This is a genomic window from Xanthomonas sp. AM6 (assembly GCF_025665335.1).
Taxonomy (GTDB): domain Bacteria; phylum Pseudomonadota; class Gammaproteobacteria; order Xanthomonadales; family Xanthomonadaceae; genus Xanthomonas_A.
Genome location: NZ_CP106869.1, coordinates 3,370,895 through 3,422,126 on the forward strand (window position 1 = coordinate 3,370,895; position 51,232 = coordinate 3,422,126).

Annotated in this window: 64 protein-coding genes (2 of these 64 cut by a window edge); 14 read left to right on the forward strand and 50 right to left on the reverse strand. The window is 66.9% G+C overall.

Annotated elements, in window-relative coordinates; all coding sequences use genetic code 11:
* The 8 genes in view from OCJ37_RS14140 to OCJ37_RS14175 are tightly spaced (at most 58 nt apart) and all read left to right on the forward strand, a layout consistent with a single transcriptional unit that may run on beyond the window.
* Positions 1–1,787, forward strand: partial view of a TonB-dependent receptor gene (locus tag OCJ37_RS14140; RefSeq protein WP_263110247.1) — the 3' portion only. The gene continues 457 nt to the left of window position 1, outside the view; only the last 1,787 of its 2,244 coding nucleotides appear in the window; its start codon lies beyond the left edge, outside the window; its stop codon occupies positions 1,785–1,787.
* A gap of 58 nt (positions 1,788–1,845) precedes the next feature.
* Positions 1,846–3,330, forward strand: a complete 1,485-nt coding sequence (locus OCJ37_RS14145) for a S10 family serine carboxypeptidase-like protein (protein WP_263110249.1) — start codon at positions 1,846–1,848, stop codon at positions 3,328–3,330.
* Complete coding sequence (locus tag OCJ37_RS14150) at positions 3,327–5,363, forward strand: amidohydrolase family protein (RefSeq protein WP_263110251.1); 2,037 nt, start codon at positions 3,327–3,329, stop codon at positions 5,361–5,363. Before OCJ37_RS14145 ends, OCJ37_RS14150 begins: the two co-directional genes overlap by 4 nt.
* 17 nt (positions 5,364–5,380) lie before the next feature.
* Positions 5,381–5,884 carry a RidA family protein gene (locus OCJ37_RS14155; RefSeq protein WP_263110253.1) on the forward strand — a complete coding sequence of 168 codons (504 nt, stop codon included), beginning with the start codon at positions 5,381–5,383 and terminating at the stop codon, positions 5,882–5,884.
* Positions 5,885–5,912: 28 nt separating this feature from the next.
* Positions 5,913–7,187, forward strand: coding sequence for an aminotransferase class V-fold PLP-dependent enzyme (locus OCJ37_RS14160; RefSeq protein ID WP_263110255.1), 1,275 nt, complete (start codon positions 5,913–5,915; stop codon positions 7,185–7,187).
* Positions 7,184–7,624: a RidA family protein gene (locus OCJ37_RS14165; RefSeq protein WP_263110257.1), complete on the forward strand. Its 441-nt coding sequence runs from the start codon at positions 7,184–7,186 to the stop codon at positions 7,622–7,624. Before OCJ37_RS14160 ends, OCJ37_RS14165 begins: the two co-directional genes overlap by 4 nt.
* Positions 7,621–9,324, forward strand: a complete 1,704-nt coding sequence (locus OCJ37_RS14170) for a M61 metallopeptidase family protein (protein WP_263110259.1) — start codon at positions 7,621–7,623, stop codon at positions 9,322–9,324. Before OCJ37_RS14165 ends, OCJ37_RS14170 begins: the two co-directional genes overlap by 4 nt.
* Positions 9,325–9,355: 31 nt before the next feature.
* Entirely contained in the window at positions 9,356–11,089 is a 1,734-nt protein-coding gene (locus tag OCJ37_RS14175) for a M61 family metallopeptidase (protein WP_263110261.1), read from the forward strand.
* A 329-nt stretch (positions 11,090–11,418) separates the two neighbouring features.
* On the opposite strand, the gene OCJ37_RS14180 is transcribed toward OCJ37_RS14175, so the two are convergent.
* A complete protein-coding gene (locus tag OCJ37_RS14180; RefSeq protein ID WP_263110262.1) occupies positions 11,419–12,276 on the reverse strand; it encodes a TIR domain-containing protein in 858 nt (285 codons plus the stop codon).
* 342 nt (positions 12,277–12,618) lie between these two features.
* Here OCJ37_RS14180 and OCJ37_RS14185 point away from each other — a divergent pair, with 342 nt between their 5' ends.
* Positions 12,619–13,194 (forward strand): hypothetical protein, encoded by a 576-nt coding sequence (locus OCJ37_RS14185; protein WP_263110264.1) that lies wholly within the window; start codon positions 12,619–12,621, stop codon positions 13,192–13,194.
* Here OCJ37_RS14185 and OCJ37_RS14190 read toward each other — a convergent pair.
* The 43 genes from OCJ37_RS14190 to OCJ37_RS14400 form a co-directional block, all read right to left on the reverse strand.
* Entirely contained in the window at positions 13,188–14,024 is an 837-nt protein-coding gene (locus OCJ37_RS14190) for a hypothetical protein (RefSeq protein WP_263110265.1), read from the reverse strand. The genes OCJ37_RS14185 and OCJ37_RS14190 overlap by 7 nt on opposite strands.
* A 288-nt stretch (positions 14,025–14,312) precedes the next feature.
* On the reverse strand, positions 14,313–15,233 hold the full coding sequence (locus OCJ37_RS14195) for an SOS response-associated peptidase family protein (protein ID WP_263110267.1): 921 nt from the start codon (positions 15,231–15,233) through the stop codon (positions 14,313–14,315).
* Position 15,234: 1 nt separating this feature from the next.
* Positions 15,235–15,462, reverse strand: a complete 228-nt coding sequence (locus OCJ37_RS14200; RefSeq protein WP_263110269.1) for a BAR domain-containing protein — start codon at positions 15,460–15,462, stop codon at positions 15,235–15,237.
* A 26-nt stretch (positions 15,463–15,488) separates the two neighbouring features.
* Complete coding sequence (locus OCJ37_RS14205) at positions 15,489–15,713, reverse strand: hypothetical protein (RefSeq protein ID WP_263110271.1); 225 nt, start codon at positions 15,711–15,713, stop codon at positions 15,489–15,491.
* 38 nt (positions 15,714–15,751) lie between these two features.
* Positions 15,752–16,081, reverse strand: coding sequence for a hypothetical protein (locus tag OCJ37_RS14210; protein ID WP_263110272.1), 330 nt, complete (start codon positions 16,079–16,081; stop codon positions 15,752–15,754).
* Between the two features lie 197 nt (positions 16,082–16,278).
* Positions 16,279–16,818: a discoidin domain-containing protein gene (locus tag OCJ37_RS14215; protein ID WP_263110274.1), complete on the reverse strand. Its 540-nt coding sequence runs from the start codon at positions 16,816–16,818 to the stop codon at positions 16,279–16,281.
* Positions 16,815–17,576, reverse strand: coding sequence for a DUF2793 domain-containing protein (locus OCJ37_RS14220; protein ID WP_263110276.1), 762 nt, complete (start codon positions 17,574–17,576; stop codon positions 16,815–16,817). Before OCJ37_RS14220 ends, OCJ37_RS14215 begins: the two co-directional genes overlap by 4 nt.
* Positions 17,573–20,806 carry a phage tail protein gene (locus tag OCJ37_RS14225; protein ID WP_263110278.1) on the reverse strand — a complete coding sequence of 1,078 codons (3,234 nt, stop codon included), beginning with the start codon at positions 20,804–20,806 and terminating at the stop codon, positions 17,573–17,575. Before OCJ37_RS14225 ends, OCJ37_RS14220 begins: the two co-directional genes overlap by 4 nt.
* Positions 20,806–21,237, reverse strand: a complete 432-nt coding sequence (locus OCJ37_RS14230) for a C40 family peptidase (RefSeq protein WP_263110280.1) — start codon at positions 21,235–21,237, stop codon at positions 20,806–20,808. The genes OCJ37_RS14225 and OCJ37_RS14230 overlap by 1 nt, the downstream gene beginning before the upstream one ends.
* Positions 21,234–22,241, reverse strand: coding sequence for a phage/gene transfer agent baseplate hub protein (locus tag OCJ37_RS14235; RefSeq protein ID WP_263110281.1), 1,008 nt, complete (start codon positions 22,239–22,241; stop codon positions 21,234–21,236). Before OCJ37_RS14235 ends, OCJ37_RS14230 begins: the two co-directional genes overlap by 4 nt.
* On the reverse strand, positions 22,241–22,840 hold the full coding sequence (locus OCJ37_RS14240) for a DUF2460 domain-containing protein (RefSeq protein ID WP_263110283.1): 600 nt from the start codon (positions 22,838–22,840) through the stop codon (positions 22,241–22,243). Before OCJ37_RS14240 ends, OCJ37_RS14235 begins: the two co-directional genes overlap by 1 nt.
* Positions 22,840–25,017 (reverse strand): hypothetical protein, encoded by a 2,178-nt coding sequence (locus OCJ37_RS14245; RefSeq protein WP_263110285.1) that lies wholly within the window; start codon positions 25,015–25,017, stop codon positions 22,840–22,842. Before OCJ37_RS14245 ends, OCJ37_RS14240 begins: the two co-directional genes overlap by 1 nt.
* A gap of 4 nt (positions 25,018–25,021) precedes the next feature.
* The gene (locus OCJ37_RS14250) at positions 25,022–25,156 is read right to left on the reverse strand and encodes a hypothetical protein (RefSeq protein ID WP_263110287.1); all 135 of its coding nucleotides are present in this window, start codon (positions 25,154–25,156) and stop codon (positions 25,022–25,024) included.
* 122 nt (positions 25,157–25,278) lie between these two features.
* A complete protein-coding gene (locus OCJ37_RS14255) occupies positions 25,279–25,644 on the reverse strand; it encodes a hypothetical protein (protein ID WP_263110288.1) in 366 nt (121 codons plus the stop codon).
* 71 nt (positions 25,645–25,715) lie between these two features.
* Entirely contained in the window at positions 25,716–26,225 is a 510-nt protein-coding gene (locus OCJ37_RS14260) for a phage tail tube protein (protein ID WP_263110290.1), read from the reverse strand.
* A 58-nt stretch (positions 26,226–26,283) separates the two neighbouring features.
* A complete protein-coding gene (locus tag OCJ37_RS14265) occupies positions 26,284–26,646 on the reverse strand; it encodes a DUF3168 domain-containing protein (RefSeq protein WP_263110292.1) in 363 nt (120 codons plus the stop codon).
* The gene (locus OCJ37_RS14270) at positions 26,646–27,131 is read right to left on the reverse strand and encodes an HK97-gp10 family putative phage morphogenesis protein (protein ID WP_263110294.1); all 486 of its coding nucleotides are present in this window, start codon (positions 27,129–27,131) and stop codon (positions 26,646–26,648) included. The genes OCJ37_RS14265 and OCJ37_RS14270 overlap by 1 nt, the downstream gene beginning before the upstream one ends.
* Positions 27,128–27,808 (reverse strand): hypothetical protein, encoded by a 681-nt coding sequence (locus OCJ37_RS14275; protein ID WP_263110296.1) that lies wholly within the window; start codon positions 27,806–27,808, stop codon positions 27,128–27,130. The genes OCJ37_RS14270 and OCJ37_RS14275 overlap by 4 nt, the downstream gene beginning before the upstream one ends.
* Complete coding sequence (locus tag OCJ37_RS14280) at positions 27,802–28,350, reverse strand: methyltransferase domain-containing protein (RefSeq protein WP_263110298.1); 549 nt, start codon at positions 28,348–28,350, stop codon at positions 27,802–27,804. Before OCJ37_RS14280 ends, OCJ37_RS14275 begins: the two co-directional genes overlap by 7 nt.
* Positions 28,340–28,843, reverse strand: coding sequence for a hypothetical protein (locus tag OCJ37_RS14285; protein WP_263110300.1), 504 nt, complete (start codon positions 28,841–28,843; stop codon positions 28,340–28,342). Before OCJ37_RS14285 ends, OCJ37_RS14280 begins: the two co-directional genes overlap by 11 nt.
* Entirely contained in the window at positions 28,840–29,181 is a 342-nt protein-coding gene (locus tag OCJ37_RS14290; protein ID WP_263110302.1) for a phage head closure protein, read from the reverse strand. Before OCJ37_RS14290 ends, OCJ37_RS14285 begins: the two co-directional genes overlap by 4 nt.
* Complete coding sequence (locus OCJ37_RS14295) at positions 29,181–29,576, reverse strand: head-tail connector protein (RefSeq protein ID WP_263110304.1); 396 nt, start codon at positions 29,574–29,576, stop codon at positions 29,181–29,183. The genes OCJ37_RS14290 and OCJ37_RS14295 overlap by 1 nt, the downstream gene beginning before the upstream one ends.
* Positions 29,569–30,591: a hypothetical protein gene (locus OCJ37_RS14300; RefSeq protein WP_263110306.1), complete on the reverse strand. Its 1,023-nt coding sequence runs from the start codon at positions 30,589–30,591 to the stop codon at positions 29,569–29,571. Before OCJ37_RS14300 ends, OCJ37_RS14295 begins: the two co-directional genes overlap by 8 nt.
* Entirely contained in the window at positions 30,584–31,897 is a 1,314-nt protein-coding gene (locus OCJ37_RS14305; RefSeq protein WP_263110308.1) for a phage portal protein, read from the reverse strand. The genes OCJ37_RS14300 and OCJ37_RS14305 overlap by 8 nt, the downstream gene beginning before the upstream one ends.
* A 119-nt stretch (positions 31,898–32,016) precedes the next feature.
* Positions 32,017–32,289 (reverse strand): hypothetical protein, encoded by a 273-nt coding sequence (locus OCJ37_RS14310; protein ID WP_263110309.1) that lies wholly within the window; start codon positions 32,287–32,289, stop codon positions 32,017–32,019.
* Positions 32,290–32,349: 60 nt separating this feature from the next.
* Positions 32,350–33,768: a phage major capsid protein gene (locus tag OCJ37_RS14315; protein ID WP_263110311.1), complete on the reverse strand. Its 1,419-nt coding sequence runs from the start codon at positions 33,766–33,768 to the stop codon at positions 32,350–32,352.
* A 105-nt stretch (positions 33,769–33,873) separates the two neighbouring features.
* Positions 33,874–34,443 carry an HK97 family phage prohead protease gene (locus tag OCJ37_RS14320; protein WP_263110313.1) on the reverse strand — a complete coding sequence of 190 codons (570 nt, stop codon included), beginning with the start codon at positions 34,441–34,443 and terminating at the stop codon, positions 33,874–33,876.
* Positions 34,443–36,128, reverse strand: coding sequence for a terminase TerL endonuclease subunit (locus OCJ37_RS14325; RefSeq protein ID WP_263110315.1), 1,686 nt, complete (start codon positions 36,126–36,128; stop codon positions 34,443–34,445). Before OCJ37_RS14325 ends, OCJ37_RS14320 begins: the two co-directional genes overlap by 1 nt.
* Positions 36,129–36,542, reverse strand: a complete 414-nt coding sequence (locus OCJ37_RS14330; RefSeq protein WP_263110317.1) for a hypothetical protein — start codon at positions 36,540–36,542, stop codon at positions 36,129–36,131.
* Between the two features lie 153 nt (positions 36,543–36,695).
* Positions 36,696–36,899 carry an HNH endonuclease gene (locus tag OCJ37_RS14335; protein ID WP_263110318.1) on the reverse strand — a complete coding sequence of 68 codons (204 nt, stop codon included), beginning with the start codon at positions 36,897–36,899 and terminating at the stop codon, positions 36,696–36,698.
* 128 nt (positions 36,900–37,027) lie between these two features.
* A complete protein-coding gene (locus OCJ37_RS14340) occupies positions 37,028–37,342 on the reverse strand; it encodes a hypothetical protein (protein WP_263110320.1) in 315 nt (104 codons plus the stop codon).
* Positions 37,342–37,488, reverse strand: coding sequence for a hypothetical protein (locus OCJ37_RS14345; protein WP_263110322.1), 147 nt, complete (start codon positions 37,486–37,488; stop codon positions 37,342–37,344). The genes OCJ37_RS14340 and OCJ37_RS14345 overlap by 1 nt, the downstream gene beginning before the upstream one ends.
* A 265-nt stretch (positions 37,489–37,753) precedes the next feature.
* Entirely contained in the window at positions 37,754–38,257 is a 504-nt protein-coding gene (locus tag OCJ37_RS14350) for a hypothetical protein (protein ID WP_263110324.1), read from the reverse strand.
* Between the two features lie 133 nt (positions 38,258–38,390).
* Positions 38,391–38,708 (reverse strand): hypothetical protein, encoded by a 318-nt coding sequence (locus OCJ37_RS14355; protein WP_263110325.1) that lies wholly within the window; start codon positions 38,706–38,708, stop codon positions 38,391–38,393.
* Positions 38,692–39,081, reverse strand: a complete 390-nt coding sequence (locus tag OCJ37_RS14360; RefSeq protein ID WP_263110327.1) for a hypothetical protein — start codon at positions 39,079–39,081, stop codon at positions 38,692–38,694. Before OCJ37_RS14360 ends, OCJ37_RS14355 begins: the two co-directional genes overlap by 17 nt.
* Before the next feature lie 88 nt (positions 39,082–39,169).
* A complete protein-coding gene (locus tag OCJ37_RS14365) occupies positions 39,170–39,661 on the reverse strand; it encodes a glycoside hydrolase family 24 protein (RefSeq protein ID WP_263110329.1) in 492 nt (163 codons plus the stop codon).
* A 160-nt stretch (positions 39,662–39,821) separates the two neighbouring features.
* Positions 39,822–40,976, reverse strand: a complete 1,155-nt coding sequence (locus OCJ37_RS14370) for a TIR domain-containing protein (RefSeq protein WP_263110331.1) — start codon at positions 40,974–40,976, stop codon at positions 39,822–39,824.
* 39 nt (positions 40,977–41,015) lie between these two features.
* The gene (locus OCJ37_RS14375; RefSeq protein WP_263110332.1) at positions 41,016–41,447 is read right to left on the reverse strand and encodes a hypothetical protein; all 432 of its coding nucleotides are present in this window, start codon (positions 41,445–41,447) and stop codon (positions 41,016–41,018) included.
* On the reverse strand, positions 41,437–41,694 hold the full coding sequence (locus tag OCJ37_RS14380; RefSeq protein ID WP_263110334.1) for a hypothetical protein: 258 nt from the start codon (positions 41,692–41,694) through the stop codon (positions 41,437–41,439). Before OCJ37_RS14380 ends, OCJ37_RS14375 begins: the two co-directional genes overlap by 11 nt.
* Entirely contained in the window at positions 41,691–42,209 is a 519-nt protein-coding gene (locus OCJ37_RS14385; protein ID WP_263110336.1) for a RuvC family protein, read from the reverse strand. The genes OCJ37_RS14380 and OCJ37_RS14385 overlap by 4 nt, the downstream gene beginning before the upstream one ends.
* Entirely contained in the window at positions 42,206–42,913 is a 708-nt protein-coding gene (locus OCJ37_RS14390) for a hypothetical protein (protein ID WP_263110337.1), read from the reverse strand. The genes OCJ37_RS14385 and OCJ37_RS14390 overlap by 4 nt, the downstream gene beginning before the upstream one ends.
* A gap of 31 nt (positions 42,914–42,944) precedes the next feature.
* Positions 42,945–43,118: an LPXTG cell wall anchor domain-containing protein gene (locus tag OCJ37_RS14395; RefSeq protein ID WP_263110339.1), complete on the reverse strand. Its 174-nt coding sequence runs from the start codon at positions 43,116–43,118 to the stop codon at positions 42,945–42,947.
* Positions 43,115–43,510: a hypothetical protein gene (locus tag OCJ37_RS14400; RefSeq protein WP_263110341.1), complete on the reverse strand. Its 396-nt coding sequence runs from the start codon at positions 43,508–43,510 to the stop codon at positions 43,115–43,117. Before OCJ37_RS14400 ends, OCJ37_RS14395 begins: the two co-directional genes overlap by 4 nt.
* 74 nt (positions 43,511–43,584) lie before the next feature.
* Here OCJ37_RS14400 and OCJ37_RS14405 point away from each other — a divergent pair, with 74 nt between their 5' ends.
* A complete protein-coding gene (locus tag OCJ37_RS14405) occupies positions 43,585–44,130 on the forward strand; it encodes a hypothetical protein (protein WP_263110343.1) in 546 nt (181 codons plus the stop codon).
* Between the two features lie 8 nt (positions 44,131–44,138).
* On the opposite strand, the gene OCJ37_RS14410 is transcribed toward OCJ37_RS14405, so the two are convergent.
* The 5 genes from OCJ37_RS14410 to OCJ37_RS14430 form a co-directional block, all read right to left on the reverse strand.
* Positions 44,139–44,762 (reverse strand): hypothetical protein, encoded by a 624-nt coding sequence (locus tag OCJ37_RS14410; RefSeq protein WP_263110345.1) that lies wholly within the window; start codon positions 44,760–44,762, stop codon positions 44,139–44,141.
* On the reverse strand, positions 44,759–44,947 hold the full coding sequence (locus OCJ37_RS14415; RefSeq protein WP_263110347.1) for a hypothetical protein: 189 nt from the start codon (positions 44,945–44,947) through the stop codon (positions 44,759–44,761). The genes OCJ37_RS14410 and OCJ37_RS14415 overlap by 4 nt, the downstream gene beginning before the upstream one ends.
* On the reverse strand, positions 44,944–46,437 hold the full coding sequence (gene dnaB, locus OCJ37_RS14420; RefSeq protein ID WP_263110349.1) for a replicative DNA helicase: 1,494 nt from the start codon (positions 46,435–46,437) through the stop codon (positions 44,944–44,946). The genes OCJ37_RS14415 and dnaB overlap by 4 nt, the downstream gene beginning before the upstream one ends.
* Entirely contained in the window at positions 46,434–47,426 is a 993-nt protein-coding gene (locus OCJ37_RS21015) for a hypothetical protein (protein WP_317633193.1), read from the reverse strand. Before OCJ37_RS21015 ends, dnaB begins: the two co-directional genes overlap by 4 nt.
* 76 nt (positions 47,427–47,502) lie before the next feature.
* Positions 47,503–48,039 (reverse strand): hypothetical protein, encoded by a 537-nt coding sequence (locus OCJ37_RS14430; protein ID WP_263110351.1) that lies wholly within the window; start codon positions 48,037–48,039, stop codon positions 47,503–47,505.
* A 69-nt stretch (positions 48,040–48,108) separates the two neighbouring features.
* On the opposite strand from OCJ37_RS14430, the gene OCJ37_RS14435 reads away from it, so the two are divergent.
* Positions 48,109–48,270 carry a hypothetical protein gene (locus tag OCJ37_RS14435; protein ID WP_263110352.1) on the forward strand — a complete coding sequence of 54 codons (162 nt, stop codon included), beginning with the start codon at positions 48,109–48,111 and terminating at the stop codon, positions 48,268–48,270.
* 85 nt (positions 48,271–48,355) lie between these two features.
* Positions 48,356–48,880 (forward strand): hypothetical protein, encoded by a 525-nt coding sequence (locus OCJ37_RS14440; protein WP_263110353.1) that lies wholly within the window; start codon positions 48,356–48,358, stop codon positions 48,878–48,880.
* A gap of 289 nt (positions 48,881–49,169) precedes the next feature.
* Here the strand turns inward: OCJ37_RS14440 and OCJ37_RS14445 are convergent, their stop codons facing one another.
* On the reverse strand, positions 49,170–49,406 hold the full coding sequence (locus tag OCJ37_RS14445; protein WP_263110354.1) for a helix-turn-helix domain-containing protein: 237 nt from the start codon (positions 49,404–49,406) through the stop codon (positions 49,170–49,172).
* A gap of 70 nt (positions 49,407–49,476) precedes the next feature.
* On the opposite strand from OCJ37_RS14445, the gene OCJ37_RS14450 reads away from it, so the two are divergent.
* Entirely contained in the window at positions 49,477–50,079 is a 603-nt protein-coding gene (locus OCJ37_RS14450) for a helix-turn-helix domain-containing protein (protein WP_263110355.1), read from the forward strand.
* 45 nt (positions 50,080–50,124) lie between these two features.
* A protein-coding gene (locus OCJ37_RS14455) for an MASE1 domain-containing protein (protein WP_263110356.1) crosses the window boundary here: on the forward strand, positions 50,125–51,232 show its 5' portion. 458 nt of this gene lie beyond the right edge of the window; 1,108 of the gene's 1,566 nt are visible here — the first part of the coding sequence; the start codon lies at positions 50,125–50,127; the stop codon falls past the right edge of the window.

Here is a 51,232-nt window from a genome sequence, read left to right on the forward strand (position 1 = left end):
GCGGCCCGCAGGGCACGCTGTACGGCGCCAGCAGCATGGGCGGGCTGATCAAGTACGTGATGGCCGATGCCGACACCGGCGCGACCTTCGGCCGGGTCGAGGCCGGCGGCTCCAGCGCCGCGCACGGCGGCTCCGGCTACAACGCGCGCACCTCGGTGAACCTGCCGTTCTCCGATCGCTTCGCGCTGCGGGTCAGCCTGTTCCAGCGCCAGGACCCGGACTTCATCCGCAACGCCAACGGCGGCGACGAGAACGACAGCCAGGTGCGCGGCGGCCGCGTCTCGGCGCTGTGGAACGTCACCGACACGGTGACCGTGCGCTCCTCGGCGCTGTTCCAGGACACCGAGACCGGCTCCAGCTCGGTGGTCGATACCGATCCCGACCTGCATCCGCTGTTCGGCCAGTACCGCCACGACCGCATCCGTGGCGGCGACACCTTCAAGGGCCAGGTGCGCTTCTACACCACCAAGGTCAGCTGGGACCTGGGCTGGGCCACGCTGGACAGCATCAGCGGCTACGCCCAGCATCGCAGCCGTGCCTACCAGGACGTGGGCTACACCACCATCGGCCGGCTCGCGCCGGTGTTCGCCGGCATCTTCGGCCTGGACAGCGACACCCCCAGCTCGCTGATCGACAACCGCTACAACACCGACCGCACCACCCAGGAAGTGCGGCTGGTCTCGCAGGGCGAACGCGCGCTGGACTGGCAGGCCGGCGCGTTCTACAGCGACGAGGAAGCCAAGAGCACGCAGAACTTCTACATCGCCGACAAGCGCAGCGGCACCATCTACCGCGACTTCCCGCTGCTGGTCTCGCTGGGCGACAGCAGCTACCGCGAAAAGGCCGTGTACGCCGACGCCACCTACCACTTCACCCCGCAGTTCGACATCCAGCTCGGCGCCCGCTACGCGCGCAACAGCCTGCGCGAGAACAGCGACACCGGCGGCCTGCTGCAGGACCCGACCCAGACCTTCGACAGCAACAAGGACAGCGCCACCACCTACCTGTTCTCGCCGCGCTACCGCTTCAACGACGAGCTGATGGCTTACCTGCGCGTGGCCTCCGGCTACCGCGCCGGCGGCAGCAACGGCACGCTGGTGGCCAACATCCCGTTCTCCTACGACTCCGACAGCCTGTGGAGCTACGAGCTGGGCCTGAAGACGCAGCTGCTGGACCGTTCGCTGAGCCTGGACGCGGCGCTGTTCCATATCGACTGGAGCGATCTGCAGATCTCGCAGGTCGAGCCGACCCTGGGCAGCAGCTACACCACCAACGCCGGCAAGGCCACCAGCCAGGGCCTGGAACTGTCCGCCACCTGGGTGCCGACGGCCGACTGGAAAGTCACCGCCAGCTACGCCTACACCGACGCCAGCCTGGCCGAGGACATCCCCGGCTACGTCGAGGGTTCCTCCGCCTACGGCAGGGACGGCGATCGCCTGCCGTACTCGGCGCGCAACAGCGCCGCAGCCTCGCTCAAGCGCTACTTCGCGCTGGGCGACAACCTGGAAGGCTTCCTCGGCGCCGACGTGGCCTACATGGGCGAGCGCGACATGGAGTTCACCACCTCGGCCAACATCCCGCGCATCCACCTGCCCAGCTACACCACCGTCGGCCTCAACGCCGGCGTGCAGGGCCAGGCCTGGAGCGCCACGCTGTACGTGCGCAACCTCACCGACGAGGTCGGCTACATCAACGCCAACCGCCGCGGCTCGCTGGCCGGCTCGCCGCTCGGGGCGACGCTGATCCAGCCGCGCACGGTCGGCGTGACCGTGGCCTGGGACTATTGATGTGCGCTGCCGGCCGCCGCGCGGCGGCCGGCCTTTCCCCCCGTTGCGGAATGTCCCGATGAAATGGATGCATGGCCTGGTGGCGCTGCTGGTTGCCGCGCTGCCGATCGCCGCCGTCGCCGCCGACGCGGCGCCGGTCGCCCAGCCGACGTTGCTGTCCAGCCCGAAGCAGGCCCGCCTCGGCGAGCAGCGGCTGCGCTACCGGGTCAGCTTCGACCAACTCGATCTGCCCGGCGCCGACGGCACGCCCGCCGCCTCGATCAGCGCCATCGGCTACCTGGCCGAGCGCGCCGACGCCGGCACGCGGCCGCTGTTGTTCGCCTTCAATGGCGGGCCCGGCGCGTCGTCGGTGCTGCAGGTGGAAGGCCTCGGCCCGCTGCTGCGCGTGCGCGACGGCACGCGGCAGACGCTGGTCGCCAATCCGCACAGCATTCTCGACGCCGCCGACCTGGTGTTCATCGATCCGCCCGGCACCGGCTTCAGCCGGGCGCCCGCCGACGCCGCCGCGCGCGAGCGCTACTGGTCCGACCATGGCGACGCCAAGGCCGTGGCGGCGATGATCCGGCACTGGCGCAAGGCGCACGGGCGCGAACGCGCGCCGCTGTACGTCGCCGGCGAAAGCTATGGCGGCTACCGCCTCGCCCTGCTCGCCGCCGAGATCGGCGACCTGCGTCCGGCCGGGGCGCTGCTGGTCTCGCCGCTGCTCGATGCCACCAGCGGCGACGACAGCGCCGGCAACGACCTGCGCGCGATGTTCGACCTGCCCGCGTTGGCCGTCGCCGCCGCGGCCCACGGCAAGGGCGAATTGGCCGGGCAGCCGGTGGAACAGGTCTATGCGCAGGCGCGGTCGTTCGCGCTCGGCGACTACGCGCAGGCGCTGCTGCAGGGCAGCGCCTTGCCGGCCGACGCGCGCAGCCGCATGGCCGCGCGCCTGGCCGCGCTGCTGGGCCTGCCGCCACAGGCTGTTCTGGCCGCCGACCTGCGTCCGGACGTGGAGACCTTCCGGCTCGGCCTGCTGGCCGCCGATGGCCGGCAGATCGGCCGGCTCGACAGCCGCATCGTCGCGCCCCTGCCGGCCCCACAGGCAGCCGACAACGGCCGGCTCTCGGCCGCCAACGATCCGGCGCTCAACCTCGGCCGCAGCAACCGGATCCACTCCACGGTGATGGCCGACTACCTGCACGGCCTGTTCGGCGCCGGGCTGCCGCACGACTACGTGAGCCTGGACATCGACATCGCCATGGCCTGGCGCTTCGCCGCCGACGACGGCGCCGGCCCGCGCCCGTTCGGCGCCGCGATGCGCTTCAATCCCACGCCGAACCTGGCGCGGCTGGCGCAGGCCAACCCCGACTTCCGGGTGCTGGCGCTCAACGGCTACTACGACCTGGCCGTGCCCGCGCTCGGCCCGTGGTATGCGCTGCACCACAGCGCGCTGGATCCGGCGCGCATCGAGTTCCGCCTCCTGCCCAGCGGCCATGCCGTGTTCGCCGAAGAAGCGCTGCGCCCGCAGCTGCACACCCTGCTGAAGGATTTCCTGAAATGACCCGCACGCGGCTGCTGGCCGCCACCCTGGCCTCGGCCTGCGCGTTCGCCGCCCATGCCGCGTCGGCGCCGACACCGGCGCCGCAGTCGCTGGTGCTGATCGCCAACGGCGAGACCGTCGGCTACCTGAAGGCGTCCGCGCACGGCGACACCTACGAGGTCGACTACCACGTCGACAACAACGGCCGCGGCCCCAAGCACCACGAGACGATCGTGCTCGGCGAACACGCGCTGCCGCTGGCGTGGACCGTCGCCGGCACCTCGCTGATGGGCGGCCAGGTCGCCGAGCGCTACCGCTGGCACGACGGCGTCGCCGAATGGAGCAGCCAGGCCGACCGCGGGCGTACGCCGCAGCCGCAACCGAAGCTGTACGTCACCAACGACAGCAGCCCGTGGGCGAAGTGGACCTACGCCAAGGCCCTGCTGGCCGCGCCCGGCCAGCGCCTGGACGTGCTGCCCAACGGCCGCATGCAGCTCGCGCTGGTCGGCACGCTCGCGCTGCCGGGCGCCACCGGCGCGCCGCCGGTGCAGGCACGGCTGCTGCGGCTGTCCGGCCTGGACTTGGAACCGCACTACCTCGCCATCGATGCGAACGACGCGTTGCTGGCCGACCTCGACGACGACGCGGTGGCGATCCGCGAGGGCTACCAGGCGCAACTGGGCACGCTGACCGATGCGGTCAAGGCGCAGCAACTGGCGCATGCGCAGGCCCTGCAGCGCCAGCTCGCGCATCCGCTGGAGCGCGGCCTGTGGCTGCGCAACGTGCACGTGTTCGATCCGGTCAACGGGCTGCGCAGCGATGCGGTCAACATCCACGTCGCCGACGGGCACATCGTCTCGGTGGACGCGCAATGGCGGCCGGCGCCCGGCGACCGCGTCTACGACGGCGGCGGCGGCACGGTGATCCCGGGCCTGCACGACATGCATTCGCACAGCACCCTGTCCTCGGGGCTGTGGTACCTGGCCGCGGGCGTCACCAACACCCGCGACATGGGCAACGACAACACGTTCCTGCTCGACCTCGTCGCGCGCATCGACCGCGGCGAGATCGCCGGCCCGCGCATCGTCCGCAACGGCTTCCTCGAAGGCCGCAGCGCGTATTCGGCGCGCAACGGCTTCGTCGTCGACACGCTCGACGACGCGCTGAAGGACGTCGCCTGGTACAAGGACCACGGCTACTGGCAGATCAAGCTCTACAACTCGATGAACCCGGCCTGGGTGGCGCCGATCGCCGAGCGCGCGCACGCGCTGGGCATGGGCGTCACCGGCCACATTCCGGCCTTCACCAACGCCGACGCGATGATCGCCGCCGGCTACGACGAGATCACCCACATCAACCAGCTGATGCTCGGCTGGGTGCTGGCTCCGCACGAGGACACGCGCACGCCGCTGCGGCTGACCGCGATGCAGCGCGTCGCCGGCCTCGACCTGGACGCGCCGCAGGTGCGCCGCACGCTGGACCTGATGCGCCAGCGCGACATCGCCCTGGACACCACCGAAGTGATCCTGGAACGGCTGATGCTCAGCCGCGCCGGCAGCGTGCTGCCCGCCGACGCGCCGTACCTGTCGCACATGCCGATCGCCTACCAGCGCTACCGCCAGCGCACCTTCGTGCCCGATCTCGACGCGCAGGCCGACGCGCGCTACCGCCAGGCGCTGGACAAGACGCTGCAGCTGATCGGACGCCTGCACCGGCAGGGCACCGTGCTGCTGCCCGGCACCGACGACACCACCGGCTTCACCGTGCACCGCGAACTGGAGCTGTACGTCGCCGCCGGGCTGACCCCGCAGCAGGCGCTGCGCGCCGGTACCTGGCAGAGCGAGCAGCATTTCGGCCGCAGTGACCGGCTCGGCAGCGTGCATCCGGGCAAGCAGGCCGACTTCGTGCTGCTGCCCAGCGACCCGACCGCCGACATCGCCGCGATCCGCCGGCCCGCGCTGGTGGTGAAGGACCGGCAGCTGTACCTGCCCGCCGAGATCTACCGCGCCCTGGGCGTGGAACCGTTCGCGCCGGCCCCCAAGCACATCCAATGAATCCGATCCCCCGACCTATGCCCATCCCCCATTCCGCCTCCTCCGACACCGTGTCCGCGCGCCTGCGCGCGCTGGGCCTGGCGTTGCCGCCGCCGCTGCGCGTGCCCGATGGCGTGATCCTGCCGTTCGCGCCGGTGCACGTGGTCGGCACGCGCGTGCTGATCTCCGGCCACGGCCCGCAACACCCGGACGGGCGCATGGCCGGCGGCGGCCGCATCGGCGAAGACCTGGACGAAGCCCAGGGCTACGCCGCCGCGCGCCAGACCGCGCTGTCGATGCTGGCCAGCCTGGAACGCAGCCTGGGCAGCCTGGACCGCGTCAAGCGCTGGGTGCGCGTGTTCGGCATGGTCCGCTGCGCGCCCGGCTTCCAGCGCCTGCCGAACGTGATCAACGGCTGCTCGGACCTGCTGCTGGCACTGTGGGGGCCGGAACTGGGCCAACATGCACGCAGCGCGGTCGGCATGGCCGAGCTTCCGTTCGGCATCCCGGTCGAGATCGAAGCCGAAGCCGAACTGCACTGAACCGACCGCTGCCTGCCGGAACGCCACCATGGACACTCGCCCGCCCCGTTTCGATCCCACCCGCCGGCAACTGCTGGCCGCGGCCGGCGCCCTGCCGCTGTCGGCCGCGCTGTCCGGCATCGCCGCCGCCGCGCCTGCGCCCGCCGCCGCATCCATTCGCGCAAGCGGCCTGCACGGCCTCGGCAGCGCCTTCGAGATCGCCGGCTGCTACCTCAACGGCGCCTACATGCATCCGGTCAGCACCGCCGCCGCGCAGGCGCAGCGCGGCTTCCTCGACGCGCGGCTGATGAACGCCGGCGCCGACAAGGTCGACATGGGCGGCGACCGCGAGCGCGCGATGGCCGCGCTGGGCCGGCTGCTGCATGCCGAGCGCGACGAACTGGCGTGGATTCCCAGCACCATGGTCGGCGAGAACCTGGTGCTCAACGGCCTCGGCATCCCGCACAGCCGCCAGCGCGTGGTCACCGACGCCTATCACTTCAACGGCTCGCTGTTCATGTACATGGAACTGGCCAAGCGCGGGCTCGACGTGCAGGTGGTGCGCCCGCACGACAACCGCATCCGCCTGCAGGACCTGGACAAGGCCATCACTCCGGGCACGCGCCTGGTCGCGCTGACCCTGGTATCCAGCGTCAACGGCTTCCAGCACGACCTCAAGGCGGTCTGCGAGCTGGCCCACAGCCGCGGCGCGCTGGTCTATGCCGACCTGATCCAGGCCGCCGGCAACACCCCGATCGACCTGCACGGCAGCGGCGTGGATTTCGCCGCCAGTTCCACCTACAAATGGCTGATGGGCGACTTCGGGCTGGGCGTGCTGTACGCGCGCCGCGCCAGCCAGGACGCGCTGCGGCAGACCGTGTGGGGTTACCGCCAGGAAGGCGAAACGGTTTCGCACTTCCTGCCGTTCGACCCGCCCGGCGAGCCGCTGCTGGAGACCCGGGCGATCGGCGGCCTGGCCGGCAAGATCGAAGTCGGCACGCTCAACAATTCCGCCGCCGCCGCGCTGGCGAACTCGCTGGAACTGCTCGAGCGCGTCGGCGTGGACGCCATCCACGCATGGCGGCAACCGCTGCTGGCGCGGCTGCAGGAGGCCGTCCCGCGGCTCGGCTACCAACCGATGACCCCGCCCGATTCCAGCTCCGCGCTGGTGTCCTTCGCCCAGCGCGACGTCGGCAAGCGCCTGGCGCCGAAACTGAAGGCGGCCGGCGTCGCCGTCACCCTGTACCGCAACTACTTCCGCGTGTCGCCGTCGTTCTACAACGGCAGCGACGATGTCGAACGCCTGATCGAGGCCCTGTCATGAAGCGATTCCCGCTATTGCTGTGCGCGTTGCTGCCATGGACCGCGCAGGCGGCGCCGGCGCCGCTGCAGCATTACGGCACCGCGCCCGGCGCGCCGTTTTCCGCGGCGGTGCGCGCCGGCGACACGCTCTACGTCTCCGGCCAGATCGGCACGGCGGCGCAAGGCGGGTTGCCCGAGGACTTCGCGGCGCAGGCCAACAACGCGCTGGACAACGTCGGCCGCGCCCTGGCCCTGGCCGGCGCCGGCATGGACGACGTCGCCAAGTGCACGGTGATGCTGACCGACATGGCGCAATGGCCCGCGTTCAACGCCCTGTACGTGCGCCGCTTCAAGCCCGGCCACCTACCCGCGCGCAGCGCCATCGGCGTCAACGCGCTGGCGCTGGGCGCGAAGGTGGAAATCGAATGCATCGCCTACCTGCCGCAGACCCGACCATGACCGCACGCACAACCCGCTGGCTTTCCCTCGCCCTGTTGCTGACCCCGGCCTGCGCCGCGCTCGCGGCTGCGCCGCCCGCGGAACCGGTGCCGCTGGAGGTGGTGCTCACGCCCAAGGTCGAGGCCGGCCAGGTCGCCGCGCTGCAGGTGCACCTGCACCTGCCCGCGCCCAAGGTCGCGGCAGGCGCGCCGTTGCTGCGGATGCCGGTGGAGCTGGTCTCCACGCCGACCGCCGCCTACAGCGCCGAACAGATCCGGGTGCGCGACGCGCGCGGCGCCTTGCCGCTGCGCGCCATCGACGAAGCCCCGGACCCGTCCGGCAAGTACCGCAACTACCTCGCCACCCGCGCCAGCGTCGGCGACGTCGAGGTCGACTACGCCACGCCGCCGCGCAAGGTCGATGTGGACACCCGCAACGGCCCGCTGTTCGACCTGCGCGCGCAGGACGGCGGCCTGATGGGCGCCGGCGTCTACTTCATGGCGCTGCCGCCGGGCGAAGCGCCGCGCAAGATCCACCTGCGCTGGGACCTGAGCGCGCTGCCGGCCGGCGCGCGCGGCGTGTGGAGCGTCGGCGAAGGCGAACAGCGCACCACCGCGCCGACCGACCTGCTGCGCTTCTCCTACTACGCCGTCGGCACCATGCAGCGGGTGCCGGACAACGACGACGACGTGTTCCACTTCTACTGGATGGACACCCCGCCGTTCGACGCGCAGCTGCTGGCCACGCAGACCGGCCAGCTGTACCGCTACATGGCGCGCTTCTTCGGCGACGACGGCTCGGCCTACCGCGCCTTCGCCCGCCGCAACCCGTATCCGGCCGGCGGCGGCACCGGCCTGGCGCATTCCTTCATGTTCGGCTACGGGCCGCAGGGCCAGACCATCGCCGAAGGCCCGCAGGCGCTGCTGGCGCACGAGATGGCGCACACCTGGCCCAAGCTCGACGGCGAGGAGCATGCGCTCACCGCCTGGTACACCGAAGGCACCGCCGAGTTCTACTCGCTGCTGCTGTCGCTGCGCGCCGGCGTGTACGCCAAGGACGCCTTCCTGCAGGCGATCAACCACCGCGCCGACGGCTACTACGACAACCCCTACCGCGCGCTCGACAACGCCGCGGCCGGCGAACGCTTCTGGAAGGACGCGCGCGCCCAGCGCGTGCCCTACGGCCGCGGCTTCATGTACCTGGCGAGCGTGGATGCGCAGCTGCGCCAGCATGGCCGGCAGGCGCATTCGGTGGACGACCTGGTGCTGGAGGTGCTCAAGCGCCAGCGCGCCGGCGAGACCGTCGGCGTGCCCGAATGGCGCGCGATGGTGGTGCGCGAACTCGGCGCCACCGCCGGCAGCGACTTCGACGCGATGGTCGCCGGCAAACTGATCGTGCCGGCCGCCCCCGCGTTCGGCTGCTACCGCGTGGTACCGGCACCACACCAACCGTTCGAACTGGGCTTCGACCGCATGCGCATGGGCGTGGTCAAGAACCTGCTGCCCGAGTCGGCCGCCGCCCGTGCCGGCGTGCGGGAGAACGACCGCATCGTCGAATACACCCCGCTCGAGCAGGCCATGGCCGACGAACACACCCGCATGCAGCTGAAACTGGAGCGCGACGGCAAGCCGCTGCAGGTGGACTACCTGCCGCGCAGCGCACGCGTGGACGCCTGGCGTTTCGCCGTCGATCCGGCGCTGGCCGCCCGCTGCTCGCTCTGACCCCCACCTGTCGCGACCCTTGCCGATGAAGATGCCACGCCACCTCCGCCTGTTCCTGGCACTCGCCGCGGCCGCGCCGCCGGCCCTGGCCGCGACCGATGCGCCGTACGCGATCACCATCCATGCGCAGGCGGACGCCGCCGGCAGCAGGGTCCAGGCACTGCTGGTGGACGAAGCCATCCCGCTGCCGGCCACACCGGCCGGCGCCACTGTAGTGGCGATGCCGCACGTCACCAGCAACGTGCCCACCATCGCCGGCAGCGTCGGCGAACTGCCGGCGCGCGACGACCGCGGCGCGGTGCAGCTGCGCTACCGCGACCAGGGCGAAGGCCCGGCCCGGCAGCGCCAGTGGTACGCAGAACGCGATATCGCCGGCACCCTGCGCTTTTCCTATCGCGCGACGATGACCGAAGCGCTGGCCGCGCGCGGCGCCGCGCCGCCGATCGAACTGCGCAGCGAGGAAGGCGCCTTCTCCGGCGCCGGCGCCACCTTCCTGCTGCACCCACCCAGCGGCCGCCACGACATCGCCCTGCACTGGGACCTGTCCGCACTGGGCGCAGGCGCGCATGCCGTGAGCAGCCTGCAGGACCGCAACGCCGATGACGTGGACATGGAAGCGCTGGACAGCAGCTACTTCATGGCCGGCAAGATCGGCCTGTATCCGCAGGCGCCCGACGCCACCGGCTTCTTCTCCGCCTGGCAGGGCAACACCCCGTTCGACGCGCAAAAACTGCTGGCATGGACCCAACAACTGCGCCAGCACTACCAGGCCTTCTTCGCCGTGCCGGCCACGCCCTACGGCGTGTTCCTGCGCCGCAACCGGGTGAACCCGGGCGGCGGCATGGGCATGTACAACTCCTTCGTCGTCACCTACGACGACGACCGCGGCAACGACCCGGAACAACTGGAACTGACCCTCGCCCACGAGATGTTCCATACCTTCCAGCCGCGCATGAGCGCCCAGTACGACGGCGAAACGCTGGCCGACGCCTGGTTCAACGAAGGCATGGCCGTGTTCTACCAGGCGCGCCTGCCGTTCCGCTACGGCATGATCGACGCCGACGCGTTCCTGAAGGATCTCAACTACACCGCTGCGCGCTACTACACCAACCTGCTCGGCAACGCCCCGAACAGCGACGTGGCGGCGAAGTTCTGGCAGGACACCCGCATCCGCACCCTGCCCTACGACCGCGGCTTCCTGTACTTCGTCACCGTCGACGACGCCCTGCGCAAGGCCAGCAACGACCGCAAATCGCTGGACGACCTGATGCTGGCGATGCTGCAACGCCAACAGCGCAACAAACAGCTCGGCATCGCCGACTGGGAAGCGGTGCTGCGCGACTCCCTCGGCGAGGACGCCATCAAGCAACTGCACGCCATGCTCGACGGCGCCGCACCGCTACCGGCCAGCGACGCCTTCGGCCCCTGCTTCGAACGCATCTCCCAACCCATGCGCCGCTACGAACTCGGCTTCGCCCCCGCGGTGCTGACCGAATCCCCGCGCATCGTCCGCGACCTGCTCCCCGGCTCGGCCGCCGCCAAGGCCGGCGTGCAAAACGGCGACGAGATCACCCGCCCGGTCGGCCAGGATCAACTACAAGGCGAGCAGGACGGCATCCTCACCCTGCAGCTCCTGCGCGACGGCAAGCCGCTGACGGTCTCGTACAGGCCGCGCGGCGAGACCGTGGCGACGTGGCAGTGGAAGCGCAAGCAGGGCGTTGAGGAAGCCTCTTGCTCGCTGCCCGCCACCATTCACGCAAAATGACCGAGCGTCTTCTGACTGGTCTAAGCGGCTGACGCAGTTCCAGCTGCAAGTACAGGCGGATGGACTTCAAAAAAGCGAATTGTGATTCTGCCAGCCTCCGCTTAACCGCTCTGCGCCACTAACGCGCTACTGACTTCCAAGCAGAACCTCATGTTCTACTGGACCATCGCCGTCAACGTTTGGCCCCTCGACGGCACAATCTATTATCGACAAACGCATACCGGTCAACCGCCAGAGCTTTCGCGGCCTGATCTATGAATAGTGCTAGATGGTCGCGCCGTTCACGCTCCTTTATCGCCCCTTGCCGTCATGAAGACAGCACCAAGCTTCTACGAAATCACAAAATTTTTAGTGAAAGTCGGAGAGGCAGAGTCGTTCTCAAATACGTCGAACTCCACAGCAACCAGCACGTCGCGAAATTTCACAGTTGTATGAGCAAGCCCTGGGCCCAGTGCATATAGCGACTGAGTGCCGTCATGTATCCCAAGAGGAGGCAACCGCTCCCAGTGAGTATTGACCGGCGATATAGGAAAACCCCAGGCAAATGCTTTCTCAGGCTCATCGTCCTGCCGAAACGACCCACGGATGGTCAATTTAATGCTCTGCGACTGGCCAAGCTTAGCAGCCAAGCAATACCGGTCAGGCTCATCGATGCCCTTAGCTCCAATCAATGTTCGCACTTCAGGGCTAAGCAAATTCTGGCGACCAAGGTGTTCTCGCGGATACGCAATCCGATCCCGCGAAATAGCTTGCTTAATGGCATAAACAGCGGGGCCAAGTGCCGCAGCACCGTCACTCTTAAATCGGTCCAAATCAAATTGCGCTGTTGTGATCCCGGCAAGATCAGACAACGTATGAACGATGCCACCTCTTGGCTCAAGGACGAAGGTTCTTCGCATGCCATGAACTCCCGCGAAGTACCCCATTTCCAAAACAACATTGAGCCGAGGAGCGTAGCCCTCAGTCCCGCGCATCTTCATTGGGTCGTCAGGTGCAAAGACGAATACTCCATAAGCATGTGCGCGGACAGCTTCGTCAATAGATTCAAATGTTGCAACCGCAGCGGTGAAAACGTCTTGGCTCCAAATAGTTACGTCGAAATCGTACTGCAACTGGCTCTGAAGAGCCTCTGCTATGGCATGCGCCTCAGCTGATGAACCTATAAAAATTCGCTGCTTCCTGGACATGCTCGGCTCCAAAATGACCTTTGTGCAGTCTAAGCGAAGCTAGTCGTTTCCCCAGCACTGGCGAAAGGAGTGCAGAAGAACTGGGTAATGCCTCCACAACGTGACAGCTTGGGGCTTTGAGCTACAAGGGATCTGTTGCAAGAGGTGCTGCGCTGCCATGGAAGTGCTGGAGGTTGGGTGCGCTGGTCCATCCAACCGCCGCCCCCCAGATTTCACCGGCTCTAAGTCATAAGCACAGATGGTCTGAAACAATTACCGAGCACTTATAACGAAAAAGGCCACCCCGGAAGGGTGACCTAAGTCGTTGAATTTACTGGTGCCGGAAATAGGATACGAACGCCCTTGGGGCACAAGGCTTTCCGCACCTGGTGGGGAATTTCTGCTCAGTCCTCGCGCGACCGCCGCGTCGCCTCGGCCGGCGCCGGCTTCGAAGCAGCAAGCCCGCAAGGCGGCAACCTGCTAGGCCGCCTGGCCTTTACCGTTGAGTATCGTATAGATCTGTTCAGCTTGGCGGAGAATCTGACGGACCCGCTCTACCTGTGCCTTGGTCTCGTTCAGGCTTACGGCATCTTCGAGCTGATAGTCAACAATTTCACGATAATTCCGCGCTGCTTCGAGCGCCAGAACGATCCGACCCTTGGTAATCTTGAGCTGAGCCAACTCTGGATGTACGGCGTCCGTGCGCCATTCCTGAATCCGGCGCTGAAGCTCTCGATGACCAACATGCTGGGCGTCGCGGTCACACTTGGCAGACTCCGGGAGCCGTTCAGCCAACGGGAGCAACGCGTGGAAGGCAGCATAATATGCCCGGCTGGCAGCTGCTCGCAGCTCTGTCTCGTTCGAATTAGACACCGCGAACTTCTTCGCGAAATCACGCAAATCCGTTGCCTCGATTGGCATCTATCAGTCCCCTACTGACATCCCGAGATAAGACCTATCGTAACTACTCCATCAGCTAGAAGCGCCGATTCCTGCTGGGCCAGATGGCCGTAGAGAGACCACTCAAGATCGGATGCCTCTTCAGCTTCGGCCTTCACAACGAAGTTCATCATCACAGAACTGGTCCCGTCATCCCTAGGAGACGACAAGCCGCGCACAGCTGAAGCGGGAGCGCCGCGACTACGCAGGAAGGAGTGAACCTCCCCTACCAGAACGGCCAAAGCCTCAGGATCCACGGAGTTTTGTTCAATCACGAAAGGCGCGGTCAGAAAGTGTTGCTTAGAAAGAATTGCCATCCCCCCTCCCTGTGATTCACCCTCGCGGTCCTCAGGGTACTCAAGCTCAGAAATCGATGTGTCGCCAATAGAATGGCCGGCAGCACTAAGTTCGTCGCGGATGCGCCCAGACTCACTCAGCCAACCGCAATAGCCCAGCGCTTGAGCGATATGAGCGCGCGCAGCAGGCGAAAGAGTCCCCTCATCTGCCACTAGACCTTTGAAGACAGACATCAGTTTCAGAGGCTGACCACTGAATGCAAGCAGATGCAGGTAGCGAACCAGACGCTGCTCACTTCCACCGGTTGCTCGTAGGACGCGATCGTACAGGGCATCGGCGCTACTGAGATCATTGTCCAGAACCGACACCATCGCCTTGACTTCTAACGCACCCAGCGCGTCACTGCGCGAGAGCTTCTCAGCTTCCGCGGCGAGGCGCTTTACATCGAACTCAGTCCAACGGCCCGAGTGAAGGAGCTCGTTCGCGCGATGGAGCAGATCTTTAAGAATCGTCCGCGGGACCGATTGGGCCACGACATCTCTCTTTCGTGAGGGTGTAAAGGCCGCTTCCTAGCGGCCGCCGGAATTATGCCCGGGCCGCCGGCAGATACAAGAGTCTAACGGCCTGGGACGCCCGAAACTTGAACGACAGGTCATCAGTCACGCATCGAGCCTGAACAACAACATGAACGGGCCATCAATTCAGGCTGGTCCAGCGCCGCAAAGCCCAAAACTAGACCCAGACTAGGTGTCATACAACCGGCGCCGGTGCGGCTTGCCAATTCTGTCTACCTAAGCGTCCAAAATGACCCGCACCGTTTCTTACGCGGCAATCCTGTGCTCGTAGAACGGGTGCTGCTTGTCGTCAAAGATGGCGTAGAGCGCGGCCAGGTCGCCCGGGGTCGGGTTGAGCCAGGCGTCGATGTGCTCGGGCTTGATGTTGACGATCGTCCGGTCGTGGCCGGCGGCCGCCACTTCGGGCTCCGGCGCGTCCGTGATCGCCGCGAACGACAGCAGGTCCGGCTCCACGCCGGCCGGGTCGCGCCAGTGCGACCACAGGCACGCAACGAGCATCGGCTCGCCGGTGCGCGGCACGAACTCGATGCGCTGGTTCTTGCCGTCGGTCTCCACGTTCTCGTAGAAGCGGTCCGCCACGATCAGCCCGTGGCTGTAGCCGAACTGGCGGCGCCAGAAGCCCTCCAGGTTGTCCCGGCGGGCGTTGTAGGTGCCGGGGAACTTCCGGTCGTACAGCGCCGGCGTGCCGGCCGGGCGGCACTGGTAGCGCATCGGCTTGACGACGCGCTGGCCACCCTCGACCACCAGCACCGGGCAATACACGCCTGGGAAGATGCGGTTGTCGTCCGCCCCGCGCACGCCCTTGAGCACGTCCAGCCGGCGCTGGGCCTGCGCGATCTTGTTGGTGCCGATGCGCACGTCCTCGCGCGCCTTCTTCGTTTCCTTGACCTGCAGCGCTCGCTCGGCGTCACCGACGCGCCGCTTCTGGTCGAAGATCTCCCGCGTCAGGGCATCGGCCTCGGCCGCGTCGGCCTCGCGGAGGTTCGCCTGCAGCTCCGGCGGCCCGATCTCCAGCAGCTCCCGGATCGTGGCGCGCGGCGCTTTCACCCGTCGCGGCCGCTCCTCCGGCGACCAGAAGGTGCGCACGTACTCGTCGATGTCCATGACGGCGCCGAAAGTGCGCTGGTACTTCTTGAACTCGGCGTACACCTGGGCGCTGTAGCACATGCTATTCGGCCAGCCTCGCCTTGATGGCGTCGACGATCGCGTGCATCCGCTCGGTCACGTGCTCGCAGTCCTCCTGCCGCGCAGCGTCCTCGATCACGTCGGCGTGGCCGGCGAACTCGGCCCAGAAATCGCCGTCGTCGGGGCACTGCTCCAGCATCGCGGGCACCTCGGCTTCGAGGGCGTCCAGCATCTTGTCCAGGTCGGCCCTGGTCTTGGCTTCGGTCTTCATAGGGCAATGCTAGCGCCGGCCTTTGTCTACGAGGGTGAACAAGACCCTGAATGGCTTGGCGGCCGCATCGCGCCTATGCGCCGCAGCACGTATTCCTGGTCCTCCTGGGCGGCCGACGCGACTATCGATGCCTGCCCTTCCGCCAGCACGGCAAGGAACGTGGCCTCCGAGTCGCAGCGATCGACCAGTTCGGGCAGCTCGGCCGCCAGCGCGTCGATGAAGTCGTCCAGCTCGGAGCGTTTCAGGTACATGCGCCGAGGCTGCCGATGCGGCCGTAGCGGGCGTGTGATCAGCCACGCAGCTGCCTGGCGAGCCGCCTTTCTGCCCGCGTGGGCTGCACCCCGGCCAGCTTCTTCCTCGCGCCGGTCGCGACCTCCCAGCGCAGCCGCTCAGCGTGGGCGCTGGCCCAACGATCGACAGAGCGCATCGCCGCGCTGCGGCTGCGGAAGTAGGCGTGCGGGTAGGAGATCGTGTTCTCGTCGTGCCGATTCACATTTGCGATCCACCGCCCGCGGATAGCGGTCTGGCTCACGCCCGCGACGATCTTGCCCGCGCACTTCAGCCAGTCCTGGCCCCAGCGGTTCGTTGGATCCCATGCGAAGTCGTCAGGCAGCTCCATGCTGGCATGCTACCGGCGACGGTCTCAACGGCCGAGACGGGCGGCTGAAGGTTTCAGGAGCCGGCCCGGCGCTGCTCAGGCGCCACGCGGGTTGAGCGGCCACCTTGGCCCCGCGTCCGGCATGGCCAGGATCGCATCGGCGCCGGGCCACAGCTATCAGCGCCTTCCGTGCCGCGATGTGGGAATTCTCCTACCGCCTACGGGACCGGGAACACCCGGGCTTGGTACGTTCCAGCGTCCCAGCCTGTCTGGCCGGTTACCGCCTTCAGGTCGGTCCAAGTCGCGTTGTCGTTCGATCCCTGCAGCACGAAATCGCGCGGGAACCTCCCGGCCACGCCTACTTCATCCGGGGCTCGAATGATCACGAACTCTCTGACCTCCACCGCGTTGCCTGCGCCGAAATCGTACTTGAGCCACTGCGGCAGCGACGCCCCGGTGTTCGTGTACCAGCTGTTCCCGCCCGAGTAGATTTGGTCGAACGCCTCAGCTGGGGTGTTGTCGGGGAAGAATGACGAGGCCGTTGCGGCGCCAGCCGCTGCATCAGCTGGGTTCGTCAACTCGTCCTCCGGCGGCGCTGGATAGTTGGAGCCCCCGGGCACAGAGCGCAGGATCAGCTCATTGAGCCCGGTGTAGTCGCCGAACGCGCCCCCGTTGTTGGCGGTGATGTACAGCCGGATGTAGCGAAATGCCGCTGGCTGCTCGACCGCGGCGCTGCCGGCAGTAATGCCGGGAATCACGCCGGCACCGTCGCGCCGAGGACGTCCCACTCGTCCGCCGCCGCCCTCTTCAAGGTGACCGTTCCGCCCTGCGGGATCGCGAGCGTCCCGCCGGCCGGGGCATTGAGCGTCACGCCTGCGCCGGCCGTCAGCGTCGCAACGCCGGCACCCACGTTCCGCAGGTGCGCTTCCGCGCTCGCTGGCATGGGCTCGGTGGCGTCGGGCTGGACGGTCCATGACTTGGCCGATGCGCTGGTGAGCCTCGTGTACGCGCCGACGTCGCCGGCCACCATGTCGTGAGCCGTGCCTGCGAACGTCGCGACCGGCGCGAACGCCGAGGAAGGCGCGGCCGCGATCTCGTCGATCGCGCCTTGAACGTCGGTCGCAGTCAGCCCCGACGTGCTGTTGTCGTAGGTCACGTCCGCCGCAGCGGGCACGCCACCACCGCCCCCGAGTGGCTCATACGCGGTGCCGTTGAAGGCATACAGGGCGCCGGCCAAGTTGATCGTAATGCCGGCAACCGGCGCATAGGCGTACCAGGTGCCGCCGCGGAACAGCGCGAGGTCGTTCGGATCGAAGCTGGCCCACTGTGCACCGGTGGCACCGGCCGGGATCACGTAGATGTCCCCGTCGTCAGGCGTAGCAGGCTGCGCTGCCACGTCGGCGGCGATCACCAGCCCATTGAGGATTTCCCATCTCAGGGCATTGTCGTTCGCGGGAATGCTGTTCTGGTTCGTGCCGGATTCCCAGACTTCGAACGGGAGGATCGGGGTGCTCATATGGTCTCCGAGACTGCCGGGCCAGGCCCGGTGATGCGGTTGATTGCCGACACGCTGACGACGACGGAGGGACCGAGGCTGCTGGCGTCGATGGTGATGGTCTGGCTGGTGGTGTCCTGGGTGATGGGCGGCAACGCGCCGTCATCGGCGGTGACGCGGAAGCCCTGGAAGTTGATCGAGGCGATCGGGTTGGCCTCGGTGCCAAAGCGGTGCCGCGCCGCCCAGGTCGCAGTGATCGACCCGCCGCTGCGAGACACACGAAGCGACGCCACCGGCCACTCTCGCTGCGACTGTGCAGTCACGACGTGCGACTGTTGTTCGGCCGACTCCGGGCTTTCGCTGCTCGATACGGCGCGATCCACGACGGTCTGTCCGATCAAGCCGCTGGTCACGTTGATGAGCTTCACGCCGGACAGCAGGACGAATCGCGCACCGACCGCGTGCACACTCGGCCCGGTGTTGAGGCGGCCGCGTAGTAGGTCCGACAGAACCCAGTTGCCGGCGCCGTCCTCCTCCACGTCCTTGTACTGGAGGATCTCCCAGCCGCCGCCGGCCTTCTCCAGTGCAAACGCCCCGCCCTCGCTCAAGAAGCTGGATTCGGACAGGTCTTCCAGCACATCGCTCGGGTTGGTCAGCGCGACCACAACGCGGTTCGTGCGGTCCCGGTAGAACTCGCTGGCTGCCGGCACCTCCTGCAGCAGGGTGCCCATGACGGTGCCGCTGGCGTCCTGCAGGACGGAGCCGAAGGTGCTGCCACCGTCCAGGCTTCGCTGCAGGGTTGCGCCATACCACGCATCGCTGATGCCGGACATCGCCGCGTACTCGACCGGGTTCGCCAGATCGTTGATGTCCACCAGCGCAGGGATGTCCAGTATCGCGAGTTGCGTTGCCCCCACGATGCTGCTCGGCGGGGGCGTGGGCTCGGGCAGCGGCACGCCGGTGACGTTCGCGGTGTACGCGCTCTGGCGGTCGTGCCTGCAGGTCAGCTTGATCTCCCCGGCCGCATGTTCATGCTTCTCGATGCGCAGTCGGAAGACGCTGCCGCGCAGTGCCAGGCCGATGTTGTCCGCGGCGACCAGATCAAGGTGCTTGTCAGAGATCGAAAACGGCAGCTCTCCCTCCTGGTCGGTCCATGCAACCTTGTGCAGCTTCACGACGGTCTGCTGCGCCTCAGTGGAATCCATCACCACCGGCACCGACACAGAAGTTTCGCCCGTCACGCGAACGTCCCTGCTGCTGCGAGCGCTTGTCGCCTTCGCAGTCTCGTAGCCGCTGATGGCGTTCTGGTACTCCAGGTGCAGCTTCGCCGGGAACTCGCGCGCGTCCTCTCGCGTCGATGTTTCGGGCTCGTCGATCAAGTCGTCGAAGGTGAGTGTGCGAACAACCGGCTTGCCCCGCTTCGGGAAGTGGATGACCTTGTCGTACTCGCTCGCATCGAAGAAGTACGGGGCACGCAGAGCATTGATCGCCGAGGCGCCCGTGTAACCTCCGGCCAGGACGAACCCCGCGACTGGGTCGGTCAGCTCGGACACGTCATAGTCGCTATCGTTCAGCCCACATCGATCGATAATGTCGGCGACGATGGCCGACAGCGTGTCGGGCACCGCGGTGCCGCTGCCCACGCTCAGACCGTCGTTGAGTGCCATGTAGCGCTGGTTGCCGCTGCCGACTTCGGAGATGAGCGTCAGCCTCTCCATCAGGTTGGTTCTGTAGACGCTGACGCCCAGGCCTGTCGGAGCCACAAGCAAATATCGTCGATCGAACGACAGCGCCGCGGAGAATATCCCCTCTGCAGGCTGCGCCGGGTCTGGATAGCGGTCCAGGACGTACGTTCCCTCCCCCGTTTGCAGGAGGCGGAACACCGTGATGTAGGGCGCGTCAGCGCTCGTGAAATAGAAGAAATCCAGGAACCCCGACCAGTATGCCCCGCGGCTCGCCGCCACACCGAGCAGGGTGAGGTCTTGGAAGAACAGATAGGGCATCGGGTTGGCGGCCTCGACGTTGAAGATGAAGATGTTCGCGCCATTGGTGTGGCAAATCATCCCGCCGTCGGGACGCCACTCCACCAGCCCACCGTTCTCCCCGGACGAATAGACCGCCACCGACTGCCGCAGCAGCAGTACGTCGCCCGGCACCGGCCTGATCAGGAAGATCTTGACCGGCACTTCTCCGGTCACCGAACACCCGATGCGAAGGTTGTTCGTCGGGCAGAAGCGGATGTGGTCCACGTTCGTTTCCGCACCGACCGAGGGGGACGCGAAGAACTCCAGGCCGCTCTCTGTGACGCGGTAGACCATGAGCTTCCGCGTCCCTCGATTGCCCACGGCCATCCACTTCTGATCCGGCGAAAACGCCACGGTGTCGCATGTCCCGTCGGGCACGAGGCCCGTGATCGTGACCGGTAGAAAAGTCTCCGAGACGCGATCGAAGCGGTACACGCGCAGGTACGGAGCGTTGAACCAGCAGCTCGCCGTCAGCGTTCCGTCCGGCGACACGGCCAGCGGCTTGGCCGATGGATTGACGGTGAGGAAGGTGGTCGACGGCTGCTGGTTCAAGTCGTCGTAGGTGCCGGTGAAGTAGGCCTCCGAGGTCACTACCTTGGGAGACCATGTGATGTCGGCATCCCGCGCCACCACCTCGAACCGGTATTGCGGGATGCTGCCGCGGCGGTCGGTCAGATCCGCCTTCGGGAAGACGATGTACGCGCTGCCGCGGTAGGCCGGCGCGTTGCCGATGCCGAGTACCGACTCGATCTCGGAGTCCGACATCTGGTCCTCGCTGCCCAGGTGCAGCACGAAGCGGCTCGCGAACTTCGTGCTGTCCTCCGGGATCGTCGACCCCTCGCGCACGTCATAGACCAGCTTCTCGTCCTCCCAGATGCGCAGGATGCCGCTGATCGGCCCCTCGCAGATCCGGATGGCGAACGACTGGAACAACCGCTCGTATTCGGTGACGGGGCCACCGCCTTTCGCGGCCTGCTCCCGCTCCTTCCGAATGCTCTTTGGGCCGGTCCAGATCAGATTGCCGGCGACAGCCGCGGTGCCGTACACGATCGCACGGTAGGCGCCCTCGGCGGAGGTCTGGATTGCGGTGTCGCCGATCTTCGGCCCCTGCACTACCAGGGGATCGACGACATTCGCGATCGTAGCTCCAACAGCGTAGCCGAGCGCAGGGTTGCCAAAGTAGGCGCCAACGACGGCTCCCACGATAGGAAGAACTTGACGTGCCATCAGGCGATCCGGAAGACGTGGGTGATGCGGAACAGCCACAGCGCGTCAAGGCGCTGCTCGACTACCAGACCCCGTTGGGTGGCGTCCGCGTTTGCGTGGATGATGCTCAGGCCGCCCAGTGGGTGGTCAGCGACGATGGCGACGTGGTGTGGGTTGACGTCGAAGCGCAGCAACAGCACGTCGCCCGCCCGCAGGAACTCGGCCGGCACCGCCCCGACCGCGACCGGCGGCCCGAACGCGCGCGTGGCCGCTTCCACGAGCCCATCGTTGAACGGCTCGCGGCCGTAGTGGCGCTGATCCTGAATCGGCTTGCCGATGTCTCTGCAGGCCAGGACCAACAGGCCGGCGCAGTCCAGGCCGCGGCGAGACCGCCCGCGGTGGCGGAACGGCACGTGCAGGTAGGCGCGCGCGGCCGCAACAAGCGCGGTCATGCCGTCTCGCCTTCGGTGAAGTCCTGCGACGTGCTGCCGCCCAGGCTGGGGCCGACAGAAGCGCCCGGCACGCTGAGCTGGCCAGCGTCGCCGATCGGGATGTGCGGCTCGCCGCGGAAGTGGTTCACCCGCTCCAGCGCCCACCAGCGCAGGCAGCCGTGGTCCGCGTCGTCCCACTGCTTGCTGCAGTCCGGGCGGATCTCGAAGCTGTCGCCTACCTGCATCGGATAGTCGGTCTTGAACGAGAGCGTGACCTCGCCCCCCGCTGTGTTGCTCTCGATCTCGGTGTCGCGACCGGCGTTCAACCCAGTCTTCCAGTACACCTTGCCCGGGGACAGTTCGTCCGCGCCGAACGCCGCCGCCACGTCTGCGGAAGCGAACGTGATGTTCGTCTCCAGCCCAACAGCGGTGATCGTGCCGGCGACCAGCAGGCTCGTGGCGTCGAAGCCACACGGAAAGCGTTGCTCCGGCACGTCGCCGCCGGTGCCGATGGGCTGGCTGCCGAAGGTCGCCCTGCAGGTCAGGGAATCCCGCTCGACCACCGACTGCCGCAGGCGCTTCGTCTTGCCGAACAGCTCTTCGACGAACGATAGGCCGTCGTCGTTGATGGACACGCGCCCGATCTCGCCGGCACCGAGCACGACGTGGCCCTGGCTCAGGTCCTCGTAGTTGACGAGGTAGGCCACCCATCGCGCGTAGTCGTAGACGCCGGCGCGAATGTCTGCCTCGCTGATCGGGAGGTCGAATTCCGGCAGCAGGCCGGTCGCCTCCGCGTTGTCGACGCTCATGTCCATGCCCGCGGCCATCGTGCTGAGCTGCATGCCGATGATCGGCGAATAGGCGACCGCGCCGTCGCCGTCGTCGTACACCACTTCCCGATCGGTCATGACGGCGCCGTAGGGAGCCACGCCGGGACGTACGGACGCTATGCGTAGCAGCACCGTCGTGGTGGTCGCGTCCTGCGCCAGGTGGGCGCGGAGCGCGATGGGGATGTTCCGCGGCATCAGCTCTCTTCCTCCGGCGGCGGCACTTCCAGAAGTTCCACTTGGCCGTTGGTCGCGTTCACGTTGTCCAGGGTGAAAGGCAGGTTGTCCTGGTCAAACCGCACCCACACGTCGAACTCTCCGGTCCAGCGCAGCACGTGGCCGTCTGCCGGTGGCGCCGCGAAGGTCACCGTCCCGCGCTCCATATCGACCACGGGCGAAACCGGCGCGCCGTTGTCGGTGATGGTCGCGGCCACGATCGCGTACACCGGACGTTCGTACGAGATGCCGTCGATCGTGGAAAACTTCGCCAGTTGGAACTTCGTCTGCACGCCGTCGCCGATCGCGAAGATCTCGTTCGCCGCCTGGAAGTCGAGGTAGTCCTTGAACCGGAAGCAGTGCAGCTTCCCGCGGCACACCATGTGCATGCGCTTCAACTCCCGATAGGCCTCCTTCGAGATGTTGAGAAACGGTGCGGTGTAACTGTGCCGCGCGATGCTCCAGTCGGCGTTGCGGCGCTCGCGGCCGTTGGCCATCTCCACGATCCGCGTCGAGAAGTTGGGGCCGCCCTCGAACCCGTAGCCCGGGCACGGCGGCAGATAGGCATCCAGGTACGCCATCAGCTGATCCCTCGCGAGGTGGCGGCGTTCGCCTTCCGGCCGACGTCCGCCGCGATCTGCTGCTTCGACCTACGATCCAGGCGCCCCTGCGTGTTGAAGTTGTTGATCTGCGTAAGGCCCCGGCCGCCGCCGCCGGCAGTGATCGCCTGCGTCTGCGGCGCGGTGTAGACGCGGCCCGCGGTCCTGGGAACGAACATCTCCGGGCCGTCTTCACCGACGAGGTAGGCCCGATCTCCCAGGATGTCGCCGCCGCTCGCCTTGGCGCCGCCGAAGGCGCCGATGATCGTGCCGATCCAGTCGCTCCAGCCGCCGCCCTGCGGGGCGCCAGCTGCCGTGCCGCCGCTCCCACCGAATGCGCCGGCCAACGAGGAAAGCCAACCGCCCGCGGCGCTTCCGCCGTTCTCGCCCTGCTTGCCGAACAGCTTGTCGGCCCAGCCATCCGCCACCATCTTCGCCAGCCGATCGTTGATCGAGTCCAGGAAGTCCATCAGCGCTTCCTTCGCCGAAGAGCTACCGCGAATCAGGTCCTTCGCCGCGTCTGAGAACGAATCGCGGAAGTCATCCTGCAGGTCGATGCTGCGTTGCATCGCCTCGCCTTCTTCGTACAGCTGATCCGAGAGGCGCCCGATCGCGTCGCGCTGGGCCTCGGTGGCGCCGACGCCGAGATAGCGCAGCTCGATCTCGCGCTGACGCTCCTTGTTGCTCTTGCCGAGCAGGTCGATCTCGAACTGCAAGTCGGCCGCGTGGTCCTGGAAGGACTTGGCCTGGTCCGCCACCGCGCGGGCGTAGTCCTCCGACTGCTGGTTGACCTCCTGCTGCGCCGCGCGCTCCAGCTCCAGCAGATCCACCTGCGCCTGCTTGTCCGTCAGGCCCTGCTTCTGTGCCGCGCTGAGCTTCGACAGCTCGCCGCTCTGCAGGTCGAACGCCAGCTTCGCCATCGCGCTACTGTTGCCGTTCAGCGCGATCTGCTGTTCCAGCTGCTCGTTGATGCTCTTGTAGGCCGCGGCGAGCTTGTCGGCTTCCTTCTCGGCCTCGGACTTGCCGCCGCGTCCATCCCCGGACTTAGGGGGCTTCGGAGGATTGAATACTCCCGCGAGATCAACCTGGGTGTCGGCCGGCGTACGCCCTGGCGAATGGCGAGACCTGGTGCCGCCTTGGCGCTTCTTGGTTCCCTTCTCGTTCTCCAGGGGGTCTCCAAATCCCGCAAGGAGGGAGGCATCAACAGTCAGTGAGGCACCGTTGACAATTTGACTCCAATCAAGGCCGACAACGCCTTTGGCAATCTCGGCCAAGCCCTGCAGGGCGATCGTCGTTCCTTGGATACGATCATCCAACCATTGCAGCGGGATCATCGCGACCTCGATCGCGCCGCCAAGAACTCGCAGCACATTCCCGATGTCCTCGGCGACCACCTGCAGCTTCTCGCCATCACGTGCACCGTCGAGGAACTTGTTCTGTAGGTCGACCAGATCGGGAAGAAGATCCGCGGCGACAGCGTTCGCAACGCCGGTGAGGAACAGCTTCATGCGGCTGAGGTTGTCGTTGAATTCCTCGGCGTTGGCCCCGGCTTCGGTGCTGATGACCTGGCCGAACGCGGCCGCCTCGTCGGCTGCATCCCTGAGCCCACTCGACCCGTCCTTCAGCAGCGGGATCAGGTTCTGGAAGCTGCGGCCGAAGATGTTCAGGCCAGCGGCGATGATCTCCGGCGAGCCTTTCTGCTCTTCGAAGACGTCGGCGAAGTCCTTGAAGACGTCGGTCGAGCTACGCAGGTTTCCGGCGGTATCGGCGACCTCGATGCCCAGCGCCTTGAAGATCTTGGCCTGCTGGGACGCCGGGTCCAGCGCCTCCGCCTGCGCCTTCGTCAGGCGCCCGAGCGAGGTCTGCAGGTCGGTCATCGCCACATCGGCCAGGCCGGCGGCGTAGCTGAGCTTGGAGAACTCTTCGGTGGTGGTGCCGGAGCGCTGCGCCGCCTTGCTGATGTCGTCCATCGTGTTGACGGACTGCTGCAGAAGCGCCGCGGTCGCCGTCGCGGCCGTGGCCAGCGCCGCGCCGATGGCGGTGCCGGCGTCCTTGGCCTCCCGCTCGAACTTTTTCAGCCGCTTCGACGCCCGATCCGTGTCGGTGACGAAGCTGCCGGTGCGCATCAGCAGATCGATAACGATGGAACCTGCTGCCATGGGTCTAGCTCCTGAGGGGCGGGCGCAGGCCGAAGGCCCGCATGGTTGCGACGTCGGCGTCTTCGTACCCGGCGAAGGCCGGATCGGGTGCCAGGAAATCCATTGTTGCGTCGAACTTCGCGCCGTTCGAGGCGGCCATCACCGCGGCCGGGCGGTGGAAGCGGTGACGGTCATCGAATGGGTAAAGCAGGTAGTACGCATGCCATGAGTCGATCTCCGACTGCGGCAGCAGATCGATCTCCCAGATGAACTTGCCGAGCGCTAGCCCAAGGGCGTGTCGGAACCACGCGGGCCCTCGCTCGGCGAGTCTTTTTTTTCCTCTTCGACCGTGCGCGACACCGCGATGACGTGCGGGAACAGGACGTTGATCGCGTCGATGGAGAGGGCCTTGGCCTCTTCGTTCGTGAGCGTCGGCCGGCCGCGCGCGTCCTCGCAGAGGCTGCAGGCGATCAGGCGCTGCATCGCGAAGATGCGCACGTTCTCGTCCTCGGAACGGGTGTCGCGCTGGAAGCGGAAGAACTCGCCGCCGGTGACGGGCTTGAACCAGGTGGTGTGCTTCTGGCCATCGGCGAGCGTGATCTCGCGCTCGACCGCGGTGGAAGGAGTGAGGAGGAGCTTTTTGTCCATGCGTCTCTGCCGTAGGTAGGTGGGACGCCGGATGCGCAGCAGCACTCCGCGCAGAGCCGACGCCGTGGGGGTCAGGTCGGCTGCGGGCCGTTCCAGAACGGGCGCTCCGGGCCGGAGCGCTGGATGGTCAGCGTGCCGCGCACGATCTCGTTCGTGGCCACGTCGATGTTCACCTCCGACACGTAGCCGTCGAAGCCGATGGTGGTGCGCAGCGGCGAAGCCGGCGGCACGAAGTGGCCCTCGCTGTCCAGCGTCGGGGCGATGCCGCGGCCGTCGGAGAAGCCGACCATCCACTCCTGGTTGTCGCCGCTGGCCTTCAGATCCCACAGGGTCTGGTGGCTGAAGCTGGACGGGATGAAGTTGAACGGCACCGAGATGGCATTGGGATTGCCGAGGCCGGCCTTGTAGGTCTTGTCCTCCTCGTTGTCGAGGCAGGTGTCCTCGAGCTGATCCTTGGTGCCGCCGCCGATGCCGGTGATGCCGGTCGGGCACGCGAACTTGACGACCTGCTCCACGCTGGAACTCAGCTTGTCGACAAGGTAAAGCTCGGTTCCCTGGGTACGAAGGGTTCCAGCGGTCATTTCGATTCCTCAATGAAAAAGCCGCCTTTCGGCGGCTGGTGGTGGGTATGCCAGCGGCTCAGCGCTGGTCGATGAAGTCGGCCTCAATGCCGACGCGGTACAGCTTCGTGTCGGGGTCGCGGTTGTCGATCACGACCCTGTTGCAGATGAGGACGGCATCCAGTGCGGCGCGCACCGCCAACGCGAGCCGATGCACGTCGCCGTCGCCGGTCTCGCCGCCGCAATAGCAGTCGATCTGCACGCTGGTGAAATCGCCGCACGGCGTGTCGCTCAGGTTGTCGTAGGGCTGGCCGGTGACGATCTGCCAGACGATGTACGGCCGCGCTTCCGTCTGCGCGATCTGGCCGTGCCGGCCGATCCTGTCGCCCACGATCGCGGCCACAGCCGGCGTGCGGATGGTGCGGTAGACCTTGGGGAACATCAGCGGCCCTTGTTCTGTTGTGCCAGCTTCTTCACGACACGATCCAGGCGCGCGACCAAGTCGGTCACCACCACGTTGATGGTCTGCGAGCCTTGCTCGATCACCGTGCGGCGGATGAAGGAACGGGCCGGCTGCTTCACCGAGCCGTATTCCTTGATCTGCGCGGACTTCAGCGTGCTGACCTGCTCCCCCTTGCGGCCGGGGTACATCTTCCGCTTGATGCGGACCAGGTAGCGCTCGCCCTTCCCGCCGATCGGCGCCTTGCCGCGGCTGGTGATGATGTTCTCCGCCAGCAGGCCGGTGGACTCTTCGCCCGGTTCGAGCACGGCCCGCAGGTTCTCGCGCTCCTTGTCGCGCAGGAAGCGCGCGCCCTTCGCCAGCGCCGACTTGACCGGGCCGCCGCGCTTGCTCACCACCTCGGGCGGCAGCGACCGCAGCGTGTTCAAGACGCCGTCGATGCCCTTGATTTCCAGCCCGCTCTTCACCGGTAGAACTCCGCGTCGTCCCCGATCCACGACTGCAGCAGCGCGCCGTCGGCGTCCGGCTGCCCATTGAAGTCGTCGTGGTGCCCCATGCCGATCCCGCCGCGGCCGGGCAGGCCCTTGATGCCGACCACGCGGTGCCCGCCGAACAGGTGGCGATCGCGCGCGCGGCGCCACAGCTCCAGGTCGATGAACTTGGGCCGGGCCTCGCACGCCGCGGCGAATTCCTGCAGCGCGCTGCCGCGCATCGCGGTGCTGCACAGGCTGGCGTGGCCGGTGTTCGCCAGCTGCCGGCAGCGGCGCTGCTGCACGTTGTAGTAGCGCGCCCGATGCTCGCCAACCAGCTCTGCGCGCTCCAGCGCCTGGTCGACGGTGCTGAGCCAGTCGGCCGCGTAGTGGTCGTCGTCTTCGATGATCACCAGCCGCTCGTCGGCGCCAACGGCGGCCAGGCCCTTGAGCAGGTTCCGCGCCTGCGTATTCTGTCCGGGCGCCCAGTGCGGCGACGGACGCACCAGCACCAGCTGCCAGCGGGCGCGCTGGAACGTCACGGGCTGCGGGTCCGGGCCGTCGTCCACGATCACCCATCGCACCATGCCGGTGTAGTCTTGCCGCGCCATCCAGCGCTCGCACAGCGCCCAGGCGGCCGGCCGAGCACCGGTGGCAGTCAGGAGCGTCAGCACCGCGCCACCGCGAAGGTATGCATCGGCAGGCGCCGGCGCGCCACGCCGCGCTCGCCGTGGTCGTTCAGCTCGATGGGAAGCTCGCCGGCGTTCTCGAGCGCCATGCTCTGGAACCCCGCGTCTTGCAACAGCAGGCGCAGGCCGCTCTGGCTGAAGCGGTAGTAGTCGTCCGGGTATCCGTGCTCGGGGAAGGCGAACAGCGTGGTGATCACCAGCAGGCCGCCCGGCTGCAGCACGCGGCGCAGTTCCGGCAGGGCGAGCCAGGGCCGAGCCACGTGCTCCAACACCTCGGAGCAGACGATGCCGCTGAACCGGCCCGACCATTCCGCCGGAAGCTCGTGGATGTCGGCTACCTGGTCGACGCCCTCGCCCGCCTGCATGTCGATGCCGGTCCACTGCCCCGTGGCCAGGTCGCGGTTCGTGCACCACCACGCGGCCGGGTCGTGGATGCGGCTGCCGACTTCCAGCACGTCATCGCCGAGGGCTGGCGCGTGGCGCTCGATGTAGGCGCGGATGCGGCCGCGCACCGAGTTAAGCGGCAATCTGTTCATCGAATTCGAAGCACCTGAGGGCGGAACCGGGGGTGCAGTTCACGACGCGGACGTGCGGGTGCTGCCGCGCCCACTGTGCGAACTGCTGCTTGTGGATCTCGCGCCGTGCCGGCGCCGTGTTGGTGAGGCCGTTGGTGTACGGCCCGAAGAAGTGAGAGCCCTGCAGATCGAAGCCGTGCAGACGGACCAGCGTGGCACCCAGGTGGGCCGCAACTGCCAGCGCGAGCACGCCGCTGTTCCAGTTGGTCAGCGCGCCGGCCAGCTGATGCACGCCCGCGATCCGATGACTGCTGTAGCGTTCGCCGGCGAACTCGCGAGCCGCCGGGTACTTGTCCCACCACTGCCGATCGCTGGCCGCCAGGAACTCCGCCCACGGTGCCAGTTCGAAGGCGTTGCTCACGACACCGACGCGGCGCGCGCGCAGTCGCTCCGCCAGTTCAGCCGATGCGCTCGGCCCTGGCCCCAGAAGGTCGATCTCGATCATTGGCCGTCGTTGACCCCGGCCGACACGGGGATGGTGATGTACTCCAGCCCCGAGGCCTTGTCCGGCAGCAGGCCGGCGATGTTGTAGACCTGGCCGCGGTGCAGGATCCGCATCGTCGGCGCGAGGCCGGCTCGGTAGCGGATGGTGATCCGCGCCGTCACCGCGGCCTGAGTCTGGCTGGACTGGACGAACTCGCGCGCCGACAGCGGCTCCACCGCCGCCCAGACCGTGGCCACGTCGACCCATGCAGTCTGCGACACGCCGTCGCTGTCCCTGGTCGTCTCCTGCTGCTGGATCAGCACCCGGTGCCGAAGCTCGCCCGCCGCCACGTTGCTCATCAGGCCACCGTCGTGCGGCGCAGCGGCGCCAGCTGTGCGGTGGCGGCCCTCGACAGCACGTAGCCATAACCGGCGTCGGCCGGGACGACGTTGTCGCCCTCGCCTTCCCGGTAGCGGTACTGCGAAGCCAGCTCCAGCAGCGTGGCGGCGATCACCGAGGGGTGCAGGATCAGCGCGCCATTGCTGTCCTCGGCCGGCAGCGGGATGCCGGCGCTGTCGCGCACCAGGTCGCCGTTCGAATCGCGCAGCAGCACGTACAGGCGCCACTCCTGCTTCAGCCATGCCGCGACCGAGGCCGACACGGCCGGGATCCAGATGGCCAGCCAGCGATCATCGGCGCCGCTGTCGATGCGCAGATGCTCGCGGGCATCTGCCGCGGTGACGAAATCAGCCATTGCCGGCTCCCAGCTTCACCGGCTCGGCCGGCACGCGCACGCTCTTGCCGTCCTTGCCGTCGCGGCCCTTGCGAGCGGCCAGCGCCCAGTCCTGCTCGTTCTCCATGCACGGCCGCGAGGCGTTGTCGCGCTTGGCGATCCACAGCGCGCCGTCGTGGGTGATGGACTGGCCGGCTTTCGTGCCCAGGCCCTCGCGCCAGAAGCCGCGGTGGACCATATACGGCAGCACCAGCTCGTTCCGCCGCTCCCCGGCGGCCAGGGTGATGACGAAGCCGCGCTCGGCGTCGTAGTGCCCGGCCGCCGATTCGAAGCCGATGCCATCGCGGCCGTCTTCGCCCACTACCTTGCCGAGCTTGATGGCTTCGCCCTTCGTGGTGGTGACCACCAACTCGCCGGTGCGGTCGATCATCGCGCCGGCCAGGCCGACGCCGTCGGCGCCATCCTTCGGCGGGTGCGCGGCCAGATGCTTGGCGACCTGTGTGGCGATCTGCTCTTCGCTCACCGGATCAGCATCGCGGCCGTCCTTCGGCGCGGGAAGCGCGGCGACCGCGGCTGCGACGGCCTTCTCGATCGTAGCCGGATCCGCGTCCCTGCCGTGCTGCACCGGATTGGCTTCGAAGTGCTTCGCCACAGCATCGGTCGTTGCCAGGTCCACCAGCGTCTGCAGCCGATCCGACGCCAGCAGCTTCGCCACTACCGCATCGGCGATCGTGTCGACGTCCACCGGTTCGGCATCGCGGCCGTCGCGGGGCGGATGCTGCTCGAGGTGGCGTGCCACCTGCGCCGCCACCTGCTCATCCGAGACGGGCTCGGCATCCTTGCCGTCCTTCGGCGGCGGCAGCGCGGCCATGGCCTCCGCCACCATCTTCGCCACCAGCGCCGGATCCGCGTCGGCGCCGGGCTCGCCCTTCTCCGGCGCGCGCGCCTCAAGCGCCGCGACTTGGCGCTGCACCGGCGCCAGCGCCTCGCGGATGAGGCGGGCCAGCTCCTTGCCGAACTCGATCGGATCACTCATTGCACAGCACCTCGGCTCGGGCGGCCGCGATGGCCTTCATCATGAAAAGCTGGTGGCGCAGCTCGCGCACCTCGTCGGTGTCGGCTGGCGGCGGCGCGTCGGCCGGCTCCGCGGGGGCTGGCTCGGCAGCCGACGGCGGAGCGATCTTGTTGAGCCGCACCTGGTCGAGCGGATAGTCCTGCTGCTGCATGTAGACCGTGTCGCCGCCGATCAGGCCGCGGAGCCCGAAGGCCAGTCGCCCCTCGTTGGGGGTTTCGATGCCACCGCCGACCAACTTCGTGTGCACGTCGGCCTGCTTGCCCACGTCCATTCGCAGGAGCGGCTCCAGGTCCAGCTCCACGCCCTGCGGCCGGCTGATGCCGAGGCCTTCGTCCAACAACGCTTCGATTGCCTCGATGTGCGCCTGCAGGGCGTCGGCGTAGTACAGCTGGTTGATGTCGTCGACCTTCATGCCGGCCGGGATGGAGCCGATACCGATCTTGAACGGCGGCACGCCGAAGGGCTGGCACACCTGCTCGTCGGAGTAACGCATCTGCTCGACCAGCTGCGAGTCCGCGGCCTTGAAGCCGAACGGGGTGAACTTCATGTCCGCGCCGACCACCGCGACCTTGCCGGCGTTGAAACCCTGGAAGTTGGTGTTCCAGTAGTCCTTCACCAGCTGCGCGTCCTCGTCGGACATGCCGGCCGGCGCCGTCAGGATGCCGCCCGGGTTCGCGCCGTTGCTGAAGAACGTGGTCGAGTCCTTCAGGATCTTGAGATTCTTCACCGCAGGCCAGTGCGCCGCGCACAGCGGCGGCACGCCGATCAGCTGGTGGTGGAAGCAGTTCATCCGGTCGTGGATGATCTCGCTCGCCGGAACGATCAGCTGCTCGCCCGGGTAGTTCGCGGGCAGCAGGTTCGACCCGGTGCCGTAGTTGATCTGGTAGAAGACGTCGCCGCTGTCGGACACCATCGGCTGCACGCGGCACGGATCCAGCACCCACAGCCGCGTCACCACGCGGCGATCATCGCGCCCCTTCAGCACGTAGGTGTTGCCCTGGATCAGCTTCGACAGCAGCCAGGCCTCGCGGAACTGCTGCGCCGTCTGGTAGGCGTTCGGCTTGCGCAGCACCGGCCAGTACGCCGTGTTCGCGGTGTCGATCGACCAGATGCCGTTGACGTCCTCGATCTTCAGCAGGAACGGCAGCTTGCCGATGTCCGAGGCGATGCGGTTCAGGCAGCCGTAGAGCGTCGGATAGCACAGCACCGTGCTCTGCCGCTCCTCCATGTTGCGCTGCCAGGCGCCGGTGAACGGCTCCTGGACCATCAACGTGTGCCAGTCATCCCGCCCCGGAGCAGCGACGGCAGGCGTCAGCGCCTTCAGATAGCCGACGCCGTACTTTCGAACACCGGCCTCAGTGGCCAGCTCTCGGGGCGAAAATCCGGTCATTCGGAGGCTTCCTCGCTCGCGTTGCCCTTGGTCGCGCGCTTCTTCGCGACCTTGCGGCCAGTCTTCTTCGCTACCGGCGGAGCCTCTTCCTGATCGCCGACTTGGCCGGAACCCGGACCATCGGCAATAGGCGCCAACGGCGGCTGCGTGGCGGCCTGAGCCACCATGTCGCGCCGGATGTACTTACCGCGCTGCACCAACACGTCGGCGATCTTCGGGTGCACGCGCGCGACCCTGCCGCCCTTGCTCAGGATTTCGACCTTGCTCATTGGAACCTCACTTGTTGGAAGAAGTGGCGGGGCCGCGGAGGCCCCGCCACCGCCGCTCGATTACGAGCTGGTCGGAATCGAAGCCCGGCCCCAGTTGACGCGCGCCCACGCGACCGCCTGCGGGCGCCGGCGCTGCCAGTTGATGAAGCGCTCGACGAGGAACGCCACGCTGTTGGTCTGCCACAGCGAGACCACCTGCTGTGCCGTGGGCGTGGTGCTGTTCATCGTCGGCGCGTCGTCCATCACCAGCGAAGCCTGATCCGACATCGAGACCTGCAAGCCGCCTTCGTCGCCCAGGAAGATCTCGTCGCCCTTGATGAGCGCGATCACCGCACCATCCTCGTCGTCCGGCACGAAGGCCGAAACGAACGCCGGCAGGCCCAGGAACGTGCCGCCGGTGAAGTTGATGCCGGGGAACTCGGACGCGCCCAGAGGATTGGCCATCAGCGAAAGCGCAATTGCGGTCCGCTCCGACATCGCCCAGAACGAACCGGCCAGGGACAGGTTGGAGCCTGCGATGGCGTTCATCAGCGCGGCGGCGCCCGCGCGGATTGCGTCCGCGTCGCTACCCGCCGGCACGGTCGTGGCGGGCACGCCATTGAGGATCGAGGCGGGCGCCTCGTCGGCAACGGCAGCGGCGTCTGGATCGATGAACTGCGTGTCGATGGTCTGGTTGACCGCGCGACCCAGTTCGTCGCGCAGCAGCGCGTCGGCGGCCGGCGTGGCGCGCATCATCGTTTCCTTCGTGGCGGCGGCGATCGCAGCGACCTTCAGCGGGACGAGCTTCGCGCGGCTGTAGGACCACCGGGTCAGCGGCTTCGCGCCGCCCTCCTTGGTCCACTTGCCGATCGCGGCGGAACCCTGCACCAGCACCGGCGTGTCGAACGGCAGATTGCGCAGGCGGTCGGAGACCTGGCCCAGCAGCGATCGCGGGCGCAGCCACTCGACGAAATCGGCGAACGCCACGCCGCCGTCGGTGATCAGATTGCCGGCCCAGTTCGCGTTGCCCGTGCTGGCGGCCGGCACGGCGGCTTTCTGCTGGATGATGCTGTGCAGGCGCTCGTCGCCCGGGTAGACCGCGCGCGCGACGTCGATCGGGCTCTGGTGGTGCACGTGGGACACGGCCAGGCAGCGCGCGAGGCGAGCGAAGCCGATGCCGGCATCCACCTTCTCGACCGCCTTGAGCTGCGCGGGCTCGAGCGAACGGCCCTCGCCGCGCGAGACGATGTCCTCGTTGCCCTTGGCGATGATCGCCGCCGGCACGGCCGACTTGGCCTGCACGGCCTGCAGGCGGGTCAGGCGGTCGATGTCGCCGTCGAGCGACTTGATCTGGCCTTCCAGGTCGTCGAACTCTTCCTGCTCGGCGGTGTTGAAGGAACGGCTCTCGTCCATGGACTTCTGGGCGATGTCGCCCAGCTTCTTCTGGTGCGCTTCGCGGGTCGCGCGCAGCGCTTCCAGCTGTTCGGCGATGGTCTTCATTGCGTTTCCTTGGTGGCGCAGCCGTTCGGCCCGGGTTCCACGCCGGGCAGTGCCTGCAAGATTGGGAAGCGGGTTCCACCCCGCGGGGCCGTGCGGCCCGATACTTCAGTGCAGCAACTTCACCGCGCCGCCGGCCGGCCGTTCGACCGGTGCCGCCTGGCGCTGGATGAGGGGGACGCCGTAGTTCGCCGGGCGGCGCGCGCCGGTGTCCATGGCCTTGATGCTCTGGATCGTGGCCGCCGCGTTGGCCGGGATCGTCACCAGGGACAACTCGTAGATTTCGGTCTCGGTGAAGCGGATGCCGCCCGATTCCATGAAGCTGTATTCCAGCGCTCGGAAGCCGATCGACACGCCGCGGACCAACTTCTCCTTCACCGACTGCCAGGCGAGGTCGACCAGATCCTTGAGCGCACCGGGCGTCTCGATCTTCGCGACGCTCGCGGTGAACGGGATGCCCTTGGCCGTCGGCTTGCCGAACTTCACGACGCCGACCGGGCTGTCATGGCGGTGCTGCCACAGCAGAGGCAACTCGGCCGCGAATTTGGCGCCCAGCGGCTCCACGATGTCCCCCATGCGGTCCGGTTCCGGCGTGGTGGCCCAGCCGGTGATGACGCGCTGGTCGTCGTCGTAGGACTTCACCTCCAGCAGGCTGTAGGCGCGGTTTTCGTTCTTCATCAGGTTCCACCCAGGGTCATGAGGACGAGCTTCTTGTTCTGTGGCTCGGGGTTCCGAGACATCAGCTCGACGGCATTCATCGCCGCCATCAGGGGGTCGATCTTTCCGACTCCGCTGGCCGCCTTGGTCACGTAGAGGGCGTTCTTCGACGCCTCGACCTTGGCATTGCCCACGCACCAGTCCATCAGCCGCGAGCCGTCGTGCGTCAGCAGGCCGTCGGCCAGCCAGCGCTCGAACACCTTGCAGGTGCCGGTCAGCTGCCAGCCTTGGCGGATGCCGGTGATCAGCTCCGGATCGATCTTCTCGGCGGCCAACACGTCCAGCACGGTGCCCAGCCCGGAGGGATCGACGCCGATCCCGGCCAGCAACCTGGCCTTGGCCACCTGCTTCACCATGACCGCCATGTCACGGAGGTCCGTTGCGCCGTCCTCTGCCTCGCTTCCGACCAGCAGGTGGCCGTCGGCGATGAAGTCCTCGTAGCGGGTTTCCTGGCTCTTCCGACGCTTCAGTGCCTTCGGGTGAGCGAACGCTCGGCACACCAGCAGCTTGCGCTTCGTGTGCCTGTCCCTGCCGCAGAACGACAGGCCCAGCAGGTCGTCCAGGCCGCCGCCGTCGATGCCCACGGTGATGGCGTCGCAGCGCCGGATCAGCCCCTCAAGCGTCAGCCGCTTGTCGGCCTGAGCCTCCCAGAACTCAGCACCGGCCCAACTGCCCTGGTGGAGCGCCACGCCGATCTGGATGTTCAAGTGCTGCGAGCCCCAGCTGCGCAGCTCTGCCTCGCTGGTGCCGACCGCGTCCTCGAACTCCTCGACCATCCGCTCCAGCGTGATGGCGCGCCCGATGTTCGGGTTCAGCAGCGGCCACAGCTGCGGATCCTTCCACTGCTGGTCCTTCGATTCCTGCACCTCCTGCGGGAACTCGAACAGCACCGGCAGCATCTTGCCGAGCCGCTTGCCATCGCGGATGTCGCGAGCCTTCTGCAGTTCGTCGGCGAAGACGCCGACCGGTTGCTCGTCGCTCTGCGTGGTGATGAACCAGAGGAACGCTTCGGGGTACGGCACCATGCCGCCGCGGATCTGTCGCAGCGCCTGCGGCGCCTTCGACTTCTTCGCGCACACGTGCAGCTCGTCGATCAGCGCGCCGCCGGACACCTTGATGCCCGTCAGCACGCCCGGGTCGAACGTCATGATCTCCAGCGAGGCTTTCGTCTCGCGGTGGATGATCGTCTTCAGGTGGTGCCGGATGTGGAACTTCGCGTCGAGCACCGGGTCAAGCTCGATCGCGCCGGCAGCGGCATCGAACGCCAGCTGCGCCGTGTCCTGCACCGGTGCGGTCATCAGGAACGTCGCGCGCGGGCGCTTGTTCAGCAGTACCGCGGTGACCATGCCCAGCGCGCCGAACGTGGTCTTCGCGTTCTTCTTCGGCACCAGGGCGAACAGGTCGCGGATCTCTCGCTGCCCGGTCGCCGGGTCCACGGCACCGAACATGCAGCGGACCACTTCTTGGAACCACTCGCCGCCGGCCTCGGCCACCGTAGGCGTGCCTGGCACGTCTGCGAGCCGCAGCCGGCCGAAGATCTGCGCGGCGCGCTCGGCCTGCGGCGTCCACAGCGGCAGATCGCCGACGGGGAGCCGCCCAGCCTGCAAGCGCTCCCACCAATCGCGGCAGGAGAGGTCCCAGGCCACTTACTGCGCCGCGCGCCGGATCGGGGTGACCTTGTCGTCCAGCAGGTCCGCCCACTCGGTGCCGGCCTGTGCGCCGACCGCGGCAGCGTTCGCCTGCTCCTTCTTACCCACCGGCGTCTCCTTCGCGACCGGGGGCGCAGCCAGCGTCGGCGTGTGCGCAAGGAACGCCTTCTGGGCCGCCACGTTGCCCTTAAGTGCCGTCCTCGCCATGGCGTCCAGCACCTCCATGCGCCGGCGCAGCGCCACGGTCGATAGCTCCTTCTCGAAGTACTTCTCCAGCGTGTTGCGGGCGACGCCAATCCCGATGGCGATCTCCTCGTGCGACATGCCGCCGGCCGCGGCATTGGTCACCATCCGCCGCTGTGCCGCCGTCGGCGTGAACGCTGGCCGGCCCGCTTTCGTGTTCTTGCGCATAAATGGCCTTCAGCCTGAAATTCCGGCCGAGAAAAAACCTCTGAATGAGTGGGCGGCGGGTGTCCGTCGAGACGGGCCGTAGGTTTTCCCCTCCCCCCCGGTACATGTGCCGTGGATCGGGGGCGCCCAACGCTCGCGCTCCACGTTGTCCGTTCAGCTTCGCGCCGCACCGCGCCGTGCCTCGGCCTGCGTCTTGACCTTGTGGCAGTCGTGGTTGATCGCCCTCAGGTTGGACATGTCGTCCGTGCCGCCCTCTGCCACCGGCACGATGTGGTCCACCTCGTCAGCCAGCAGCGGGAGCCGGCCACTGGATTGGCATGCCTCGCACTGGCACAGGTAGCCGTCCCGTTTGAGCACGGCCTCGCGCTTCCTGCGCCAGGGGCGCCCGCCTCTGCCCTGCCCGTAGGTGGGTACCACCGGAGCTGATGGCTTCAGCCTGCTGGGTGCGCAGCTGATGCGCGGCGCCAGCGTCGTCACCCTGGCCATCAGGGCTTCTCGTACGGCTGCGCAGTGCTGCCCAGGTACGGGCCAGCCACGCTGACACCTGCCGCCCTCAGCAGCAGGCGACGCCACCAGGTCAGCCGGGGACGCTCGTGCACCTCCAGCCACATCCCGGGCATGGTCTGCACCTCGGCATAGCACTCAATGTGGGCGCGCCAGATGTCGTCCACTTCCGCCATCAGCACCACGCGGGTGACGCCCTTCAGCTCCACCCCATCCACCAGCACCTTGGTGCCACGGGTTGGGGTGGTGCCGATGTGCTCGTCCATTGCCGCCGGCACGATCGTCACGATACCCATCAGCCCAGACTCTCCGTCTGGTCGCGGTCGCCCGGCATCACGTCGCCATCCAGGCTGGTGGATGGCTCCTCCTCGCCCTCGGCTGCCAGCGCTTCCAGCAGCGCATCCAGCTTCCGCTCGATGCGATCCAGCTGACTGTCGCTCATCGCCTACCCCCACGCCCTAGGACTGCTTCGGAAATTCCGCAAGTGGATCGACGCCGACGCCGGCCGGACCATTCGCACGGCCCAGCGGAAAAAGCGGAAGTGGATCGGCGAGCCAGGCCCGCAGACGATCCCTGCGCGGCCCCGCTGCGCCCGTTGACTGCTCCCAGAGCTGGGCCAGGCTGCAATCCCACCAACCCGGAGTCAGGTACCACCATGGACGTTTCCATCGAACACCTCGCCCTCGCCGCCCACCTCATCCAGCTGCTCATCTCGGCTGCCGGCCGTTGGCTTCTGCGGCCGCCGGCACCACGCGATCCACCACGATCACGGCTTGGGCGGCGTGGACGTGGTCGTCGGCGTCGCGCCCGACTTGAACAGCAGCTCCCGCAACCTCTGCTCGTAGTTGGGCGTGCGCATCACGTTCGACGGCGCCGGCGACAGCCTGGGACAGTAGGTCGGTGCTGCAGGTGGCGAGGTCGTCGCGCAGCTGGAGACTGCCGTCACGCACGCCAGCCACAACAGCAGCAGGGACGGCCTGGGCCGCGGTGCGGTCTTCTTCATGCTTCACTCCGATGGCGGCCATGGTGTTGGCCTGCTTGTGCTCGATGTCGCGCGCCCCGGCCTGGGCCTTGGCTTCGCCCTGAGCCGCGGCGGTCTCCTGCTGGGACGTGGCCAGGTCCGCGCTGCGGTCGCGCCACTCACGGCCGGCCCAGAACGCGAGCGCCGTCCAGGCAACGAGCCCGACGATGGTGATCAGGATCCGGTTCACGGTCAGCCCCTCGGCATGTTGGATAGGTCGGCCCACAGCCACGCCAGCGCGGCAAGGAGCGCCAGGCACAGGCCTGCGATGAGCCACCCCGGCGGATCACCTGCGGGCGGCAGGCCGCGGTCCCAGCGGTCGATCACTTCCCGGCCGCCAGCTCGTGGATTCGGTTCATCGCCCAGGTGTAGGCCCACTGGTCGATGATCGAGATCCGGGTGACCTTCTTGCCGTTGCGCGTGGCCTGGGTGACCTCGGTACTCTCGACCAGCATCGCCACCGCCAGCAGCGCGCTGCGCGTTGTCGGGTCGGGTTCCTTGATGATCTCGATCGCGTCCGACACCATCGACCGCAGCGAGTCCAGCAGCCCGGCGGTCGGCCGCGCGTTGCGCGTGTCGATCAGCGCCAGCGCCTGCTGCAGGCCCTTGATCGCGTCCTTGTGGCTACGCGCCCGGGGCATCGCCGCCTCCCTGCTCCGGGGCGTCGCCGGGGTTCGGCTGCAGCGATTCCGGCCGCGCGCAGGGGAAGATGCGGTAGAGCATCCCCGAAGCCGTGGTCCACAGCCCCATCGCGGCGAAGCCGGTCATCAGAGCGAACCATGCGCCGCGCGGCGTCGGCACCTTGGCCCAGCAAACGACGATCGCCAGCAGGCAGCTCCAGAAACGGATCCGCGCCTTGGTGAACGCCGGCGGCCAGGACGCGCGCATGCCGATCTGCTGGGGCAAGTGCGGCAGCAGCAAGCCGATCGCGACGCTGATCGCCAGGCTCATCCACATGGCCTCGACCTGCGGCACCGCCAGGAAGCTGCCCATATCGACCAGGAACAGCTTCACCGCCGGCCAGTTGTCGGCCAGCGCCAGAGCGCTGCCAGCGACGGAGACGGCCCCGGCCAGCTGCGCCAGCGTGATCCGCGATTCCACGTCAGGCCTCCGCTACCTGGCCGCCGGCGCGCCTGTACGCCGTCAGCAGGTTGTCCAGCTTCTGCTCATGCTGGCCGTAGCCGGCGCCGGGCAGGCTCGCCCAGATGTTCGACACCCGCGCAATGGCCTCCCGGATCTTGCCGGCCTGGATCAGCGGCAGCGCCTTGCGCTCGCGGATCTGCTGCAGCGCGATCTTGTCCTGGCTCAGCGGCGAGAAGTCGGCCAGACCGAGCGTCTTGCGGTAGGCGTCGAAGTAGCGGCGCAGGAGCTGGTAGCGCCCGGCCGCGGTCGACTGGATGCGCAGCGCCGGCAGGTCCACCAGCACCCGCGGGTGGTCCGCGTAGCTGGTGAACAGCTTGCCGCCGACGATCACGTCGTAGCCGTGGTTCGCGGTCGGCTGCTTGCCGTTGTCGGTCCCCTCGGACCAGGCCAGCATGTCCAGGAAGGCCACGACGTTGCGGCCACCAGCTTGCTCGGGCGTGATGACTGCCATGGGTTCTCCGGACAACGGCAATAGGTGCCCGGCCCGCGGTCCAGCTGGACGCATGGCTTGGTCTGGCGAGGAGCCGGGCGGAAACGAAAAAGCCCCCGGGGATCTCCCGAGGGCTTCTATGTCAGCGTGCCGAAAAAACTACACCAGAGGTGTGCACCTGTCAATCTTGCGCAGGTGGGCGAATCCACGCGAAAGGACCGCTCCGCCGGAGATAAGGCAGTATGTCGTAGAAGGGAACGAAGACTGTCCAGCTGCCCTCAGCGTAAGGACCAACTTGGTATGGCGGAAACATGAAGGTCAGCCCATCATCTGAGATGCTGAAGTTCAAGAAATTCTCGATATCTGCCCCCGCACCGTCCTTGATCCATTCAAGGCTAGAGCCATCGGCCTCACGCCCAAACCTTCTCCAATATTCCCGCTGCAACTCTGCAATGGAAAAATTACTTACTGCCTCTATGGCTGGCGAAAGCTCACTGAAGAGATCACTCAGTTCAAGCTGAACCAAATGCGGCGTCAACACGAAGTTGTATGTTTCGAAATGAGAGTTCGGATGCGCGGCTCCAGCTCCATACCAGCCGACACGAAATATAAGGCTCAGAAGACGCTCCGACGAATAGGCGATTTCGTAGTCGTCCCAGCGGCCGTTTGAAGGAGGGGCATCGAGTTGGTCAGAAAACAGATCAGGGCTCTGGTCCCAGATCTTCTGCCTAGCGTCTACGGCCGCCTTTCTGGCTCGTCCCTCGAAGAACTGGCTAAGTTCTTCCGCTAGCGGAGACGCAACCTGCGACGTGAATTTTGGATACGACACCGAGATATCGTGCCCAGGCAAGCCTTCCCAGCGCTCGACAATTGCTTTTGGAATAACTCGAAATGGCCCAAACTCAGCACCCTCTTCGCCCTTAATTGACTGCTGCTCGGCGGCCAACGCAAGGGCTGACGTCACGCTACTTCTCGCGTCTGGACTGTTCCAATCGACGTACTGGAGCCTCGATGAAATTTGTGAAGGGACCTCACAAGGCTCGAGAAGCACCGGGACTGCGTAGACATCCGTTGGCTGTTTGTAGACCAGCTTCTGTAAAGCCTCGTTCGCCTCGCGTTGCACAAAGCCGCGCTTGTGCACGCTTCTCGGGCTAAGCAGAAGAAGAATGACATTGGCGTCGCTGAATGCCTTCGCTATTTCCGCTTCCCAGTTTTGCCCCGGAAGCAAACACCTCTGGTCTATCCAAGGTTCAACACCTATGGACGCGAGCCAGTTGTAAATTTCTAGAGCAGCCTCTCCATCCTCTCTGGCGTAGCTTACAAATACCTTGAGCATAAAATTCCAGCGACCCTGTGTTTCAGAAAGCATACTAGGTCACGCCGCCTCTGACACCCACCCCTCTAGACGACCCCGTACACGCTGAAATCCTAGCTCTACCAGGGTTAAATACTGTCGCATCGACACTGGACGCTGCCGGCAATTCGCCATTAGCGTGACCGCGGTGTCGTATCGCTCAACTTTCCTTCGGCCGGAACCGCAATAGTAGGCCCGCAGTGAACATGACATGCCGATGTTGTCGCGGGCGATGCTGGCGACAATGCTCTCTATCTCTTGAGCACGCGGATCGCAGAACAGTGGCGCGTATCCTTGGGGCCTTGCCGGCATCTCACCGCGGTGTTCAATCAGGATCTGGAGCATATTTTTCGACTGATGGCCCAAATACTCACAGTCGCGTGCTAAGCAGAATTCCTCGCCCCACTGCTCAAGTCGGCGGCGCACATACACTCCAAAGGTATCAAGCTGCATCGCGGTATTTCTCCAAGGTATTCGGGTCGAGTCGGAAAACGGGCTGCTTCTTGTCCCAGCTGCAGGCGCCCTTCTGCCGTTCCTCCTGACCGCGGCAGTGGACGATGCCCAGCGTGGTGGCGCGGCAGGCGCAGATGCAGCAGTTGCCGTGCCGGCGGCGGTCGGCGTCCATGCGCTTGCGCAGGACGCGGGCGTGGTGGCGCTCGGTGTAGCGCTCGGGCTGGGTGAGGTCGTGGGGGTTGCTCACGCGGCGCGGGCTCCCAGCTCGGTGTGCTCGTGGTACAGCGCCAGCAGAAGCGCCTCGCTGCGGCCGTCGTCCTTCTTCCGCTGCAGCAGCGGCGCCGCCGACGGGAACCGCGCGATGGCCAGCAGCCGAGAGGCGTCCTTGTCCTTGCCGATCAGGCCGTAGTGGCGCTTCCAACTGGCCGGCTCGGCGAGGCTGAAAGGGATGCCCATCACCTCGAAGACCGCTTTCACCTTGGCGTAGCTCTCGCCGAAGTTCATCGACGACTGCGCGCCTGGCCGCCGGTCGCCCTTGGGCGGCATTGCCCGGACGCGCTCGACGCAGCCGCAGAAATAGGCGCCGGGGTGCGCGGCGCGCAGCGATCGGATGAACACGGCGATTGCGCGCGCGTCCACCTCGCGCTTGTTGCCCACCGCCATGGTCGGCATGTCGATGACCGGCCCGGCCTCGCCGTCGATCAGCGCGGCGACTGCGCCCGACATGCCGGGGTCAGCGCCCAGAACTACGCGAAGGGTCATGCTGCGCTTCTCCATGTCGGGATGGTCCGCGGCGCCGGCGCGGCCTGGATGCCGGGCAGCCGATCGACGGCGCCGCCGCGCGCCAGGAACTGCTCGACGGTCTCGGCCGGGCGGGCGCTGGGCACGACGACGGGTTTGGGCGTCATGCCGGCGACGCTGCCGACGCGCTGCAGCCTGGTCGGTGCTGGCCGCGGCGCGCGGGCACGCTCCTGCTTGCCGGCGGCGACCTTGGCCAGCCACTCGGCGCGCGTCATGCGGCCAGCTGCGTGGCGGGCCAGTCGCTTGCGCTCGGCGGCGCGCTGCTTGGCGTAGGGCAGATCGCGGAAGCGAGCCTCGCGCGCCGCCCGTCGCTGGGCACTCTCGGCCTGCAGCGCCGCATGCCGCTGCTCCCGCGCCGCAGCCAGTTCCTCGCGGGAAAGCCCGCCATCGCGCTTGTGCCGCGCACGCGCCATCGCCGCGCGCTTCGCCTTGCGCTCCTCAGGCGTCAGCTTCCACGCCCTGGTCGGCGGCTGCACGAACTGGTAGCGCATACCCCGGCCCATGCCCTCGCTGACCAGCTGGCCGCCCTGCACCATCGTGCGGATCGTCCACGCCACCATCTGGCGCTCCTTGCCGGTCGCGCCCAGGCCGTCCGACACCTCGGCCGCCGACCGCATCCCGCCGGCGGCGATCAGCCAGGCCCGCACCCGCGCGGCGCGGCTCATGCGGCGCTCCGGCGCGGCTGGCGTTGCTGGTTCATCGGGCACCTCCGAAGAAGCCGCCCCACCAGAGCAGTAGCGCCATCAGCGCCGTTGCGATCAGCGACGCGACGAAGTTGTGCTTCCCGGTTTGCGGTCGGCCATCCTTGATGAGGCTGTTGGTCAGGCCGACCGTAGCCAGGATGATCCAGATGATCTGTGGTGCGTTCATGCTGCCCTCGCGGTGTTGAGTAGGTGGTCCTGGTACTGCTGCCAGGCTTCAGTGCCGCGGCCGCCGAGCACGTCCAGCGTCCACATGCGGAATTCGCGGGCCTGCTCTTGGAAGCTCGGGCCGTAGATGGCGTACATGGCCTTGCCGTTGCGGTTCGGCAGCGGGATGCCCTGGTGGTGCCAGTCACCCATGGCGACGACCGCGTGCTGGCCGATCTGCTTCTGCCCGTGCAGGTCGCCGAGGTTGCGGTGATGGAGACGAATGTGGCCGCACCAGATGGACGGCTGCAGGCCGGCGGCTATGCGCCAGCGGCAGACCACGCAGCCGAGCGCGCGCGCCGCGTCCTGGTAGGCCTGCTCGGCGCGCGTCGCCGGCTTGATCGCGCGCTTCATGCGCCCCCCCGCCCAAGGCTTGCGTGCGGCTGGTCCACGTTGCACGATGCGGCCAACCACAGCGAAGGACCGACATGGCCGACCCTCTCTACTGCCCTTGGTTCTTCTCTGCGCCCTGTCTCAAGCCAGAGGTTTGGGCTGCATGGGCCCAAGCGATCTTGTCGGTAGCAGCCATTTTTGTGGCGGCGAAACTCCAGCGGTGGCAAGCCCAGGATGCCTCGCGAGAGAAGATGCACTCCTGCATCGAGTTGATCTCTTTCGCTACGTTTGTCGCGTCGCTGATGGAACGTCACTTCGAAGGGAAGAAGATCGGCGGTCCGCGTGTGATCCATGCCGAGCTCGTGCAGCTTTGCCGAGCATTTGATTCCATCAACTACATGGACATTCCTAACCGACAACTGGCCGTATGCGTGCAGCGCGCTGCATCCACGGCGAACACCCTGCGATCCATCCAAGAGCTTCTTCTGGAGCACAAGAAGCTGGATCAAGAACGGTCGCTGGGAATCATCAAGAAGCACTCCGCGGCTCTCGATAGCCTTCTTGGCGAAGCCATGAAGGCCACTGGCGTGCGGCCCCGCGACCTCAACGAGCAAAAGGAACTTCCGCCGGATGTCGGATGATCTGACGCTCATGCTGCCTCCCTAGCCTGCCCGCTGGCCATGAGCCAGAACTCGGCGCGCACGTCGTCCAGAAGCACATGCGTGTAGTGCTCGCCGATGTGCGCGGTGATGCCCTCGAACAGCCGCCGGAACTCGTCCTCGTCCATGCAGTCGAACGCCAGCGAGCGCGCCACCGTGACCGGGATCGTCTCGATCCGCGGCAGCACCTCGCGCAGCAGCTTCGCCGCGCCCGGGCCGAACGCGGCATCGGCAGCCGCCAGCACCGCGGACACCACCGCCGTGGCGTCCATGTCGACCTGCTCGCAGCACACGCCGGCCTCGCGCTGCAGGCGCTTCACCGCCTCGTGCGTGTCTAGGCTTTCCCAGCCGTCGACGTTCTCGACCATCAGCGCGCCGATCTTGTGCAGCAGCCGGTGGCGCCAGGCGTCGCGCGGCGCCTTGATCTCTAGCCGCACCTCCTGCCCGCGCCGGTAGCCGCGCTGCCGCATCAGCTCGCGGTCGACCTCGTGATTGGCGAGGATGCCCAGCCGCTCTTCCCCGGTCGCCAGCACCACGACGGCCTCGATCAGGCCGTAGATCGGCCGGCTAGCGCGCTTGGCGCGGATCTTCTTCGCTGCTGCGGTCAGGGTCATGGCTTGCTCCCAACCAGCTCGGCGATGAGCTGGATGCGCGCGGGCGTGAACGAGATCCGATTGACCTTCGTCCATCGGGATTGACCGACACCGCGGTGCCACAAGAACGTGCCATCCCAGCCCCATTGGGCACGGCCGTCGTGGTGAGGATCCTTCGCGGTGCGGTAGATGGCGTCGCCGTTCATTCGTCGCCGTCCTGCCGCGCGGCGGCGGCCGTGACCTTGCGGAACCCGCGTGGGCGCGCCGGCGCCGGCTTGTCCTCGCTCTCGATCGGCGCGGGCTGCCAGTACTCGGGCAGGTTCTGGAACTTGAACCGCTCGGGCATGTAGAGCGCGCGCACCTCGCCGGCTGGCCCGTTGCGCTGCAGCGCGACGATCAGCTCGGCGGTGCCCTTCCAGCGGCTGTCGCGGTGGTAGACCTCGTCGCGGTAGATGAAAATTACCGCGTCCGCGTCCTGCTCGATCGAGCCGGAATCGCGCAGGTCCGACGGGATCGGACGCTTGTCCCCGGGCCGCTTCTCCAAATCGCGGTTGAGCTGGCTCAACAGCAGCACCGGGATGCCCAGCTCGCCCGCCATCAGCTTCAGCGCCCGGGTGATGTCGCCGAAGCCCTGCGCGCGGTTGTCGCCGCTGATCTGCATCAGCTGCAGGTAGTCGATCACCACCAGGCCGAGCGGCTTGCGCGCGTGCTGGCGCCGCACCTGCGCGACGACGTGCTCCACGCGGGCGTTGCGCGGCTTGCTGACGTAGATCTCCGCGGCGCGCAGCCGCTTCATGGCCTTGGTGACGTTCGTCCAGTCAACGTCGTCCAGATCGCCGGAGCGGATGCGGCCGCCGTCGATGTCGCCGATCGACGACAGCATGCGGTCGCCCAGTTCCTCGGGCTGCATCTCGAAGCTGAAGACCGCCACCGGCACGCTGCGGTTCAGCGCCGCGTGCTCGGCGATGTTCTGGGCCAGCGTGGTCTTGCCCATCTTCGGGCGGGCGGCCAGCACGTACAGGCCACCCGGCTTCAGGCCGCCCAAGAGCGTGTCCAGGTCGTCGATGCTCGTCGACAGTCCCTGCGCGTCGCCCTCACCCCGGGAGCGATCGCCGAGCCGGTCGAACACACGTTGCATCACCGGAGCGACCAGCTCCAGGTCGCAGGGCTGGGTGTCCAGCAGGTGTCCGATCCGCGTCTGCGCGTCGCCGATCAGTTCGACGCTGCTGCGGCCGCCGGCGGCGAACGCATCATCGACCAACTCGGTGCCCACCTCGATCACTCGGCGCAGGCGCGCTTTGTCCGCAACGATCTCGGCGTGCGCGCGGATGTTGGCCGCCGACGGCGTGGTGCTGGACAGCTCGACCAGGTACGCGCCGTCGCCGATCGCCTCCAGCTGACCCTGATCCTGGAACCAGTCGCCGAGCGTCACCGTGTCGAACGGCCGCGGCGGCACCGCCGTCGCCATCTCCCGAATCGCGCGCCAGATCAGCCGGTGGTCGCGGCGGTAGAAGTCCTGCTCGCTCACGATGTCGGCGACCTGATCCCAGGCGCTAGCCCGCAGCATCAGGCCACCCAGCACCGCCTGCTCGGCGTCCATGCTGTGCGGCGGCACCCGCACCGAGGTGCGATGCTCCTGCCGCGGCGGCTCGCCGTACAGCTGCGCCATGCGCTCCGTGTCGTCGTGCGCGTTCATGCCGCGTGCTCCGTCATCGCCCGGTCGAACAGCTTCGCGATCACCGTCTCGCGCAGCAGGTACTCGAAGTCGGGCTTCCAGCTCTCGTGCCCCGGTCCGCCCGGCTTCCGACCAGCGTGGAAGTCGTCATCGGCCGCGGTCTCGAACAGCTCCGTCCAGAACCGCGGCGTGACCCGCTCGTTGCCGTACAGCTTCCGGCAGATGGCGCGCGCCGTCGGCAGGGCCTTCTCGACCGCCTTGATCCGCGGCTTGTTCAGCACCGTGCAGGCGACCAGCTCGCCGGCCGGCTTGGCCAGCAGCCGGTTGTAGGCGGCCTGCGCCTCCTCGGCGATCTGCTGGATCCGCTGGGTCTTCCGGTGGCTCAGGTCAGCAGGTGGCGACGGCGGGGTCAGCGTCAGCGACGCGGACGAATCCGAGCGAAGCGAGGAAGCTTCTTCCTGCTCCTGCTCCTGCTCCTGCTCCTGTTCCTGTTCCTGATTAGGCATAGCCTTCTGGGAAGGCTTACCGGAAGGCTTTCCGAAAGCCTCATCGAAAGCCTTGGCGAAAGACTCTCCAAGCCCGTAAACAAAGGCTCTCAGCTGCTCCAGCGCCTTCTGCTTGAGGGCGCATTCCGGCACTAGGTCGAACTCGGCACCCCAACTGCGGACCACGTTCGGCGACTCGGGCCGGTTGTGCTGGATGGCCTTCGGAATCCACACCACGCGCGCCTTGAAGTCGGCTTCCGCCATGCCTTCCCGAAAGACTTCCCGAAAGGCTTCGTCGAAGGCTTCCAGTTCCCAATCCAGCTCCTCGGCCATGGCGGCGCGCCCAGCACGGAACAGGCCGGGGATCGGGCCTGTGTGGGGCCCGGTGATCAGGAACAGCCACAGCCCCTGCCCTGACGGCTGCATGCGGGTCAGCCTGCGGAACTTCTCGTCGCCCCATGTGCGCACCTCCACCTTGCGGTAGCGGCTGCGCGACGGGCGGTTATCGGCGTCGGCCATCGTCATGCGCCCCGCAGCAGGTGCAGGCAGCCGGCGACGTGCCACTGCATGCGGACGATCGACATCGCGCGGGCTGTGGCGTTCATGCGGCGGCGCTCCTGCGAGCCTTGCTCGCGGCGGCCAGCAAACGGCGCTCGGCACGCAGGACCATCTGCCGCAGAGCGCGGTAGGCCTGGACCATCTCGTCGAGTTCTTCGCGGTCGAGGACGCCGTCCTCCATGCTGTCCGCGGTCACCGCGCACACCCGGCCGGCGTGGCCAGCGATCGACAGAGCCTTGGCCTGGATCGCTTCCAGGTCGCTCGCCCACGTGTTCGGATCGGACTCCGGCGCTAGTTCCTGGAACAGGCCGAACTGCCCGCCGAAGACCTGCAGCCACTGCAGCGCTTCCTCCTCGCCGTTGGCATGCTGCCGCATCCACTCGGTCAGAAGTTCCGCCATCTCGACCGAGATCGCTTCGCCCTTCTGCGCCGTCAGCTTCGCGCGCAGGCTCTCCATGTGGATGGCCTTGCCACGTCGCTGGGTCAAGAAGTGGGCGGCGGCAGCGAGACCGCCCGGTGCCCGACGAACGCTGTTGTAGAGCACGTCGAGCCAGTAGAGGTTGGAGAGGCGGCGGGTCATGCGGATCACCTTGAAGACCGGGAAATTTCAGGGGTGCGGCGAAGTTCAATGCAGCGCACCATCTGCGCCATGGAGAAGATCAAGTCAGGGAAGCGGGCCAGGGATGGCCAGGTGCGCGTGCCGCGCGGCGAGAACGTCACCGCGCTGGTGAAGGTCGGAGGGAACTGGCTGGCCGCTCGATGGATCGACGGCCGAATCGTTTGCCGGGTGCTGCGCCGCGGAGCGGCGTGACCCGTGTTTGTCCAACTGGGAGTCGCCCTCCTTGCGGTAGGCTGCTGTTTCCACACGAACAGCCAGAGCCCGCAGGGAGGGCGACATGGATTTCAGCTCAATTGCCACAGTCATCGCCTCGCTCAAGACGGCGCAGGACATCGCTGTCGCCACGCTGGGCGTCCGCGACTTCAACGAGTCGGCGGCAGCGATCTCGAAGATCAACGAGCAGTTGCTGGCTGCCCAGCAGGGACTGCTGATCCACAACACCACGCTGCTCCAGTTGCAGCAGCAGCACTTCGAGACCGCAGAGGAGCTGCGAAAACTCAAAGAATCCCTCGCGGAGAAGAACCGCTACGGCCTGTTCGACATCGGAGGTGGCGTGTTCGTGTACCGCGTGGACGTCGTCCCACAAGAGGGCGGGACCGGTGAGCCAGGCGCCACGCAGCCGCAGCACTACCTCTGCCAGCCGTGTTGGGACAAAGGCACCAAGTCCGTCCTGCAGCGGTGGGGGGCGACCACATGGAAGTGCACGATCTGCAACCAGCTCTACGCCCCCAGGGCTCCCGACGGCACCAGGCTCGCGAACGACTCGTCCGTCCTCACCTTCACCACAGGGCAGTGGCGCTGAGGCCTCCACCACCATCGCCTGGGCCAAACTGACGGAGAAGACCGCCGGTCCCAGTAGGCCGGCGCGTGCATGCGGACGCCACAACAGATGGGCCCTGGCGCTTTGCCGGCGCTGGATCGCGAGCCGCGACCTCAGCAGCGTCTTCCGATGGTCAGCCGGCGGTGAGCACTGCCACGGGTGCAGCTTCGCCCCAGTGAAAGACGCGATAAATTCCGCGCGAATCCGCTCTATCTCCGACGCGGAAAGTGTCGGCGTGTCCGACGGGCGAAATAGGGGCGGCACGCGCATCTCAGGCGGCCTTCTGCTGGTCGGCGGCAGTGCCATCTTCGGCTCCCGACGGCGGCGGAGCATCCGTCGCATGCAACTGGTGCAACTTGACGGCGGCCATCCCGCCCGGCTCGCGCGTGCGGCCCTGCTTGATGTCGCTCACAGCCTGTGGGGATTTCTCGATCGCGCGGCCGATCTCTGTCAGAGACCAGCCCCTCGCCTCGAGTGCCTTGATTCGGTCTGCCCATGTCGTGTCCATAGCCCATCCTATGGCATCCCATAGTTTCAGTCAACGGCATCCCATAACGGAATTCCATAAGAATTGCGGGATGAATGGGACGAAGGCCACAACCGTCGGCGACCGAATCGTGGAGGCGCGCGAAGCCAAGGAGATGTCGCGCCCAGAGCTGGCCAAGCTCGCAAAGGTAAAGTACCCAACCCTTGCTGGCTTGGAGAATGGCGACCAGGTCACGTCGACGCAGCTGCCGGCGCTGGCGGCGGTGCTTGGCGTCACCGCCTTGTGGCTTGCGACCGGGAAAGAGCCGCGCTATGCGGAGGCCTCGGAGCCAGACGATCCCGGCCAACTGGTAACCCCCGCAGCCCTCGATCCTCGCCTACTGTCGCGCACTCACACTTTTTTGGCGGCGGACCACCCGTACGACCTCACCGACCCTGGCGAAGCCGCTTTGTTCGCCAGTGCATACGAGTGGCTCGCACAGCAAGACGAAGCCACGGATTCACCACAGTCGTTCACCAAGTTCTTGCGCTGGGCGGCTATGCGGAACCTCACGGCGCCTAAGGCCCCGACTGGCGATAAGCCGAAAGGCAGTGCGGCAATGAGCCGGTGGCGAAACAGCCTGAACGAGTTCGCGAACACGGATCTTGAGCTGAGCCAGGAGCCAAAGAAGGGCGCGAAGTTGTCTACAAAGTAACGGCGATATGGCTGTAACTTGACCCCCAGGGATTGGGGTCGACACATGGGCTATAGGACGAAACAGCTGGGGCTAGCCCTGTTGTATGCAGCAATTTATGCGGTCGCGTTCCGCACTGCCTGGCAGCATTCCGAAGATCAGTTCTATCTCCCCGCCGGGCTGCGAATCGCCGCGCTTCTGTTCGCTCCGTATCGATTTTGGCCGAGCATCTTGATCGGCGACGCGGTAGCGATGATGGCTATCCGAGTGCCGATCGCTGCCGATCTGAATGCCTCTGCGATCTGGCCCTACGCCAGTTCGATGCTGCTAAGCCCGCTGGTTTCTCTCGCTCCGCTGGCAATCAGGACACGTTTTGCATCGGCGATGTCGAACGAACGTTGGCTACCCGTCGCGTTGTTGGTTGTAGCTGTTTGGGGCGTCTCCGTCAGCACGTTTTTGAATGCACTGCTAGGCGGACCGGTGGATAGCGATCTCGTCGCCTACATCTACCGCTTCAGTATCGGCCAGTACCTCGCGATCATGGTGGCGGTGCTCCCCGTGCTGCTGTGGGTCCGCAGAAATGATGCGACGCATGCGCCGCCACATCTTGTTCGTGATGCGTTCATTGCGATGGTGGTGCTGGGCATTGCATACGCAGCCCTGCCCGTCTCCAACCAGCACTGGGAAAAGCTTGCGCTGCTCGGCGCAATGCTCCTGCCACCTGTCTCCCTCGCCTTTCTGCACGGCTGGAGAGGCGCGGCTGTCGGGATCGTGGTGACGACATTGGCACTCGGCCTTGCCATGCCGGATACGGGCCTGCTGGGCAACAAGGACCTCGCGGTTTTCGTCGCGCAGCAATCGTTGGCGGTCGTCGGCACGGTGCTCATGGTGCTGGGCTCCGCCGTGTCCAGCGAATACGACAAGACCTCGCGGCTCCAGCGCGCAAAAGCCGATGCCCTATGGCTGGCTCGATGCAACCACCTATCGGCGGAGATGTTGCTTCGCGATTGTGCTCAGGCAATTGCCGATGAGCAGGCTGAGATCGACGCGGGCTACCGCAAGACGGCCAAGCAACTGAAGGCGGAGGGCCGCTACTCGCTCGCCCTGCAGGTCAATACCCAGGGCTTCCAAAACAGCCGCATGCTATTCAAGCAGGTGACGGCGCTCTATCCGC

What these genes read in the sequence shown, in the direction of transcription:
- OCJ37_RS14145 (WP_263110249.1), top strand. Translation starts at nt 1,846, where the DNA reads ATGAAATGGATGCATGGCCTGGTGGCGCTGCTGGTTGCCGCGCTGCCG.
- OCJ37_RS14150 (WP_263110251.1), top strand. Translation starts at nt 3,327, where the DNA reads ATGACCCGCACGCGGCTGCTGGCCGCCACCCTGGCCTCGGCCTGCGCG.
- OCJ37_RS14155 (WP_263110253.1), top strand. Translation starts at nt 5,381, where the DNA reads ATGCCCATCCCCCATTCCGCCTCCTCCGACACCGTGTCCGCGCGCCTG.
- OCJ37_RS14160 (WP_263110255.1), top strand. Translation starts at nt 5,913, where the DNA reads ATGGACACTCGCCCGCCCCGTTTCGATCCCACCCGCCGGCAACTGCTG.
- OCJ37_RS14165 (WP_263110257.1), top strand. Translation starts at nt 7,184, where the DNA reads ATGAAGCGATTCCCGCTATTGCTGTGCGCGTTGCTGCCATGGACCGCG.
- OCJ37_RS14170 (WP_263110259.1), top strand. Translation starts at nt 7,621, where the DNA reads ATGACCGCACGCACAACCCGCTGGCTTTCCCTCGCCCTGTTGCTGACC.
- OCJ37_RS14175 (WP_263110261.1), top strand. Translation starts at nt 9,356, where the DNA reads ATGCCACGCCACCTCCGCCTGTTCCTGGCACTCGCCGCGGCCGCGCCG.
- OCJ37_RS14180 (WP_263110262.1), bottom strand. Translation starts at nt 12,276, where the DNA reads ATGTCCAGGAAGCAGCGAATTTTTATAGGTTCATCAGCTGAGGCGCAT.
- OCJ37_RS14195 (WP_263110267.1), bottom strand. Translation starts at nt 15,233, where the DNA reads ATGTGCTACAGCGCCCAGGTGTACGCCGAGTTCAAGAAGTACCAGCGC.
- OCJ37_RS14200 (WP_263110269.1), bottom strand. Translation starts at nt 15,462, where the DNA reads ATGAAGACCGAAGCCAAGACCAGGGCCGACCTGGACAAGATGCTGGAC.
- OCJ37_RS14205 (WP_263110271.1), bottom strand. Translation starts at nt 15,713, where the DNA reads ATGTACCTGAAACGCTCCGAGCTGGACGACTTCATCGACGCGCTGGCG.
- OCJ37_RS14210 (WP_263110272.1), bottom strand. Translation starts at nt 16,081, where the DNA reads ATGGAGCTGCCTGACGACTTCGCATGGGATCCAACGAACCGCTGGGGC.
- OCJ37_RS14220 (WP_263110276.1), bottom strand. Translation starts at nt 17,576, where the DNA reads ATGAGCACCCCGATCCTCCCGTTCGAAGTCTGGGAATCCGGCACGAAC.
- OCJ37_RS14225 (WP_263110278.1), bottom strand. Translation starts at nt 20,806, where the DNA reads ATGGCACGTCAAGTTCTTCCTATCGTGGGAGCCGTCGTTGGCGCCTAC.
- OCJ37_RS14230 (WP_263110280.1), bottom strand. Translation starts at nt 21,237, where the DNA reads ATGACCGCGCTTGTTGCGGCCGCGCGCGCCTACCTGCACGTGCCGTTC.
- OCJ37_RS14235 (WP_263110281.1), bottom strand. Translation starts at nt 22,241, where the DNA reads ATGCCGCGGAACATCCCCATCGCGCTCCGCGCCCACCTGGCGCAGGAC.
- OCJ37_RS14240 (WP_263110283.1), bottom strand. Translation starts at nt 22,840, where the DNA reads ATGGCGTACCTGGATGCCTATCTGCCGCCGTGCCCGGGCTACGGGTTC.
- OCJ37_RS14245 (WP_263110285.1), bottom strand. Translation starts at nt 25,017, where the DNA reads ATGGCAGCAGGTTCCATCGTTATCGATCTGCTGATGCGCACCGGCAGC.
- OCJ37_RS14250 (WP_263110287.1), bottom strand. Translation starts at nt 25,156, where the DNA reads ATGGCCGCCTCGAACGGCGCGAAGTTCGACGCAACAATGGATTTCCTG.
- OCJ37_RS14255 (WP_263110288.1), bottom strand. Translation starts at nt 25,644, where the DNA reads ATGGACAAAAAGCTCCTCCTCACTCCTTCCACCGCGGTCGAGCGCGAG.
- OCJ37_RS14260 (WP_263110290.1), bottom strand. Translation starts at nt 26,225, where the DNA reads ATGACCGCTGGAACCCTTCGTACCCAGGGAACCGAGCTTTACCTTGTC.
- OCJ37_RS14265 (WP_263110292.1), bottom strand. Translation starts at nt 26,646, where the DNA reads ATGTTCCCCAAGGTCTACCGCACCATCCGCACGCCGGCTGTGGCCGCG.
- OCJ37_RS14285 (WP_263110300.1), bottom strand. Translation starts at nt 28,843, where the DNA reads ATGATCGAGATCGACCTTCTGGGGCCAGGGCCGAGCGCATCGGCTGAA.
- OCJ37_RS14290 (WP_263110302.1), bottom strand. Translation starts at nt 29,181, where the DNA reads ATGAGCAACGTGGCGGCGGGCGAGCTTCGGCACCGGGTGCTGATCCAG.
- OCJ37_RS14295 (WP_263110304.1), bottom strand. Translation starts at nt 29,576, where the DNA reads ATGGCTGATTTCGTCACCGCGGCAGATGCCCGCGAGCATCTGCGCATC.
- OCJ37_RS14300 (WP_263110306.1), bottom strand. Translation starts at nt 30,591, where the DNA reads ATGAGTGATCCGATCGAGTTCGGCAAGGAGCTGGCCCGCCTCATCCGC.
- OCJ37_RS14305 (WP_263110308.1), bottom strand. Translation starts at nt 31,897, where the DNA reads ATGGTCCAGGAGCCGTTCACCGGCGCCTGGCAGCGCAACATGGAGGAG.
- OCJ37_RS14310 (WP_263110309.1), bottom strand. Translation starts at nt 32,289, where the DNA reads ATGAGCAAGGTCGAAATCCTGAGCAAGGGCGGCAGGGTCGCGCGCGTG.
- OCJ37_RS14315 (WP_263110311.1), bottom strand. Translation starts at nt 33,768, where the DNA reads ATGAAGACCATCGCCGAACAGCTGGAAGCGCTGCGCGCGACCCGCGAA.
- OCJ37_RS14320 (WP_263110313.1), bottom strand. Translation starts at nt 34,443, where the DNA reads ATGAAGAACGAAAACCGCGCCTACAGCCTGCTGGAGGTGAAGTCCTAC.
- OCJ37_RS14330 (WP_263110317.1), bottom strand. Translation starts at nt 36,542, where the DNA reads ATGCGCAAGAACACGAAAGCGGGCCGGCCAGCGTTCACGCCGACGGCG.
- OCJ37_RS14340 (WP_263110320.1), bottom strand. Translation starts at nt 37,342, where the DNA reads ATGGGTATCGTGACGATCGTGCCGGCGGCAATGGACGAGCACATCGGC.
- OCJ37_RS14345 (WP_263110322.1), bottom strand. Translation starts at nt 37,488, where the DNA reads ATGAGCGACAGTCAGCTGGATCGCATCGAGCGGAAGCTGGATGCGCTG.
- OCJ37_RS14355 (WP_263110325.1), bottom strand. Translation starts at nt 38,708, where the DNA reads ATGCCCCGGGCGCGTAGCCACAAGGACGCGATCAAGGGCCTGCAGCAG.
- OCJ37_RS14365 (WP_263110329.1), bottom strand. Translation starts at nt 39,661, where the DNA reads ATGGCAGTCATCACGCCCGAGCAAGCTGGTGGCCGCAACGTCGTGGCC.
- OCJ37_RS14370 (WP_263110331.1), bottom strand. Translation starts at nt 40,976, where the DNA reads ATGCTCAAGGTATTTGTAAGCTACGCCAGAGAGGATGGAGAGGCTGCT.
- OCJ37_RS14375 (WP_263110332.1), bottom strand. Translation starts at nt 41,447, where the DNA reads ATGCAGCTTGATACCTTTGGAGTGTATGTGCGCCGCCGACTTGAGCAG.
- OCJ37_RS14385 (WP_263110336.1), bottom strand. Translation starts at nt 42,209, where the DNA reads ATGACCCTTCGCGTAGTTCTGGGCGCTGACCCCGGCATGTCGGGCGCA.
- OCJ37_RS14390 (WP_263110337.1), bottom strand. Translation starts at nt 42,913, where the DNA reads ATGAGCCGCGCCGCGCGGGTGCGGGCCTGGCTGATCGCCGCCGGCGGG.
- OCJ37_RS14395 (WP_263110339.1), bottom strand. Translation starts at nt 43,118, where the DNA reads ATGAACGCACCACAGATCATCTGGATCATCCTGGCTACGGTCGGCCTG.
- OCJ37_RS14400 (WP_263110341.1), bottom strand. Translation starts at nt 43,510, where the DNA reads ATGAAGCGCGCGATCAAGCCGGCGACGCGCGCCGAGCAGGCCTACCAG.
- OCJ37_RS14405 (WP_263110343.1), top strand. Translation starts at nt 43,585, where the DNA reads ATGGCCGACCCTCTCTACTGCCCTTGGTTCTTCTCTGCGCCCTGTCTC.
- OCJ37_RS14410 (WP_263110345.1), bottom strand. Translation starts at nt 44,762, where the DNA reads ATGACCCTGACCGCAGCAGCGAAGAAGATCCGCGCCAAGCGCGCTAGC.
- OCJ37_RS14415 (WP_263110347.1), bottom strand. Translation starts at nt 44,947, where the DNA reads ATGAACGGCGACGCCATCTACCGCACCGCGAAGGATCCTCACCACGAC.
- dnaB (WP_263110349.1), bottom strand. Translation starts at nt 46,437, where the DNA reads ATGAACGCGCACGACGACACGGAGCGCATGGCGCAGCTGTACGGCGAG.
- OCJ37_RS21015 (WP_317633193.1), bottom strand. Translation starts at nt 47,426, where the DNA reads ATGACGATGGCCGACGCCGATAACCGCCCGTCGCGCAGCCGCTACCGC.
- OCJ37_RS14430 (WP_263110351.1), bottom strand. Translation starts at nt 48,039, where the DNA reads ATGACCCGCCGCCTCTCCAACCTCTACTGGCTCGACGTGCTCTACAAC.
- OCJ37_RS14435 (WP_263110352.1), top strand. Translation starts at nt 48,109, where the DNA reads ATGGAGAAGATCAAGTCAGGGAAGCGGGCCAGGGATGGCCAGGTGCGC.
- OCJ37_RS14440 (WP_263110353.1), top strand. Translation starts at nt 48,356, where the DNA reads ATGGATTTCAGCTCAATTGCCACAGTCATCGCCTCGCTCAAGACGGCG.
- OCJ37_RS14445 (WP_263110354.1), bottom strand. Translation starts at nt 49,406, where the DNA reads ATGGACACGACATGGGCAGACCGAATCAAGGCACTCGAGGCGAGGGGC.
- OCJ37_RS14450 (WP_263110355.1), top strand. Translation starts at nt 49,477, where the DNA reads ATGAATGGGACGAAGGCCACAACCGTCGGCGACCGAATCGTGGAGGCG.